The organism is Kitasatospora sp. NPDC052896, assembly GCF_044547075.1.
GTDB lineage: Bacteria > Actinomycetota > Actinomycetes > Streptomycetales > Streptomycetaceae > Kitasatospora.
Genome location: NZ_JBITZU010000004.1, coordinates 274,769 through 332,439, shown reverse-complemented (window position 1 = coordinate 332,439; position 57,671 = coordinate 274,769). Strand labels below are relative to the sequence as shown.

Genomic DNA, 57,671 nt, shown 5'->3' with positions numbered 1-57,671 from the left:
CCAGCACCGGGTGTCCGTTCCGGCGCGCGTCGGGCAGCTTCTCCAGCAGCAGCACCCCGGCGCCCTCGGCCCAGGCGGTGCCGTCCGCCGTGGACGAGAACGACTTGCAGCGGCCGTCGGGCGCGAGGGCGCGCTGACGGCTGAACGCGACCAGCGGCTTGGGGGTCGCCATCACCGTGACACCGCCGGCCAGCGCCAGCGAGCACTCGCCCGAGCGCAGCGCCCGGGCCGCCTGGTGCACCGCGACCAGCGAGGACGAGCACGCCGTGTCGACGGTGATCGCGGGCCCGCGCAGGCCGAACACGTAGCAGAGCCGGCCGGAGGCCACGCTGCCGGCCGACCCCAGAGCGAGGTGGGCCTCCAGTTCGTGCTCGGTGAAGCGGGAGGCGTAGTCGGCGTACATCACCCCGAGGAAGACGCCCGTGTCGCTGTCACGGACCGATGCCGGGTCGATGCCGGCCCGTTCCCACACCTCCCAGGAGACCTCCAGCAGCAGCCGCTGCTGCGGGTCCATGGCGAGCGCCTCGCGCGGCGAGATGCCGAACAGGCCCGCGTCGAACTCCGCGGCGCTGTGCAGGAATCCGCCGCTGCGCGGGTAGCAGGAGCCGATCCGGTCCGGGTCGGGGTCGTGGAGGGCGGCGAGGTCCCAGCCCCGGTCGGTCGGCAGGTCCGAGATCGCGTCCGCGCCCTGCGACACCAACTCCCAGAGCCCTTCGGGGGATTCCACCTCCCCGGGGTAGCGGCAGGCCATGGCCACGATCACCACCGGGTCCCGGTCGTGCGGCTCCTCCCGCCCGACGGGCCGCGGTGCGGTGGTGGTCGCGGCCGTGGGGGCGGGTGCGGCGGCGAACAGTTCGGTGCGCAGGTGGCGGGCGACGGCGGCCGGGGTGGGGTGGTCGAAGAGCAGCGTCGTCGGCAGGCTCAGCCCGGTCGCCGCCGCGAGCCGGTCGATCAGCTCGATGGCGCCGAGCGAGGTGAGCCCGAGGTCCGCGAACGAGTTGTCCGCGAACGAGCCGTCCGCGTCGGGCTCGGCCTGCGGCGCACGTCCGCTGAGACGGGCCGTCTCGACGCACACCGTCTCGCACAGCGCGCGTTCCTGCTCCTCACGGGGCAGCGGCAGCAGCCCGCGGTACAGGGTGCCGCCGACCGGGGTCGGTGCCGCAACCGGGTCGCTGAGCACCGCATGGCGGATGATCTTGCCGGACGGCGTGCGCGGGACCGCCGCGATCTCGCGGACCTCGACGGGGACCTTGTGGTCCGCCAGTTGCGAGCGGCAGGCGTCCAGCACCAGCCGTGGGTCGACGCCGTCCGGGCCGGGCACCACGAAGGCGACCGGGACCTCACCGAGGACGGCGTGCGGCTGGCCGAGGACCACGGCGTCCCGCACACCGGGACAGCCCCGCAGGACGTGCTCGACCTCCGTGGGATGGATGTTCTCGCCGCCCCGGATGATCAGTTCGCTGACCCGGCCGGTGAGGACGAGGTGACCGTGCTCGGTGCGGCGTCCGAGGTCCCCGGTCCGGTACCAGCCCTCGCGCAGCGCGGCGGCCGTCGCCTCCGGCTGGTTGTGGTAGCCCGTCATGAGACCTGGACCGCTGACCCAGAGCTCGCCCTCGCCGCCCGCGAGGACGTCGACACCGCTGTCCGGGTCGACCACGCGGACCTCGACGCCGGGCACCGGCGGCCCGCAGGACCCGTCGGTCCGAGGGCCGGTCGGGCGGGTCACCGCGATCGCGCCGCAGGTCTCGGTACTGCCGTAGGCGTCGAGCAGCGGGGCGCCGAGCGTCTCCTCCACAGCCCCGCGCAGCGCGGGCGGACACGGCGCGCCCGCTGTGACGCAGAGCCTCGGTCCGGGCCGCGACCGGAGGGGCCGGGCGCCCTCGGCCGCGGACATCAACCGGTGGTACGTCGTGGGGACACCGGCCAGGACGGTGAACGGCCCGCCCAGGGCGTCGCTCGGGGTGCGCAGTGCGCGCCACAGGTCGCCCGGGGTCAGGAGCTCGCCGGCGATCGCGGTGCTCGCGCCGATGGCCGTGGTGCCCAGGATCGCGAGGGAGTGTCCGAAGCTGTGGAACAGCGGCAGCGGCCACAGCAGCCGGTCCTCGGGGGAGAGCCCGAAGATCGGCGCGTAGCAGGCCGCCACCGACCACAGCGCGCCGCGCTGCGTGGAGAGCACGCCCTTGGGGCGGTGGGTGGTCCCGGAGGTGTAGAGCAGCCAGGCCGGATCGTCGAGCCCCAGGTCGTCGGGCGCCGCGGGCCCGTCGGCCGAGGCCGCGGACTCGAAGAGGACGGTGCCGCCCGGGGCGTCCGAGGGGATCGGGTCCGCGCCGGTGAGCACGGTGTGCAGGCCACGGTGTGCGGGGCCGAGGCGGTTGAGCCGCGTGAGATGCGCCGGGTCGGCGATGACGGCCGAAGCGCCGCTGTCCCTCAGGAAGTAGTCGAGTTCGGCGTCGGAGGAGCGGGGATTGAGCAGGACGCCGATCGCCCCTGCCCGCAGCACGGCGAGGCAGCCCTCGACCATCTCCACGCAGTTGCCCAGGCAGAGCGCGACCCGATCACCGCGCCGAACCCCCGCCCGCGCGAGTGACCCGCCCAGCCGCCCGGTCCGCAGCTCCAACTCCCGGTAGCTGACGCCGCGTGAGAAGTCATGGAACGCCACCCGATCCGCCGACCGCTCGGCGTGCCTCTTCAGCAACTCCGGCAGCGGCCGCACCAGATCGTCATACCGCACTTCTCCACTCACGCCCGAGCTCCGACCTCTCGCCATCCGCGATCGCTCCCCGTCGATCTCCTCCGTACCCAGTAGCACGGAGGCACAGACCGACAGTCAGAACACGGACCAGCCGGTGAGGGTGGTGAAGGTGTCGAGGGCGGTGATGCCGGCCACGGAGTTGCCGTGGCCGTCCAGGGCCGGCCCCCAGGCGCAGAGGCCGCAGCGGCCGGGGACGACGGCGATGATGCCTCCGCCCACGCCGCTCTTGGCGGGCAGGCCCACGCGGTGGGCGAATTCGCCGGCCGCGTCGTAGGTGCCCCCGACCAGCATGACGGCGTTGATGCGCTTGGCCTCGCTGCGGGTGAGCAGGCGGCTGGCGTCGGCCCGGACTCCGTGCCGGGCCAGCAGGCAGGTGGCCAGGGCGAGATCCTGGCAGGTCATGGCGATGGAGCACTGCCTGACGTAGTGGTGCAGGACGGTGCGCACCGGGTTGGCGAGCTTGCCGTGGTCCGCCAGCAGGTGGGCGAGGGCGGCGTTGCGATGCCCGTGGCGCCGTTCGGAGGCGGCGACGCGGGGGTCGAAGTCGAGGGCGGGGTTGCCGCTCTCCGCTCGCAGGAAGTCCCGCAGGGCTCCGCTGGCGTCGCCGGTCAGGGTCTGCAGGCGGTCGGTGACGACCAGGGCGCCCGCGTTGACGAAGGGGTTGCGCGGGATGCCACGCTCGCGCTCCAGCTGGGCGAGGGAGTTGAACGGAGAACCGGAGGGCTCCTTGCCGACGCGCTGCCACAGGGCGTCGCCGTCCGCGGCCAGGACCAGCGCGAGAGCGAAGACCTTGGAGAGGGACTGGATGGAGAACGGCACCTGCCAGTCCCCAATGCCGCGGACCGGTTCGGAGGTGCCGGCGTGGGCGATCGCGAATCCGAAGGCGGTCGCGTCGACCCGGGCCAGTGCCGGGATGTAGGAGGCGACCGTGCCGGCGGCAGACGCCTGGCGGGCGGCTTGGGACACCTTGTCGAGCACGTCCTGGTCGTCCATGAGTCCCCCCGCGATCCGACGTCATTGTCAGGGCAGGGTCAAGAATGCGCGCGGTTGCGAAGCAAGGGGAAGACGCGTGCACCCGCGAGTAGGGCAATCGAGAGAGCAGGGAACCTACTGAGAGTTGCACGAGCATGTCGGGCCAGCAGCCCGAAGGCCTGAGCCGGCCCGAGTCGACCAACCGGACCGTCAGCCTTGACGAGATCGCCACTTACCCGGTGGTCATCACATGCATGGGCCGCACCTGCACCGCTGCTGCGGTCGACGGCACCGTCCACATCCACGACCGCACCGACATCACCAACTACCGCCCCCTGGGCAGCGTCAGCCCCGCCGCCACCACTGAAGGCTGGGAACTCATCGGCCCCCGAGGTGTCGTGCTGGCCCACGCCCGGGACCTGCTCCACGCCTGATGCTCCATCAAGGGCGGTCTTCCTGGGTCGTTCCAGCATCGGCGGCACTCCCGCCAGGGGCCGAGATCGGACCGTAGGACGGAGAACGGGCGGATCGCATGCGGTCCGGCGCCGAGTCGGTCGTGTGAAGCGTCATCGAACGGAGTGGGCTCGTCTCGCGTGGATCCCCCCTCTCTTGAGTTGTGTCGGGAAACGCGAACGGCCCCGCCGTGGTGGCGGGGCCGTTCGTAGTAGTGGGTTCCGGGCACGCCGGAAGCGCCTCGAACTCTAGATCACGATCAGGTCACGGCGCAAGCCTGTTCGGGATGGTGAGGCTTTCCCGGTACGGACTCGTTGTGGAGCGTGACCGGTGGAACGGTACGGCTGGCCTCGCCAGGCCCCAACTGTGGGATATCCCGTGGTGCGCCAACCGAATGACAGTCAACGACCGTGGCGCGGCTTTCCGATCTTCGCTCCCGTCCGGCGGGTACGTTCACAGCGCCACGCAGCCCGCCGGGCGGGGCGCGGTTGAGAGCGCGTGGTGGGTGACGCACCGCGTCTGCTTCCTTCCGGCGGGTTTGCCGTGACCCAAACCCTGCCGATCACCCCGCCCCTGTTCGCGGGTCGACAAGCCCGCAGTCCTCCAGGGGCCGCGGGGCCGGAGAGGACATCGTGCAACCGAACACTTCGAGGTCGTGGACCCGCCGAGCCGCGGCCGCCGCGATGGCCCTGGGGCTCGCGGGAGCGCCGCTGTTCGCGGTCACCCCGGCGATGGCCGCCACGACCGGCAGCCTGTTGTACTCCACGGACAACGGAGCAACCTGGTCGTCCAACCCCACCGTCGCCCCTGGCGCCACGGTGCTGGTACGCGCCTGGTACAACAACGCCGACCCGGTCGAGTACACGGGCACGCAGGTGTCCACGACGCTTCCGCCCGGCTTCACCCTGGCGCCCAACTCCACCATGGTGTGCCTGAACCCGACGACTCCCGCCGGCTCCGAGGCAACGCCCACCCTGTCCGAAGCCGACGGCCGGACCTCGTCGCTGGTATGCAACACCGATACCGGGCAGTCCGGCGCGATCAACGAGGCCGCCGTCTGGAGCGGCCCGACGCTCACCATCTCCCCGACGGCAGGCCTGTTCGGCCAGCCCGTCGGCGCGACCAGCGGGGTCATGGAGTTCGGCAAGAAGCGCTACTTCAACATGAACAACTGCGACCGCCAGATCTCCGGCAACGGCCCGCAGCTCATGACGAGCATCACGGCGCCGGGCCTCGGCCCCTATGTTGCAGGGTCGAACGTCTCGAACTCGGCGGATACGGTGCCGACCTGCCCCGCCGCCCCCGGCTGGCCCGTCAACCTGCAAGGCACCCAGCCGCTTGACCTGCTCGGGCAGCGCTACATCAACATGAACAACTGCGTGCGTCAGATCGCCGGCACCGGCAACGGCCCGCAGCTCACCACGAGCATCACGGCGCCGGGCCTCGGTCCGTACCAAGCGGGCACGAACACGAAGAACACCATCGACACAGCGCCGACCTGCCCCGCCGCCCCCGGCTGGCCCGTCAACTTCTCCGGGACCCAGCCACTGGACCTGCTCGGGAATCGCTACCTGAATCTGAACAACTGCGTGCGTCAGATCGCCGGCACCGGCAACGGCCCGCAGCTCACCACGACCATCACGACGCCGAGCGTCGGTCCGTACCAAGCGGGCACGAACACGAAGAACACCATCGACACAGCGCCGACCTGCCCCGCCGCCCCCGGCTGGCCCGTCAACATCTCCGGGACCCAGGCCTTCGACACCCTGGACACGGCGCGCGGCGCGGGGTTCGTGCAGTTCGCGATGACCGCCCCGACCTGCCAGGCCGCACAGACCGCGACGGTCACCGGCACCGGATTCACGGTGCCCCCCTCGACCTCCTGCCTGACCATCGCCCCGACCACCCGCTCACGGCTGACCGTCACCAAGACGGGGAGCCGTTAACGAAGCGAGCACCAGCCGCCCATGGGCGGCTGGTGCTCGCTTCATGCACCGCCGTGCTCGACGCGCGACGTCGATGTCGCCGGCCGCGTCCGCCTTCGCCTGCGCGGCTCGGAGCATCCGGTCGAAGGTTCCGTGCTCGGCCCAGCGCCGGAAGCGGGTGTGCAGGGTGGCCCAGGAGCCGTACCGCGGCGGCACGTCCCGCCAGGCCACCCCGGTCCAGCCACGCGCGGTACCAGGAGCGAAGTGATTGACCCTCACGTGGCGTGATGCCGCATAGTCACCGACGTGGAAGAGCACGAGCACCTGACCGTCGGACGGGTGGCCGAGTTGGCCGCCGTGAGCGTCCGCACCCTGCACCACTATGACGAGATCGGCCTCGTCCAGCCGTCCGCGCGGACCAGCGCCGGGTACCGGACCTACTCGGCGGACGACGTGGAGCGCCTGCGGGAGGTGCTCGCCTTCCGGCGGTTGGGCTTCGGATTGCGCGAGATCGCGGATCTGGTTGACGACCCGGCCACCGACGCGGTCGCGCGCCTGCACCGGCTGCGCGGCCTGCTGGTGGAACAGCGGGATCGCACTGCCGCCATGGTGACGGCCATAGACAAGGAACTGGAGGAACGGGCAATGGGGATCAGGACGACGCCGGAGGACCAACTGAAGGTGTTCGGCGCGCAGCTGTACGAAGCCATCGGGTCTGCCTACCCGGTGACCCGGCGCACCGAGCCGCGGATCGCCGCACGGATCTGGGAAGCGCTCGGGGACGCGCGGACGGTGCTGAACGTCGGGGCCGGCACCGGCTCCTACGAACCCGGCGACCGCGAGGTCACGGGGGTGGAACCGTCGGCGGTCATGCGGGCGCAGCGTCCCGCGGGCGCGGCGCCGTGTGTGGCCGCCAGTGCGGAACGCCTGCCGTTCGCTGACCAGTCTTTCGATGCCGCGATGGCGGTCAGCACCGTTCATCACTGGCTGGACCCGATCGCCGGGCTGCGCGAGATGCGGCGGGTGGCCCGGCGCGTGGTGGTGTTCACGTACGACGCCAGTACGACGGGCTGGCTTCAGCGGTTCTGGCTCACCCGCGACTACCTGCCCGAATTCGCTGACCTTCTCGTCGGCTGGCCTTCGCTGGCCGACATGACCCGCGCGATCGGGGGCCGCGCGGAGCCGGTGCTCATCCCGTGGGACTGCGCCGACGGCTTCTTCGAGGCCCACTGGCGCCGGCCCGAGGCGTACCTGGACGAACACGTGCGCCGCGCGGTCTCGGTCTGGACCCGAGTCGGCCCGGAGGCCGAGCAGCGGGCGGTGAACATGCTCCGCGCCGACCTCTCCTCGGGCCGGTGGACCGAGCGCAACCGCGACCTCGTCGCCCTCGACGCGGCCGAGCTCGGCCTTCGCCTGCTCGTCGCCTGAACCATCACGTGCGGGAACGCCGCAAGGAGCCGACCGGCTGGAATCAGTGTCCACTACTGGTCCAGACCGCACGAGGCATTCCTCGAGCTGTGGCCAGTGCCTTTGTCTTACCCGAAGTGAGCCCGGCGACTCACCCACAAAGCCAGGTCGGTTCAACCTGGTTACCGTGGGGTGGACTTGGCGGTCCGCTCACGGAGCAGGTGGGGGGCGAAGAGGGCCAGCTGCGCTGCCAGGGCGGCGGCGGCAAGGGCGGTCTCCCATACCGGCCCGTGCGAGGCGAGGTTGGCTACCAGGTAGCCGACGAGGATGACCGTGAGCGTCGCCGCCTGAACGTCGTTGCGCATCCACCACCGCGTCCGTGGGGCCGCCTGGGTCTCGGCAAGGCTGAGCGCGTACAACTCGACGGGCCCGAACTCGTCCAGGGGATCGCATCCGGTGGAGGTGAGGTGGTGGGCTGCCTCCCTGGTGAGTTCGGTGGCCCGGGCGCGGGAGAGGCCATGCCGTTCCTCAAGCAGCCGCGGCAGATCGACCAGCCAGCTCTCGGGCTCGGCCTGAGACTTATCGGTGAGTTTCTCGTGGTCGGGGGCCGGCTCATAGCGTGTGGCCGTCCAGAGCAGCAGGACGCCCAGCACGGACACCGTTGGGGTGGGAATCCGGCCGAGGACGGTCGTGGGCAAAGCGGTGAAGGCCGCGGCGGCCAGCAACAATGTCGTAAGGGCGACGGCTCCCCAGCCGACGGCACCCCGGGCCCGGGCATGCGCAAGGGTCGCCGTCAGGCAGGTGCTCGGTACCGCAACGCCGGTGAGTACGCTGCCGACCAGGCCGGCAGGAGTCACGGTCAGCCTGGTTCCGACCGCGGCCCACGCGCAGGCGCCGACCACGAGGACAGCCACTCCCGTCCGGGCGAGAGCGGCGAAGACGTGGTCCGAGCGGGTCAGGCCGTGCCAGTGCCGACCGGTGCGTTCCTCGGGCGGTATGCGATCGCGGGCCACGGCGGCGGCATACTCCTCCGGCGTACCGAAGGCTGCCTCGGGCGTTTCGCCGCTCTGCGCGCAGTGCAGGTCCACCTCATCGAGCACCGTGTCGGCAGTGGCCCTGTCCACCGACCGCGCCGCGAGCGCCAGCCTCACCCGAGCCTTCCATCGGGTCCCCGCATCGGTCACGACTCCTCCTTGGTTCCCTGTTCCAGCAAGTGGTTCAGCGAGTCGGAAAACCGTCTCCAGGTCGCGGTCTCCTCCAGCAGCCGGGCCCTTCCGGCGTCGGTGAGCCGGTACACCTTGCGGCCCGGCCCACCTTCCCCGGGCTCCCAGCGGGCATCGACCAGCCCCTCGGTCTCCATCCGCCCGAGCACCGGATACAACGCGCCGCCGCGGATGGTGCCGAATCCTTCGGCGGCCAACTGCTGCACCAGCGCGTAGCCATGCTGATCGCCCTGCGCCAGCACAGCGGCGAGCGCCAGAGGCAGAACACCGCGCAGCCACCCCGATGAGGGCTCGCTCACGGGCATCCTGTAGTCACCTCTGATCCCTACTTCAAAATCGCGACTAGGTCAGTTTCAGAATAGTAAGCCCTCGTCCACGAGCTGGAAGGCGATCCGTGAGCCGCCACGAGGCACGACGCCCTCCGCGAGGCGGGGCGGGCCGGCCGCGCGAGAGGAAGCCGAGGCCGACCAGGCGTCCGAGTTTCGCGCGGGTGCCCTCGACATGCTTGGGCACTACCTACTTCAGGACCGTGATACCGGCCAGGAAGATGTCCACGCCGACGAGGAACTGCTCGCGGTCGTCGTGCTCGCGCAACTGCGTCACGGCCGCGTGCACGAACGGGTACTCGCCGGGGTCCAGTTGCGCCCATCGCGCTGCGGCGTTGTCGAGGAAGGCCGCCCGGCCCGTGTCGCTGCCGGCGTGACGGCGGGCGTTCGCGGCGTTCTGCCCGGCGACGCCGAGCACGTAGTTCACCAGTGCTCCGGCCGCGTCGAAGCGCGCACGCTCGGGGACGGCGAGCGCGTCCAGCAGCCTGCCGACGCTCTCGTAGAAATCCAGCAGTGCGGGCCGCCACGGCTCCCGGGACAGTTGTGCGCCGACCCAGGGATGTGCGTCGATCGCGTCGAACAGGCCCAGCGCGAGGCGACGCAGGGCCTCGCGGGGGTCCGCGTCGCTGACGACCCCGGCCAGCACGCGGGTGATGACGTCGTCGGTGGCCGCCGCGAGCACGTCGCCCTTGTCCGCGACATGGTGGTAGATCGCCCCGTAGCCGGTGTGCAGGCGCACCGTGAGCGCGCGCAGTGTCAGCGCGGCCTCGCCGCCGCCGTCCAGGAGCTCGGTCGCGGCCTGGACGATCACTTCCCTGGACAGGCTGTCCGTGCGCCGCGGGGCCCGCGGAGATCCCTGCGGAGTTCTCTTCACCATGGTCCTCAGTGTCGCACGGGTGGATCGCCGCTCCAAAGTCGTGTTAGCTTTTTGGAGCGGCGATCCAATGCACGCCCGGTGCGGATCGAACGAACGCGTGGAGGAACACCATGACGATGCCGGTCACGATCATCGGAGCGGGTCTGGGCGGCCTGACGCTGGCCCGCGTGCTGCACCTGCACGGCATCGCGGCCACGGTCTACGAGGCGGACTCCTCGCCGGACGCGCGTCGGCAGGGCGGCCTGCTCGACATCCACCCCTGGAACGGCCAGCAGGCACTGGAGGCGGCGGGGCTGACCGAGGGTTTCCGCAAGCTCGTCCTGGCCGGCCGCGAGTCCTACCGGGTCATGGACCAGGCAGGGACCGTGCTGCTCGACCTGCCCGACGAGGGCACCGGCCGGCGCCCCGAGGTACCGCGCGGCGAGCTGCGGCAACTGCTGCTCGACTCCCTCCCCACCGGCACCGTCCGATGGGGGCACAAGGTCACCGGCGTCAAGGCGTTCGACAACAGTCGCCACGAAGTGAGCTTCGCCAACGGCACCACCGTGGTCGCGAACCTGCTGATAGGCGCCGACGGAGCATGGTCGCGGGTGCGCCCGATCCTCTCGGCGGCCACCCCCGAGTACGTCGGCGTGTGCAGCGTGGAGACGTTCCTGTTCGACAGCGACACCCGACACTCCGCCAGCGCGGAAGCGGTCGGCGCCGGGTCGCTGTTCGCGCTCGCGCCGGGCAGGGGACTGTTGACCCACCGCGAGGGCGGCGGAACCCTGCACACCTACGCGCAGCTGCGAAAGCCACAGGACTGGCTCGCCGACCTCGATGCCACCGACACCACAACCCTCGCCGCGCAGGTCGCAGCGGAGTTCGACGGCTGGGCCCCGGAACTCACCGCCCTGGTCACCGACGGTGAGACCCCGCCGGTCCTGCGCCGCGTCTTCACGCTGCCGGCCGGGCACCGCTGGGACCGCGTGCCGGGGGTGACCCTGATCGGTGACGCCGCCCACCTCAGGGCACCCAATGGTGAAGGCGCGAACCTGGCCATGCAGGACGGCGCCGAGCTCGGCCGGGCCCTTGCCGCCCACCCCGACGATGTGGAGGCCGCGCTCGCGCGGCACGAACGGGGTATGTTCGCCCGTGCCGCCGCCGTCGAAGCAGACGACGACATGTACTCGATCATGATCGATGACAACGCCCCCCACAGCACGCTGGCCCTGATGACCGGAGCAGGGCGGGACTCGTGACCTCGCGGTGCGGGAGCAGAACGCCCCCGGAGCGCACGACATCAACCACGTCGCCGCACACTGGCTCACCGGCCGAGGTGCTCGGGGGGCGCGCGTGGTGACGAGCAGTCATTACGGGGTTCTTTCGGCCATGCCTTCGGGCTCCCGCGGCAGCCCGGCAGGCAGCAGTCTGGTCCTCACGAAGTCCCCTTCCTCCTGAGGAGTTTGGCGTGAGAGTCACTGCGAAGAACCTGCGCATCCGTGCTGCCCTGGCCGTCGCCGCTGTGCTCGGCGGCGCCCTGGCGGTCGTCGGGGCCCCTGGAGTCGCATCCGCTTCGACCGGGCGCGTGGCCACCGTGTACACGCTGTCCAACGCGGCAGCCGGCAACAGCGTGCTGGCCTTCCACGACCTCCACGGTGTGCTGACCCCGGCCGGCTCCTATCCGACCGGAGGTCTCGGCACGGACGCCGGCCTCGGGTCGCAGGGCGCGGTCGTGCCCGCCGACCACGGCCGGGTCCTGCTCGCCGTCAACGCGGGTTCGAACTCCGTGACCGCGCTGCGGGTCGCCGAGGACGGCACCCTGACCGTCCTCTCCACGGTGGCCTCCGGCGGCACCCACCCACTGAGCGTGACCGTTCACGGCGACCTGGTCTACGTCCTGGACTCCGGCAGCGGCACGATAGCCGGCTTCCGCCTGCACCACGGCGTGCTGGCCCCGCTGGCCGGTTCGACCCGGGCCCTGTCCACGGGTGCGGCTGGGGCGGCCGAGGTCGCCTTCTCGCCCGACGGCAGCCGCCTGGTCGTCACCGAGAAGGGCAGCAACTCCCTGGACACCTTCACCGTGGACCGCCACGGTGTGGCCTCCGCCGCCTCCCACACCGCCTCGGCGGCCGCGGTACCGTTCGGCTTCGACTTCGACAACCGCGGTGACGCGGTGGTCTCCGACGCGACGGCCAGCGCGGTCACCACGTACTCCGTCGCCTCCGGCACGGCTCGCCAACTCGCCTACCTGCCGGACGGCGGCGGTGCGGCCTGCTGGTTGGTGGTCTCGCACGCCACCGGTACCGCCTACGTGGCCAATGCCGCCACCGGGACGATCTCCACGTACCGGGTCCGCAACGGCGCCCTGACCCTGACCGCACCGATCGCCGCCACGGTCGGCGGCCACCCGACCGACGAGGCGCTCGGCAGCGGCGACGTCCTCTACGTCCGTGACGCGACGAACAACCGCCTGCAGGCCGTGCGCTTCGGCGCCGACGGCGCGCAGGTCGTCGACGGCCCGTCGGTACTGCCGGCGAGCGCCGCGGGCATCGCGGTCGTGAACAGGTGAACGGATGAACAGCTGACACGACACAGCCGAGTCGACCGTGCCGCGGGCTGCCGTCAGCGATCGCGGCACAGGCCGCCTGGACCGCGACCGGGCCCGCGAGGTCCTGGGCGGACGGCTGCCGTTCAGCGCGACCGCACCCGTGCCGGCGGTCGACGAGGTAGCGGCTGTCCTCGATGGCAGATTGACGCTACGTCAGGAAGCCGACGTGCACGTGGTCGTGGTGGGTGGCGTCGGTGAAGAACTGGTCCGGCGTGCTGCCGCCGGAGAGTTGACGCGGTCCGCCGACGTTGTACGAGCCGGCCGCGGCCGCGGCCCGCATGAAGGTGTCCACCAGGGCGGCGGGAGTGGCCGGGTCCACCACGGCCCGCCCGTCGATCCGCCAGACGTCGAAGGCCCGGCCCAGCGGGTGGTCGCTCGGCCGGTCGGTGCCGAACACGTCCAGCGGGTGGCCGGAACGGACCACGCTGACCGTGAGGGTGTGGCTCTGGGCCAGCGTCAGCATCGCCCGCGCCACGCTGTCGTGGACCAGACCGGAACGCAGGTCGGCGAGCGAGGCGGGGGAGAGCTGGAGCCGCGGTTCGGCGAGCGCCCTGGAGACCGTCCCGGAGAGCGTGGCGGAGGGCGGGCCGGGCCGCGCGGGGTGCAGCGCGGTGATCCTCCAGCGCGGGGTGGCCGCGCCGAGCCGGACGTCCACGGTGGTGCCGCCGGCGGCGACCGGGCCGCCACCGGTGGCCGTCCACTGGTCGCAGACCACCAGGACACTGGCCGAGTCGGACAGGATGCCGCCGTACTGCGCGTCGATCACCTGTAATGCGGCCCGGTCGGCGGCCGGCAGCAGCGGGCCGGCCTGGTCGGCGAGGCCCGGATCGAGGCCCAGCGCGGCGACCCGGGCCCGCGCGGCGGCCGGGCCGGCCCCGCCGGCGGGCCAGGCGCCGAGGGCCTCGACGAGTTGGACGGCGCGCAGCTTGACGTCCGGCTGGATCTCGCCCGGCCCGGGCAGCCAGGGCCGGGTGGCGGGGAGGACGAGGGAGGACGGTCCGGCCGCCGTCGAGGGGCGCGCGCTCGCCCGAGGCGTCGGGCCGGCCGTCCGTGAACCGCCGCACCCCGCGGCGCACACCGCCGCGCCGACCACCGCGGCCAGCAGCGCACGCCGGCCGCACACCCCGCAGGTCCGGCGGGCCTCGCCCGCCGCACCCGGTTCCGGTGAACGCTCGATCGCCATGGCCCACTATGGTCACGGCCGCGGCCGCCCCGCGACCGGTGGGTACAGTGGGCCCGGCGACGGAGGCAGGGGAGGCGGCGGATGGGCGCGGAGCAGGTCAGGGCGTTCTGGCGGGAACTGGGCCTTCCCGGGTTGATCGACGTGCACACCCACTTCATGCCGGAGAACGTGCTGGCCAAGGTCTGGGCCTACTTCGACTCCGCCGGTCCGCTGGTCGGCCGCGAGTGGGCCATCACCTACCGCGAGGGTGAGGCCGAACGCCTGGCGCTGCTGCGGGAGTTCGGGGTCCGCGCGTTCACCGCGATGGTCTACCCGCACAAACCGGGGATGGCCGACTGGCTCAACGACTGGGCGGCGGCCTTCGCCGACCGCACGCCGGACTGTCTGCGGACGGCGACCTTCTTCCCCGAGCCCGGCGCCGACCGTTACGTGGCGCGAGCCGTCACGTCCGGGGCCCGGGTCTTCAAGGCCCATCTGCAGGTGGGCGGGTACGACCCGACGGACCCGCTGCTGGACGACGTCTGGGGGCTGCTCGCCGAGGCCGGCACACCGGTGGTCACGCACTGCGGCTCGGGCCCCGCGCCCGGCGAACACACCGGTCCCGGTCCGATCGGCGCGGTGCTGGCCCGGCACCCGCGGCTGCGGCTGGTGGTGGCCCACCTGGGGGCCCCGGAGTACGCGGAGTTCCTCACCCTGGCCGAGGCCCACCCCGAGGTGCACCTCGACACCACCATGGCCTTCACCGACTTCACCGAGACGGCGGCGCCGTTCCCCCGCGAGCTGCTGCCCCGGCTGGCCGCCCTCCAGGAGCGGGTCCTGCTCGGCAGCGACTACCCGAACATCCCCTACCCGTACCGCCACGCCCTGGAGTCGCTGGCCCGCCTGGACCTCGGCGACCCCTGGCTCCGCGCGGTCTGCCACGACAACGCGGCCCGGTTGTTCGGCCTCTGACCGCGCGGCACGAAGGCCTCCCCCGCTCAGTCGACCGTCACGTGCTGCTCGGGCGCCAGATGCCGTTCCAGCGAGGCCAGCTTGGTGTGCAGGCCGTCGGTGACCCCGACCCGGTCGTCGATCTTGATGACGGTGCTCACCCGGTTCGCGAACGGTTTGACCGCCTCGACGGCCTGCTTGATCACCGCCATCACCTCGTCCCACTCGCCCTCGACGGAGGTGAACATCGCGTCGGTCCGGTTCGGCAGCCCGCTGGCGCGGACCACCTTCACCGCCGCGGCGACGGCCTCGCCGACGTCCTCGCCGATCCCGAGCGGGGTGACACTGAAGGCGGCGATCATGGCTGCTCCCGGTTGGGTGGCGGTGGGACGGCGGTGGCGGTGACACGGACGTGCGGCGTGGTCGGGCCGCCTGACACCGGATCATAACGGCGTACGACCGGCGGGCCCGCTCGCCTCACCCGCCGTACACGCCTCGGCAGATCCGGGCCTGCTCGGAGTCCGGGGCCCAGTGCCCGTACTGCTCGCCGGCGCCGCACAGGCCGAGGGGCGGCGAGACCCGACTGTCCGGTGTTCCCGGCCCGGCCGGCCGGGGACCGGGCACGGCGGGGCCGACCGGAGGTGGGGGCACGGCGGGGTGGCCGCCGGTCCGCGGTGGTGCCGCGGGTCCGTGCGGAGGGCGCGGCCGGGCGTGTACCGGGTCGGTGGGCTCCGGCGCCTCGGCCGCCGCGTGCCCGGTGGGTTGTTGCGCCGGGCCCCGCTCCGGCTCCACCGGTGGCGGCCCGGCCGGCGGGCTCGTCACCGGGGCCGGCGCTGACGGGTCGGCCCCGGACGGCTCCACGGACCCGCGGTGCAGGTCCTCGCGCAGCGGCTGATCCCCGCTGACCGGGCCGGCCAGCCCGGCGGTGGCCGAGACGGGCGCGTCCCCGTCCTCGATGCGCGCCGTCCGATGCTGCGCCTGGCACCCGGTCAGCAGGGCCGCGAGCGCCAGCAGGGCCAACGCCGTGGTCAGTGCCGCCCCGGTGCCGGGTGGCGGCAGCACCTGTGCGGGCCCACCCGCCTGTTCCCCGCGGAGAGGTTCGTCCATGGCCGGTCCAACGAGAGCGACCCCCGCGCGGTGTCGGTGGATCACGCCGCCGCCCTTCCGGTGCCGGGGCGACCCACCGGTTGCCGGTCACCCCGTGTGGTGAAACCGGCCCGCCGAGGCCCGCCGCCCGCGGCGCGCTCTGACAGAGTGGTACCAAGCCCCGCGGCCGCCCCCCGCCCCCACCGGACGGAGAAACCATGACGACCACCTGGCTCCCGGAGGACGAGTGGCTGTCCGGCCTGGTCCGGGCCTACGCCGGCGCGAGCGTGCTGTTGACCGATCCGGCCGGCCGGGTGCTGCTGTTGCGGCCGAGCTACCGGGACCAGTGGCAGTACCCGGGCGGGGTGATCGACCCGGGCGAGGGTCCGGCCGAGTGCGCCGTGCGCGAGGTGGCGGAGGAGACCGGCCTGCTGCTCGGTGCGGAGCTGCGGCTGCTGGTCGTCGAGTGGCGCGACCCGCTGCCCGACCAGGAGCCCCACGCCCACCCGGCGGTGCACTTCATGTTCGACGGCGGTACCGTCCCCGCCACCACCCCGCTCCGGCTGCAGCCGGAGGAGATCGCCGAGGCCCGCTTCTTCCCGCCGGCGGAGGCCGCTGTCCTGCTGCACGAGCACGCCGCCGACCGCCTCCAGCACGGCCTGCGGTCCCGCCGGGCGGGCGGTGCCGGCACCGCCCTGCTCCGTACCCCGGGCTACCTCGGCTGACGAGGGCCCTTAAGTGTTGCTTCAGTATCCGTGTGCCAGCATTTCGCTCCATGACCACAGCGCAACTCCAGCACGGCGGGTCGCGGGCCCCCGCGCGGCACGTGATGAGCAAGGTGCCAGAGGTGACGGCCTATTTCTGGATCATCAAGGTCCTGACCACCGGGATGGGGGAGACCACCTCCGACTTCCTGGCCCACCTGATGAACCCGATGATCGCGGTCGCGATCGGCGGGGCCGGCCTGGTGGCCGCGCTGGCGTTGCAGTTCGCCGTCCGCCGCTACATCGCCTGGGTCTACTGGACGGCCGTGGTGATGGTCAGCGTCTTCGGCACGATGGCCGCCGACACCCTGCACGTCGGGCTGGGCATCCCGTACGCGGTCTCCGCCCCCTTCTTCCTGGTCGCCCTGGCCGTGGTCCTCGGTGCCTGGTACGCGAGCGAGAAGACCCTCTCGATCCACAGCATCCACACCCGCCGGCGCGAGTTCTTCTACTGGGCGACGGTGCTGACCACCTTCGCGCTCGGCACCGCGACCGGTGACCTGACCGCGACCACCCTGAACCTCGGCTACCTCGGCTCGGGCGTGCTGTTCGCCGTGGTGATCGCGCTGCCGGCGATCGCCCACCGGTTCGGGCTCAACGCGGTCCTCGCCTTCTGGTTCGCCTACATCGTCACCCGCCCGCTGGGCGCCTCCTTCGCCGACTGGATGGCGGTGGCGACCAGCCGCGGCGGTCTCGACCTCGGGCTCGGCCCGACCACCCTCAGCTGGACGGTGGCGATCCTCGGCTTCGTCGGCTACCTGGCGGTCAGTCGCAAGGACGCCGGGAACCCGGGCTAGCCGCCCCGCCCCGCCCCACCCGACCGGGACCCGATCGCGCGTTGACGCCGCGGCCGGGTCCCGGTCGCGTTCCGTCCGCCAGGCGGTGGCCCGCATCAGGGACTCGTCAAGACGCGCCGGATGGGCGTTACGGGGGCGTCAAGGACGACCGGGGGTGACACTCGACTAGGATCCAATGGATCCAAGGGCAAGCGCCTTCGAACCTTTCGAAACATTCTGCTTGCCGGATCCCTGTCAAGGAATTGCAGGGGCCTATCGAGCAGAGAGAAGCGAAGGATCATGTCGGACGTCGCCCGGGTCATCGTCGGAGTCAGCGGCTCGCTGAACAGCCTGACCGCCCTGCACCGTGCGGTGGACGAGGCCCGGGCCCGCCGGGCGGTGCTCGTCCCGGTGCTGGCCTGGACGCCGGTCGGCGGCGAGGCCAACTACCGCGTCCACCCCTGCCCGCACCTGCTGCGGGCCTGGGAACAGGCCGCCGTCGAGCGGCTGGAGCGGGCGTTCGACGACGCGTTCGGTGGCTTCCCCACCGGGGTCGAGCTCGACCCGCTGGTGATCCGTGGCGAGACCGGGCCGGCGCTGGTCCAGTTCGCCGACCGGCCGGACGACCTGCTGGTCGTCAGCACCGGTCGCCAGGGCGGTCTGCGTCGGCTGCTGCACGGCTCGGTGAGCCGCTACTGCCTCGCCCACGCGACCTGCCCGGTCGTCGCCGTTCCGCCGTCCGCCCTGCTGCGTGACCGGCGGCGCGGCGACCGCACCATCAGCGTCCGGGAGTTGACGCACGCCGCCTGAGCGGATCCGACCGCTGCCGACCGCCGCGGATCACCACCGATCAGGTTTGACGCGGCCATCGCAAGAGGTGCGTTAAGGGCGCCCACTACCGCTTGCGCCCGGTGCGACGGCTGCGTAGACCGGTGGTCAGGAGGTGTGTCATGCGCCAGAACCTCACCAGCGGCCGGACCGCACTGGTGTCCTCACTGCTGCTCCCGCCCGCGGTCTGCGCGGTGCTGCTGCCCGCCCGCGGCAGCTTGGCCAACACGGACGTCGCGTTGGGCCTGGTGGTGGTCATCGTCGCCGTGGCCTCCCTCGGTCACCGCGTCCCCGGGGCGCTGACGGCGGTGTCCGCCGCCGTCTGGTTCGACTTCTTCTTCACCCGACCGTACGCGACCTTCGACATCAGCAAGTCCGCCGACCTCACAACCGCCGTGCTGCTGCTCCTGGTCGGCCTGGCGGTCTCCCAACTCGCGACGCACGCCCGCCGGATGCGCGTGATCGCGATCACCGACGCCGGCTACCTGGCGCAGATCCACGACACGGCCGTGCTCTCCCGCTCCGCCAACTCCCCGCTGGCGGTGGCGGATCACGTCCGTGAGCAGCTGATCGAGGTGCTCCAGCTGCGCGGCTGCCGCTTCGAGTACGGCACGCTGATGGGCCACCCGCCGCGTCTGGAGCACGACGGATCCGTGCTCATCGGAGAGAACGTCTGGGACGTGGACCGGCTCGGCATGCCCGCCCAGGAGGTGGAGCTGCGGCTGGTGAGCAGTGACCGCTACTACGGCCGGTTCATGCTCGACCCGATCCCCGGTGCCCGCCCCTCCCGTCAGGCCCGGCTGGTCGCGGCCACCCTGGCCGACCAGGCCGGTGCCGCGCTGGACCCGATGTGGCGGGTCGACAAGGCGGCCTGACCGGCGCGCCCCGAGCCGGTGGCGGTGACGAGCGGGGCCCGGGCCGGCCCGGGCCCCGACGGCTCAGTGCGTGGCCGGGATGATCTTGCTCAGCCACTCGAAGGCCGTGGGCACCATCGGCTTCCAGGTGGAGACCAGGTGCGCACCGTTGTTCTCCACCGGGGTCACCGCGGTCGGTGCCTTCGCCGCCTGCTGGAGTGCCACGGCGTCCTCGTAGCCGTCGCCCTTCTTGCCGGTCACGTAGATCGCGACGTTCGGTGGGGTCGCGGCGTGGGTCAGGATGTAGAGGGGGTTCTGGGTCTGCCGCAGGGTGGGGTCCTTGGCGGTCAGCGAGTCGCTCTCGGCCGCCGGGTCGTTGTAGCCGGACATGCTGATCGCGGCGCGGTAGATGTTCGGGTGGGCCAGTGCGAGCTTGCTGGCGCAGTGCGCGCCCGCCGAGTAGCCGGCCACCGCCCAGTGGTCGGGAGAGGCGTCGGTGCGGAAGTTGTCCAGGACCATCTGCGGGACGTCCCGGCTCAGCCAGGTCTCCGCGTTCACCTTGCCCGGGACGTCCGAGCAGCCGGTGTCGGTGTTCCGGCCCAGCAGGGTGACCCGGGGCGAGACCAGGATGAACGGGGTCACCTGGCCCGAGGTCATCAGCGGCGCGAGCTGCTTGGAGACGTCCATGCTGCCGAACCAGGCGCTGGAGGAGCCCGGGAAGCCGGCGAGCAGCTCGACCACCGGGAAGGTCTTGTTCTGGTAGGCGGGGTCGTTGTACTGCGGCGGCGTCCACACCAGGACCTCGCCGTCGACCCCGGAGAGCCGGCCCTTGAGGTCGGTCTCCTGGACGTCCTTGGGTACCGCGCTGTCGTCCACGGGGTGGAAGGACTGGATCACCTTGGCCTGTCCGGCGTCGGCCTTGAGGCCCGCGTTGGGGTTGGTCGGGGGCGCGGGGACGGCCCGGACGTGGTTCCCGGTGCCCAGCAGGTCGCCCCAGTTGTCATAGAGCAGGTTCGCGTTGTTGACCATGACGAAGACCATGGTCACCGCGGTGACCTGGCAGAGCAGCACGGTGCCCAGGAAGCCGAGGGTCCGCAGCGGCCCGGTCCCCCCGCCGCGCCGGCGCCGGGTGCGGCGGGCGGCCCGGCCCATCCCGGCCGGGAGGCCCGGCTCCTCGCTCGCCCGGGAGCCGCCGGCCCGGACCCACTGGAGCATGGCCAGTCCTATGGAGGCCACGAACAGCACGATCGTGAGGACGAAGAAAGGGGTGCCTGTCAGCTGCATCGGGTTCTCGTATCCGGTCACCAGCCGCCCGGGTCCCGCTCGCCCGTGCGCGCATTACAAGATCATGGACGACGAGAACAGGTGTCCGGTTTCCCGATTGCTGGGATAAGCCTGAGAGCCGCGTCACATTTCCCCGGGTATTCGCTTGGAATCTGGGAGCCCGGTGGTTGTCGGAAGGGGGGCAGAGTTCGCGGCAGGGTGGAAAACGGGCGATTTCGCCGGGCGGGCACTCAGGGGACCAAAGCCTCTAAAGATGACAAATCGGACATGGCCTCAGGTGAGGGTCCTCACATGGTCCGAGGGGCTACGAGGGTCGATAGTTGATCGTCCGGGGCCGCCGCGGGTCATGACGACGGGTGTATCGGTATCCGGTCGGACGGGTCGCGCCGCCGTGCTCGACGGGCCGCGATGCGCGCAGGTCGGGGGCGGTCCGCGGTGGATCCGAAAGTTTTTAGACGAACAGGTTTGGGGTGGGGAGAGCCGGGTACCCGAGGCCGCCGGGGCGGTGCCCGAGGGCGGCCGTCCTACGGCGTGGCGTCGTAGCAAGGGGCCTTGGCCGGGCACCCAGGCGCCGCTAAGAATTGGCCCAGTCAACGTGCTGGAGCGCTTCCCCGCTCCGGCACATCTTCGTCAGGTCCCCCTTCCTGGGTGCCCGGCGCCCCGCCCCGACCATGCGGACCCCGAGCGGTTCGCGGTCTTCCCCCAGGGCGGCGGCGCAGCCAGTTGATTGAGGTCTTGCTTCATGTTCTCCAAGCGCGTTCGCACGTCTGCCGCCCTGTTGGCCTCTGCCGCGGGCATCGTCGCCCTCGGCACCGCCGTTGCCCCGTCCGCCGCCAGCGCCGCCACCCCGCAGCAGATCGCCGCGCAGATCGTGCCGGCTAACCAGCTCGCCTCCTTCAGCCAGATCGTGTTCCACGAGAGCAGCTGGAACGTCACCGCCGTCAACGCCTCCTCGGGTGCCTACGGCCTGGTGCAGGCGCTGCCGGGCTCGAAGATGGCCTCCGCCGGTGCCGACTGGCGCACCAACGCGGCCACCCAGATCAAGTGGGGCCTCAACTACATGAACACCCGCTACGGCAGCCCGAACGCTGCGTGGGCCTTCTGGCAGGTCCACCACTGGTACTGAGCCGGTGATAGCGAGCCGGCCCTGATTCCCGGCCGGTAGCCCTCTCGTCCAGGCCATCACCACGGCGCCCCGAGCGTCGCGGTGATGGCCTGGACGCGTTTCCGGTGGCCTGCTCGGGTGGCGTTGCTCCGCCAGGACGAATCGGGTCGTAGTGCATAGGCTGTCCCCGACGGTGGCGGTCACTGTGGTGGGAGCACCGGCGTGCTGCGTGGCACTCCCTCCCGGGTGGTCCGGATCCACCGTGCGCTCGACGTCCGTGTCACGGAGCCGCCCGCTGACTCCGGAGCGCAACCCGAGGAGAATCCGAGGACCCGGCCATGAGAAGTCGACCGCTGACCTCCAGGTCCGCCGCACTGTCCGCGCTGTCGATCGCCGGCGGTCTGCTCGCGACCTTCCTGACCGCGGGTGTCGGTACGGCCGCCGCCGCCACGCCCGGTACGGGCACCGCCGCCCAGGCGTCCCCATCGAGTGCGCGGCTGCCCGGTACCGGTGGGCTGTGCGGGGAGCTGACCACGGCCGGCGGCTACCAGGCCGCCATCCGCGTCCCGCACGGGTACGTGACCTGCGACACCGCGCTGCGCGTCTACCGCCAGTACTACAAGGACCTCAGGGCCGGTCGGGCCCCGGGCAACGGTGGCGGCGGGCCGGTGCACGTGGGGCGCTGGGTCTGCCAGTCCCCGCCGTACACCGAGCGGTACCTGCCGGCGACCTGCGTGCGCGGGCGCACGGTGGTGACGGCGCACATCATCGGCCTGTCCCGCTGAGTGCGTCCGGCTGATCGGATCGGGCTCCCGCCGGCCCCTGGCCGGCGGGGGCGCCCGCGCCCAGGGTGACGCCATGGCGCGATTCGACGGTTACCGCGTGCTGATCACCGGGGCGGGACTGGGACAGGGGCGGCCACGGCACGGCGCCTCGCGACGGAGGGCGGCCGGGTGCTGGTCACCGACCGGGATCCGGCCCGCGCGGAGCGGGTGGCCGCCGCCGGTGGCCGGGGCGCCGTCGTCAACATCGGCTCGGTGAACGGCGAACGCCACTTCGGCCTGCACGCCTACAGTGCCGCCAAGGCCGGACTCGCCTCGCTCACCCTGACGTTGGCCGTCGAGTGCGCGCCGCGCGGGGGCCGGGTCAACCTGGTCACGCCCGGCACGGTCGACACCGAGGGCTGGGCGGATCGCCGCCGGGTGCTCGAACTCGCCGCCGAGGAGTACCCGTTGGGGCGGGTCGGCGAGCCGGCGGACATCGCCGCGGCGGTCGCCTTCCTGGCTTTTCCGCGGACGCCGCCCGGATCGCCGGGGTGACGCTGCCGGTCGACGGCGGCCTGCTGGTGGGCAACCTGCGACTGAACCGCGCGATGGCGCGCGGACGCCGGACCGAATAGCGGCGGCGGTCCGAGCCGTTTCACCAACAGCACCGCGTCCACCGCCCGGTGGGCGCGGTGAGTCTTGTGCGCCCGCTCGGCACAGTGCAATATGCCATTGCACTGTTACTCCGGCGTTCTCGCGTTCCGCGTTCCGCCGCGGTGTCGTCCGGTGTGCCCTGGCCGCAGCCTGCGTCCGCCAGGAACTCCCCTTTCCCTGAAGGACTGTGACGTATGGTCAGATTTCCCTCCGGCTTACTCCGGCGCGGCAGGCGAACCGTGTTCACCGGCCTGGTCGTCGCGCTGGCCGCCGCCGGGCTCAGCAGCCCGCTCTCGGCGGTGGCGGACCCTCACCCCGCCGCCGACGGCTGGGTGAGGACCACGGACAGCGGCTGGGTGCAGGTCAAGCCGGGTACCCCCAGAACGGCCGCCGCCACGCCCAGGGCGGTGGCCGCCGCGGCGCCGATCCGGGCGGGTGACCGGATCGGGCCGAAGGTCGCCGACGGCGCCGACCCGGGCACCGGCGATCCCGACAGCGGCTACGTCTCGAACCAGTACGACCTCCAGGTCACCTACAAGGGCGGGCAGGACTCGGCCGGCGTGGTGATCGGCCCGCCCAAGGTCTACCTGGTGGTCTGGGGCTCCCAGTGGGGCACCCCGTCCACCAACTCCAGCGGCGACGTGGTGCTTTCGCACGACGCCGACCAGGCGGTGCCCTACCAGCAGGACTTCTTCAAGGGCCTGGGCAGCGCCGGCGACGGTTGGAGTGCGGTGCTGACCCAGTACTGCGAGGGGATCCCGGCCGGTAGCGTGCAGTGCCCGGCGAGCGCCGCGCACGTCCCGTACCCGGTGGCCGGCAGCGTGCTCGCGGGTGTCTGGGTGGACAACGGCGCGCCCGCCCCGCAGTCGGCGAACGAACCCCAGCTCGGCGCCGAAGCGGCCGCCGCCGCCCAGCACTTCGGCAACACCACCGAGGCGCAGAACCGCAACGTCCAGTACGTGATCGACTCGCCGCAGGGCACCGACCCGGACACCTGGAAGGAGCTCGGCTACTGCGCCTGGCACGACTTCGAGCGCTCCTCCTACGGCCAGCTCGCCTACACCAACATGCCCTACCTGACCGACAATCCGGGCTGCGGCACCAACTGGTTCGGGGAGAACACCGCCCGCGGGCGACTGGACGGCTACGGCATCATCGGCGGCCACGAGTACGCCGAGACGGTCACCGACCCCGACACCCCGGGTGGTTGGACCGACGGCACCGGCCAGGAGATCGCCGACAAGTGCGCCTGGATTCCGCGGGGTTCGAACGGCGGGCTGTTCTTCGAGAACCTCTCCACCGGCTCGTTCCCGTTGCAGACCCTGTGGTCGAACGCCGACCACCTCTGCATGGCCTCCGACCCGGTCCAACAGAACCAGCCACTCGTCCTGAGCACCATGTGCGACCGGACCGACCCGCCGAACTCGCCGGTCTCGATCCCGGCGGTCGCGGTGGACAGCGCCGGCTCGGCGGTCTCCTACCGTGCCACCGGCCTGCCGCCGGGGCTGGGCATCGACCCGGCGAGCGGCGTGATATCCGGTTCGGCCGCCGCCACCGGGGGCTACCGGCGGGTGACCGTCACGGCCAGCGACCCGGCCGGCCACAGCACGAGCACCGGCTTCTGGGAGAACGTCTCCGCCGGCGGGCCGGCCGGCTGCGGCGGCATCGAGCAACTCATCGACACCGGCTTCGAGAACGGCTCGGCCGACGTCGACCACACCGGGATGACCGACGCCTGGAACCCGTCCAGCTACAACCTGATCACCCCGTCCAGCCTGCACGCGGCGCACAGCGGCAGCTGGTACGCCTGGCTCGGTCAGCACACCGGCCAGGACGACTCGATCACCCAGTACCTGGACACCTATCCCGGCTACCACCAGGCGACCTTCTCGTTCTGGCTGGACGTCGACTCGACCAACGGCTCGGCGAGTTCGCCCGACACGCTCTCCCTGGTGGTGCTCGACCAGTACACCAGGCAGCCGCTCGGCACGGCCGCGACCTGGACCAGCCAGACCCGGACCAACGGTTACCAGTTGCAGACGGTCGATCTGACCCCGTACCTGAACCAGGTCGGGTTCGGCACCACCATCGGCCTGGAACTCGTCGCGCACGAGACCGGGAGCACGCCCTCGACGGCGTTCCTGGTGGACGACACCTCGGCCCGCGAGTACTGAGCGAGTTCCGCGCGAGCACCGGGTGAGCGCCGCTGCGGGGCGGGCCAACGGGCCTGCCCCGCAGCGGCGTCGGGTGGCTACTGCGCGGTGTTGCGGCGGCGGCCGAGCAGCACGCCGGCGGCGGTGCCGAGGACGCCGATCACGATCCCGGCGATGCCGAGCGCGCGGGCGGTGTCGTCGCTGCTGCTCTTGGCGGGTGCGGCGGCGCTGTTGGCCGTGGCGGTGCTGGGGTCGGTGAGGGTGAGGACGGGGGCCGGGTGCTCGGGCTCGGGCTGGCCGGGCTTGGTCTGGTCGATCCAGCGGACCACGTTGCCGTTGCTGTAGGTCTGCAGGGCCTTGAAGACCACCTGGTTGGTGCCGTCCGGCAGGGCGCCGAAGTCGACCGTGAAGTCCTGGTAGTGGCCGGGGGTGATCTGGCCGCCGGTCCAGACGATCTGCGAGACGGCGTCGGTGATGTCGCCGTCGTCGGTGTGGATCGGGGTGGCCAGCTTGACGGTCTGGATCTGGTCGGTCCAGCCGGGCACGGCCGCCGCCAGTACGGACGGGATCGGGGTGTCGGTGGGGAAGTCGATCTCGACCTTCACGGTGCTGGCGGTGTCGTCCTCGTTGGGGACCCGGAAGGCGAAGGTCTGGTCGGTGGCGTCCTTGGAGACGCTGGACGGCTGCACGGTGACGTGCGCGGAGGCGGGGCCGGCGACCAGCAGCACGGTGGCGGCGGCCAGGGCGGACGCGGCGGCGAGGCGGCGCGCGGAGGGCTTGCTCATGGTGGGGGTGTGCTCCGTAACAGGAGAGAAGTGATCAGGACAGCACCGGGCCGCCGCCGGGAGCAGAGCACCGAGGCCCGCTCGCGCCGGTCAGACGGCCGGCGCCACCGGCGGACCCCGCCTGATCACGTGGTGCCGCAGCAGCCGCCGCCCGGGGGTGGTCGGGCGTCCGTCCCGTCGGGCCGGCCGGGGACCGGGCGTGCCGAGTCCGCCGGCGGTGTGCGTCGGCGGGGCGGCGAAGAGCGTGCGCAGGGTGGCGAGCAGGACGCCGCAGGCGTGTGCGGTGGCCGCCCGTGCCTTGGCGGTGAGCCTGACCAGGCGCCAGAGCGCCACCTCCCCGCGGCGCAGCCACCAGCCCGCCGCGACGGTCGCGGCGAGGTGGCCGGCCAGCATCGCGGGGCTCAGCCCGAGGAGGGCCGCGTGGAACCAGAGCGCGTGGAACCAGAGCGCGGCGTGCGGTCCGGCCGTCCCGAGCGGGTGGGCGCCGAGCCCGGACCGCACGCCCGGCCGGGGCGCGGATCCGCTGCCGGCCATCCCCGGCATACCGCTCATGCCGCTCATGCCGGGCATGCCGCTCATGCTGCCCAGGTCCGCCGTGCCGGGTGCGTCCCGGCTCCCGGGGGCCGACTGCGTGGCCTGGAACAGCAGGTGCAGGCCCAACTGCCCGGCGGCGAGCCCACCGGTGATCGCCGGCAGGGAACGCTCCCGCCGCGCGGCCACCACGGCCCCGGCGCAGGTGGCGAGCCACCCCGTCAGCACCGCGTCCCACGGCACCGCGCGGCCCGAGGCCATCGTGTGCCCCGCCACGGCCAGCACGACGCAGACCGTCGCGAACGGCAGGGCGCGCAGCAGCCGCAGATCGGCGGCGGCGGCGCGGACCGGACCGAGGGCGGTCTCCGTGGTGGTAGACATGGCGGGAGACATCATGGCATCCCACTCCGGGGCGTGGCAGCGCGGCCACCGGACTGGCCGGAACCGGAGGGCCGCGGTCAGCGACCCAGCACCGCCATCGCCGCGTTGTGCCCGGGGATGCCGCTGACCCCGCCGCCGCGGGCCGCGCCCGCACCGCACAGCAGGACCGCGGGGTGCCGGGTGGCCACACCCCAGCGGTCCGCCGCGCTGTCCGCCGGGGCGTCCGCGTCCCGGTAGGGGAAGTCCAGCTCGCCGTGGAAGATGTTGCCGCCGGGCAGCCCGAGTTCGCGCTCCAGGTCCAGTGGCGTGCGCACCTCCAGACACGGCCGCCCCTCCCGGTCCACGGCCAGGCAGTCCGCCAGCGGCTCGGCCAGTTGCTCGTCCAGCGCCGCCGTCACCGCCCGCAGCGCGGCCTCCCGGGTGCCGTCCGGATCGGCGGTGAAGAGCCGGGCGGGCAGTTGCAGCCCGAACAGGGTGAGGGTCTGGTAGCCCCGCGCGACGAGTTCCGGTGCCAGGATCGACGGATCGGTGAGCGAGTGGCAGTAGAGTTCCGCCGGTGCCGGGTCCGGCAACCCACCCGCCAGAGCCGTTCCATGGGCCTTCTTCAACTCGTCGTAGGACTCGGCGACATGGAAGGTCCCGGCGAACGCCTCGCGCGGATCGACCCTGGCGTCGCGCAGCCGGGGCAGCCGTCGCAGCAGCATGTTGACCTTCAACTGGGCTCCCTCCGGGCCGGGTTCGGGAACCGGGTCGCCAAGCAGCCGGGCCAGCACGGTGGGTGCCGCGTTGCACAGCACCCGTCCGGCCCCCACCCGCAGTTCGCGATCCCCCGAGCGGAACGCCACCTCCGCACCGGCGCCGACGGCGGCCACCGCGGTGACCTCGCAGCCGGTGCGCAGCTCCGCCCCGGCGGCCCGGGCCGCCTCGACCAGCGCGCCGGTGAGCGCGCCCATGCCGCCCACCGGTACGTCCCAGTCGCCGGTCCCGTTGCCGATCACGTGGTAGAGGAAGCAGCGGTTCTGCCGCAGCGAGGGGTCGTGCGGGTGGCTGAAGGTGCCGATCAGCGCGTCGGTCAACACCACGCCGCGGACCAGGTCGTCCGTGAAGGCGCGCTCCACGGCCTCCCCGAGCGGCCGCTCGAAGAGCGCCTCCCAGGCCGCCGGATCGTCGACCCGCCGGCGCAGCTCGGCCCGGTCGGGCAGCGGTTCGGTGAGTGTGGGGAAGATCCGCTCGGCCACTCGCCGGGTCATCCCGTAGAACTCCTGCCAGGCGGCGAACTCCCGCTCGGAGCCGGTCAGTTCGCGGAACGCGGCGGCGGTCCTGGCGGCGTCACCGGAGTCCACCAGCAGCCCGGTCGGCCGGCCCGCCCGCTCGACCGGGGTGTAGGAGGAGATCCGCCGGCGCCGCGCGGTGTAGCGCAGCCCCAGCTCCTCGACGATCTTCCGGGGCAGCAGGCTCACCAGGTAGGAGTAGCGCGACAGCCGCGCCGGCAGGCCCGGGAAGGCCTCGGTGGACACCGTCGCGCCGCCGATCCGGTCCAGCCGTTCCAGCACCAGCACGCTCCGGCCGGCCCGGGCCAGGTAGGCGGCGGCGACCAGCCCGTTGTGCCCGCCGCCCACGATCACGGCGTCGTAGCGGGACCGGGCGGGCACAGTGCGTGGGTCGGACACGGAACCGGGTGGCATACCGCTGTCCTACCAGTCCCGCGCGCCGCCTGGCCAGCCCCGTGCCGCTGGATTCGTCTGCGGCCGGATGAGGGTGCACAGTGGAGAAATGAGCCCTGTGCGGCGCCTGTCCGGCGACGGGCAGCTGTGGCGATCGAGCTGTGCGCTGGTGGCGATACCACTCGTGCTCATTGTGGTGATCACCGCCGGCGACGTCTTCTCCCCGGTCGACGTGCATCTGGGCCCGCTGCTGGTCATCGCGCCCGCGATCACCGCCTCCTTCGCCGGCCCCCGGCTCACCGGGGTGATCGGCTTCCTCGCCGTGCTGGGCCAGGCCTTCGTCGGCTTCCACTACGGCATGCTGGTCTCGCGGACCGTGGTGGTGCAGCTCATCGCGCTCGCGGTGCTCTCGGCCCTGATCGTCTTCTTCTGCGCGGTCCGTGAACGGCACAAACGCCAGCTGGCGCAGGTGCGGTCGGTCGCCGAGGCCGCGCAGCACGTGCTGCTGTGGCCGTTGCCGGACCGGATCGGGCCGCTCTGGATCGCCTGCCTGTACATCGCGGCCGAGGACGAGGCCCAGATCGGCGGTGACCTGTACGCGGCCACCCGCACCGACCGGGGCGCCCTGGTGCTGATCGGCGACGTCCGGGGCAAGGGCCTGGCGGCCATCGGCGAGGCCGCGCTGGTGCTCGGCGCCTTCCGCGAGGCCGCCCACCAGCAGGCCACGCTGCCCGCGCTGGCCGCCTCGCTGGACAGCAGCGTCCGGCGCTACACGGCGGAGTCCGTCGACGCGGAGGGTGACGCCGACGAGCGCTTCGTCACCGCCCTGCTGGTCAGGATCCCGGACGAGGGCGGCGTGACCCAGCTGACCAGCTGCGGGCATCTCCCGCCGCTGCTGCTCAGCCCGGGCCACGTGGTGACCGTGCCGAGCATCCACCCCGCGCCGCCGCTAGGCGTGGGCGAGATGGGGGCGGCGGGCTACACCCTCGACATGTTCTCCTTCGAGGTCGGTGACACCCTGCTGCTCTTCACCGACGGCGTGGTCGAGGCCCGGGACCGCAACGGTGAGTTCTACCCCTTCGCGGAGCGCGCAGCCCAGTGGTCCGAGTGCCCGCCCGAGACGCTGCTGCACCACGTCCGGCGCGACCTGCTGGCGCACGCCGGCGGACGCCTCGGCGACGACGCCGCCCTGATCGCCATCCACCGCCCGGCCGAGGCCCACCCCGGGCACCACCTCGGCAGGATCCACCACTCGGGGGCCGGGGAGCGCCGCTGAGCCGCGCGTGGTCAGGCCCGGCCGTGCGCCCGCTGCGAGCGGCGCGACAGGGAGTCGAGGATCACCGCGGCCAGCAGCACGCCTCCGGTGACCATGGACTGTACGGCCGGCTGGATGCCCAGCAGCACCATGCCCGAGGCGATCGACTGGATGACCAGGATGCCGAGCAGCGCGGACCAGGTCGTGCCGCGCCCGCCGAACAGGCTCACCCCGCCGATGACGGCCGCGGCGATGGCGTTGATCAGCAGGTTGGTGGAGCCCGAGGTCTGGCCCACCGAGGCGACCCGGGAGGCGAGGAACAGCCCGCCGATCGAGGCCAGTGTCGCGGAGGCCGCGAACACCGAGATCCGCACCCGGACCACCTTGGCACCGGAGCGGCGGGCCGCCTCGACGCCACCGCCGATGGCGACGACCTTCCGCCCGTAGCGGGTGCGCCGCAGCACGAAGTCGAGCCCGACCACGAAGGCCAGCATGATCAGCAGGGCGAGCGGCAGGCCCTCGAAGCGGTTCAGCACGTAGGCGGCGACGAACGCGATCACCGCGACGCCGGTGGTGCGCACGACGATCTCGCCGAGCGGCCGGGCCGGCACTTCGGCGGCCCGGCGCCGCCGTCCGTCGTGGTAGGAGGCGAGGAAGAACGCCACCGTGCCGAGCGCGGCCAGCCCGTACCCGACGGCCGGCACGGTGAAGTAGCGGTCGGTCAGCGCCGGGACCAGGCCCTGGTCGTGCAGGTTGATGGTGCCGCTCGCGCCGAGGACGTTGAGCATCAGGCCGTTCCAGATCAGCAGCCCGGCCAGCGTGACGACGAACGCCGGAACGCCGATCCGGGCGAAGAGGAACCCCTGGGCCAGCCCGATCGCGGCCCCGACCAGCAGCGCGGCGACGATCGCCAGCCACTCCGGCAGGCCCTGGTTCACGTTCAGCACGGCGAAGACGGCCGCCGCGAGCCCGCTGACCGCCCCCAGCGACAGGTCCACCTCGCCGATCAGCAGGACGAAGACCAGGCCGACCGCGATCAGGCCCGGGCCGACGATGTCCACGCCGAGGTTGGACAGGTTGCGTGGCGAGAGGAACTGGCTGTCCAGCGACTGGAAGACGACCCAGATCACCACCAGGCCCAGGGCGGCCGGCAACGAGCCGAGCTCGCCGCCGCGCAGCCTGCGCGCCACGTCGCCGAGCTGGGCCCGGCCGCCCGGCGGCCGCCCGGCCGGGCGCCGGTCGGCGGCGGCCCCGGCGCGGGCGGCGTCGCGGGGCGCGGTGGAGGAGGGGCTCCTGGACGCTCCGGTGCTCTTCACAGGGTCGCCTCCCAGGGCCGGGTCTTGCGGTGCGTCACGGCGTTGTCCGTGGCACCCGTGATGGAGGAGACGATCTGCTCCTGCGAGGTGGTCGGCACGTCGAAGAAGCCGTTGTTGCGGCCCAGCCGCAGCACCGCGACCTTGTCCGCGATCGCCTTGACGTCACCCAGGTCGTGGCTGATCAGCAGCACGCCCCGGCCGTGGTCCCGCAGCCGGTCGATCAGGTCGAGCAGGTGCGCGGTCTGCGAGACGCCCAGGGCCGCGGTGGGCTCGTCGAGGATGAGCAGTTCGGGCTCGCTGAGCAGTGCCCGGGAGATCGCCACCGTCTGCCGCTGGCCCGCGGAGAGCGAGGCGACCGGGACCCGCACGCTGGGCAGATGGGCGGAGAGGCTGTCCAGCAGGTCCATCCTCCGGGCCCGGCGCTCCATCGCCACCTCGTCGAGCACGCCGGCCACGCAGATCTCGTGGCCGAGGAAGATGTTGCCGACCACGTCGAGGCTCTCGCACAGCGCGAGGTCCTGGTAGACGCTGGCGATGCCCAGGGTCTGGGCGTCGTGCGGGCTGTTGATCCGGACCGGCCGGCCGTTCCACTCGATGACGCCCTCGTCCGCCGGGTCGACCCCGGTGATCACCTTGACCAGGGTGGACTTGCCGGCGCCGTTGTCCCCGACCAGGGCCACCACCTCGCCGGCCTGGATGTCCAGCTCGACGTCCAGCAGCGCCTGGACGGCACCGTATCTCTTGCAGATGCCGCGCAGTGACAGCACGGGGGTGGGTGCCACCTGAACCAACTCCTGCCTAAGCGGTGGTGAGTCCGGCTCTCTGGCAGTCGGGCGCGAGTTTCGGTGTGCAGATCTGGTCGATCGTGTAGGGACCGTTGTCGACGACGGCACTGCGGATGGTGCCGAGGGTGACCGGGACCGGGGTGCCCAGGACGGCCGGGATGTCGTTGCGGGTGTCGTTGGCGACCGTGGTCGTGGCGATGCCGCTCAGGCTCTGCCCACGGCCCAGCGCGACGGCCATCTCCGCGGCGGCGTTGGCCTCCGAGGCGAAGGACTTGTAGACGGTGACGTACTGCTCGCCCCTGACGATCCGCTGCACCGCCGCCAGGTCGGCGTCCTGCCCGGTGACCGGGGGCAGCGGTTTGATGTTGGCTGCCTTCAGGGCGGCGAGGACGCCGGTGGCCAGGCCGTCGTTGGCCGAGTAGACGCCGTCGATCCGGTTCGCGCCCAGTTGGGCGATCGCGGCGGACATGTTGCTGAAGGCGTTCTCCGGGATCCACCCCGCGGTGTAGTACGACCGGCCGATCTTCACCTTGCCCTTCAGGACGGAGAGCGCCCCCTTCTGCAGGGCCGAGGTGTTCGGGTCGGTGGGGTCGCCGTTCATCATGACGATCTGCGACTCGGGCGCCTTCGGTCCCATCGCCGTGACCAGCGCCTCGGCCTGGAGCCGGCCGATCTGCTCGGAGTCGAAGCTGGAGTAGGCGGAGACCGGGCCGTCGGCGAGCCGGTCGTAGGAGATCACCGGGACGTGCGCCTTGTACGCCGCGACGATGGAGGAGCGCATCGCCTTGTGGTCGACCGGGTCGATGATCAGCGCCCGGACCCCGTTCGCGATCATGGAATCCACCTGCTGCTGCTGGGTGGCCACGTCCGCCGAGGCGTTGGCGTAGCGGACCGTGCAGCCGTCGCACAGCTGCTTGACCCTCTGCTCGATCAGGGGTCGGTCGGCGGTTCCCCAGCGAGCCGTGTGGGTGTCCGGGAGCAGCAGGCCGACGGTGAAACCGCCCCGCCCCGGGGCACCGCCGCCCGAACCGGCCGTGTCCACCGTCGCCCCGCAGGCCGCGAGACCCGCGGCCAGCGACAGGACGGTCGCGGCGACGGCGCTGCGACCCAGGTAGCTCTTCATCCGAGGGGCCTTCTAGCCACTGGAACCAGCCGACGAAAAGACGGCTTACCCAGCCGATGGTAGTCGCCCTGAGTGAACGACGGGCTCGCGCGCCGGCAGCACGATCTCGCTCCACACCTGCTTGCCGCCGCTGAGCGGAACCGAACCCCAGGCCGCCGACATCGCCTCCACCAGCAGCAGCCCCCGGCCACCGGTCGCCTCCCAGTCGACGCTGGCCGGCTTGACCGGGGCCCGCGGCTCGGAGTCGCTGACCGCGATCCGCAGCCGCTCGCCGGCGAGGGTGAGGTCGAGCCGCACCTCGCCCTGGGTGTGTCCCATGGCGTTGGTGACCAGCTCGGAGACGACCAGCAGGATGGTGTCGGTCTCCGCCGTCACGCCCCAGGAGCGCATGGTGCGGGCGGTGAAGCGGCGCGCGTGCATCACGGCGTCCGGCAGCCGCCAGGCGGCCCAGCCCGCCCGCAGCGGCCGTGCCGTCGTCCCGTCGAAGCGCAACAGCAGCAGCGCCACGTCGTCCTCGCGCTGCTCGGCGGCGCCGACCAGCTCGTCGGCCATCCGCTCCGCGTCGGACGGGTCGGCGGCGGCGAGCAGCTCGCCCACCCGTCGCAGGCCGTCCTCCAGGCGCAGGCTCGACGACTCCACCAGGCCGTCCGTGAGCAGCACCAGGACCGTGCCGGGAGCCAGGCCCACCATGGTCATCGGGAAGTCGGTGTCCGCGAAGACACCCAGCGGGGGACCGCCCTCGACCGCGACCTCCGTGGCGCCGCCGTCCGGGGCGCGCAGCAGCGGCGGCAGGTGGCCGGCCCGGACGAACCAGGCGTCGCCCTCCTCGAGGTCCAGCGTGACGTAGCAGCAGGTGGCGAAGGTGTCGGTGGCCATCCCCACGAGGAGGCGGTTGGCGTGCGAGACCACCACGTCGGGCGGGTGGCCCTCCACGGCGTAGGCGCGGATGGCGGTCCGGATCTGACCCATGATCGTCGCGGCCTCGGCGCTGTGTCCCTGCACGTCCCCGACGACCAGGGCGACGTACCGGTCCGAGAGCGGGATCAGGTCGTACCAGTCACCGCCCACGTCGAGGCCCGTCGTCGCGGGCAGGTAGCGCGCGACGGCCGCGCAGCCGGGAACGGTCGGAAGCTTGCGGGGCAGCATGCCGCGTTGCAGCGTGTCGGCGAGTTCGCGCTCGGCCTCGAGAGACCGGACCCGGGCCAGCGCCTGCCCGGCCAGGCCGGCGGCCGCGGCCAGCAGGGAGCGTTGTCCGGGGCCGAACTCCCGCGGCTCGTACCAGCCGAGCAGGCAGCCGCCGACCAGCTGGCCGTCGGCCGGGAGCGGCAGGACGGCGAGGCCGCCCGGGCCGACGCCGGTCAGGCCGGGGTCGCGTTCGCCGTCGGCGGTCCACAGGCTGAGGCCGCCCTGGCGCAGCGCGGCCTCCAGAACGGGCGGCTCCGGCGCTCCGGGCCAGTCGGCGCCCCAGCCGAAACGCCAGGCCTCAGGCCGCTCGGCGTGGTACTCGAAGACGGCCACCCGGTCGGCCCCCAGCGGCTCCCGCAGCGCGGTCGCCACCTCCCGGCCGACGTCCCGGACGGTCCGCGCACTCGCCAGCGCGGCGGTCAGCCGCTGGACGCAGGAGACCTCGTCGCGCAGGGGGCGCAGCGGACCGGCCTCGGCGAGCACGGCCAGCACCCGCTCCGGCCGCCGGCCGCCGTCGCCGCTCACCACCCGGTGCCGCAGGCGCAGCCAGCGCACCTCACCGGTGGGCCGGCGGATCCGGAGCTCCAGGTCCCGGTCCTCCCGGGGCACCCGGTCCGGCGCGAGGACGGCCATCAGCGCGGGCAGGTCCTCCGGTACGGTCACCGTGAGCAGGGCCTCCACCCGCCCGTCGAAGCCGTCCCGGGCGATGCCCAGCAGGTCCAGCGCCGGCCCGTCCGCGTCGATCCGCCCGGTGTCCAGGAGCAGGGTGAACGAGCCGACAGTCGTGGAGTCCAGCGCGGCGCCCGGCTCCGCGGCCCCGAGCCGCGCGGCGACCTGCCCGGCGTACAGCTCCAGCAGGGCGCGCCGGTCCGGGGTGAACTGCTCCCCGGCGCGCTCCACGATCACCAGGCAGCCCGGCCGCCCGGTGTTGATGGGCACCGCGCCCAGGGCGGCGTCGATCCCGTCCCCGGCGGCGGCCTCCGCCGGGGTCAACCACAGCGGCCGGCCGGAGCGGAAGGCAGCGGCGACCGGCGAGCGGCCGGCCAACGGGTAACTCGGTGCCAGGCTGTCCACCGCGCCGGCCCCGTCCCCGGCGGTCTCGGCCAACCGCAGCTCTCCGGCGTCCTCGTCCAGCACGTAGAGAGCAGCAAGCGCAACCCCGGTGAACACCAAAACCTGCTCCGTCGCAATCCGCAGAGCCTTCCGACAACGTCATTATCGCCGCATATCAGGGCCCACGCGCAGGCGTCGCGGGGCGCCCGCCGGCCTGCTCCACCCTCCGTGGCGCGCCGGTGGCCCGTGGTGTTCCCCGCGCCGACGCCCGGCCCGCCGGGGCGCGCCCGCGCCGCCGGTGGGCGCGGTCCGGCAGGGGCGGCTCGAACGGTGTGACGATCCGTCAGTCCACCTGTCCGAAACGTCGATCGGCCCCTGGCGGATGATCTCCCGGCGCTCCTACCATGGCCGCGGGAGGCGATGTGGGAGGGACCACGAGGGAGCCGGGGCGCCGGTTGGAGAACGCGATCGCCTGGGCGATCAGGAACTCGGACGGGGTCGTCGCATTCAGCGGCGCCGTCGTGGTGGGCCTGCTCGACATGCTCGGGGACGCCGTCCCGCAGAACCTGGTCTCGGGCGCGATCCTGCTGGTGCTGGCCGCGCTGGTGTACGGGTCGCTGGCCGAGCGCCGGCGCCGGGTGGCGGACATCCGGGAGGCCACCGACGGCACCAGGCGCGCGCTGGAGAGCCTGACGGCGATGCGCGAGCTGGCCGGCTCGGAGGTCGAGCAGGCCCTGGCGCGGGCCCGGCAGGACACCGACCGGTGGGTGTTCAAGGGCGGCACCGGGACGTACCTGCGGGCGGTCACGCTGCCCGCGTGCGTCGAGGAGGCGCAGCGCCAACGCCGGTCGCTGACGGTCAAGATAGACGTCGTGCACCCGGGCGACGAGCAGGCCTGCGCCGCCTACGCCAGGTTCCGGCAGACCTTCGCGCACCGCACGGACCGGGACCGCTGGACGGTGGAGCGGACCCGCAAGGAGTCCTTCGCCACCGTGCTCGCGGCCTGCTGGTACCGGCAGCGGCTGGACACCCTGGAGATCGACGTCCACCTCTCCTCGGTCGTGCCGACCCTGCGCTTCGACCTCTCGGCCTCCTGCCTGATCATCACCCAGGACGACCCGAGCCGGCTGAGCCTGTACGTGGACCGGAACCGGCCGCTCTACGACTACTACGCCACCGAACTGCACCACCAGCGGGAACAGGCGGCCAAGGTCGACCTCCGGGACGCCGAACCGCTCAGCGACGATCCGACGGTCGACGAGGCGCGCCGGTTCTTCGACCGGCTGCGACTGCCGCTGCCCCCCGACTTCGACGACCGGGACGTCGGCGAGGTGGTCGACAAGGCGCTGCGGGCCGAGAACCCGTACCGAAGGTGATCACCGTGGACTTCAGCCTGCTGGAGCGGGTCGCCGGCCGTACGGCGGCCTCGTCCGAGCTGCCCGGCCTGGTGGTCCGGGAGCTCGAACCGATCGCCTCCGGTGCCCGGCGGCTGAACGCGGTCCGGCACCCGCTGGGCTTCCTCTGCCTGCCGATCCTGCGCGACGGCCCCCTCGGGGTGTGCGTGCACGTCTTCGAGCCCACCGGTCCCGACCCCGGCGATCCGGACCTGACCGTCGTGCACTGCCACAGCTGGCAGTTGACCAGCAGCGTGCTCTACGGGGAGATCGGCAACCTGCGGGTACGGGTCTCCGACGAGCCCGATCGGCCCACCCACCGGGTCTTCGAGGTGATCAGCGGCAGCTCCGGAGTCGACGAACTCCACCCGACCGCACGGCTGGTGCGCGGCGCGCCGGGGGCCGAGCACACCAGCGGGCGGGGCGAGACGTACACCCTGCCCGCGGGGGAGTTCCACACCACCGTGCTGCCGGCCGGCGGCGCGGCGGCCACCCTGGTGCTCGCCCGGACGCTGCCCCGGGGGCGCGACCTGATGCTCGGCCGGATCGACGCCCCCGCCCACCGGGTGGTGCGCCGGACCTGTGACAGCGCCCAGACCGCCCGGATCGCCCGGGCCTGCGCGAGGAGGATCCATGAACCCGCGTCCTGACCCGCCGAGCGAGTTCGCCATCGAGTGCCGGATCGCGGTGGACGCCGCGGAGGAGGCGGGCGCGCTGCTGCGTTCGCGGTGCCGGCAGGAGTACGCCGTCCGGCCCAAGGGCGATCGGGGCGACGTGGTCACCGATCTGGACCTGCTGGCCGAACGCCTGGTGCTGGGTCGACTCCGGGAGCACTTCCCGCTGGACCGGATCCTGGCCGAGGAGGCCGGCCTGCTGGAGGGCGAACGCCCCTCCCGCACCTGGCTGGTGGACCCGCTCGACGGCAGCAACAACGTGGTGATCGGCCTGCCGGCCTACGTGGTCGGCATCGCCCTCTGCGTCGACCGGCGACCGGTGCTCGGCGTGGTGCACGACCCGGTGACGCTGCGCACCTGGCGGGCGCTGAGCGGCTGCGGCGCGTACGGCCCGCACGGGCGGCTCAGCGCGCCGGTCCGCCCGCTGCCGTCGTCCGGCCCGGTGCTCGCCTGGACCCAGGGCCACGCCGTCCCGCGCGACGACCCGGCCGCGGGCGCCCTCAAGTCGGCGCTGGAGTCGGGCGCGCGGCGACTGCTCCAGCTGTGGGCGCCGCTGCTCACCTGGTCGATGCTGGCCCGTGGGGACATCGACGGCTTCGTCGGCTACCGCCCGGAGGAGATCGACCTGCCCGCCGGCAGCCTGCTCGCCGCGGAGGCCGGGCTGGACGTCCGGGCGCTGGACGGTGGCGGCTTCAGCCACCGGATCGGCCTGCCGGACACCGAGCGCGGCTTCGTCGCCGGGCGGCCGGAGGTCGTGCCGTACCTGCTCGACCTGGTCGCCCAGGCGCGGACCGGGTGACTCAGGAGGTCACGACCAGCGCCGCGGTGGCGGCCAGCACCGCGCCGACGGCCAGTACCGCGCCGGTGGCCGCCGCGCCGCGGAGCGGCACCCGGACGCCGAACGCGCGGCAGCGCTCGTACCAGATCAGGGTGGCCAGGGAGGCCCAGGGCAGCACCAGTGGGCCGACGTTGGTGCCGATCAGCAGAGCCAGCAGCTGCCGGTGGTTGCCGACCGGCACGGCGGCCTCACCGGCCAGGTAGACCGGCAGGTTGTTCAGCACGTTCGACAGGCCCCCGCCGACCAGCGAGGCACGGAACATCCCCGTCGGCCCGTCGTCCGTGCCGATCGCCGCGGCCAGCAGCCGGTGCAGCCCGTGCACGTCCACGGTCTGCACCACCAGGAACATCCCCGGCACCAGCACCAGCAGCCGCCACGGGACCAGCGACGGCCGCAGCGCCGCGGGCCGCCGGAACGCGAACGCCACGACCACGACCACGGCCGCCGCGCCGGAGGCCGCCCAGAGCGGCAGGTCGGCCAGGAGTATCGCGGCCAGGAAACCCGCGCAGACCAGCGCGCAGACCCGGAACAGCAGCGGATCCGCCGGCCGGTGCGGCGCCGGCGGCGTGTACCCCGGCGCCCCGCGCCGGCCGCGCCGCCAGTAGAACAGCCACAGGCAGGCCATGGTCACGACGATCGCGGCCAGCTGCGGCGCCCACATCACCGCGGCCAGACCGGTGGGCGAGAGCGCGACCCGGTTGGCCGCCAGCAGATTGGTCAGGTTGGACACCGGCAGCAGCAGGCTCGCGGTGTTGGCGAGCCAGACCGTGGTCATCGCCAGCGGCACCGGCGCGATCCCCACCCGGGAGGCGAGCGCCAGCATCACCGGGGTGAGCAGCACCGCCGTGGTGTCCAGGTTGAGCGTCACCGTGGTGAGCGCGGCGAAGCCCACGCACAGCACGAACAGCGCGGCGTAACTGCCCCGCCCGGCCCGCGCCACCCCGGCCGCGACCACGTCGAACACCTCGGCCTCGCTGGTGAGTTCGGCCAGCACGATGACACTGCCGAGGAAGGCCAGCAGCGGGCCGACCCGGGCCATCGCCGATCCGGCGGTCGGCGCCGGCAGCAGGCCGGTGGCCAGGAACAGCAGGCCGCAGCCGAGCAGGCCCACGGCCACCCAGTCCAGCGTCTGCAGACGTCTCAGAGACAACACAGCCGACAGGATCGCACACGCTCGGCACCGGGGCACCGGGCGGACGATCCCGGTGGTGATCCCGGCGTTACCGTTCCACGAGCTGATGACACGTCATAGAGTGTCACCATGGGGGCTCTTGAGACGAACACCCGGGAACCACTGGACTTCTTCATCAGCTACTCACCGGCCGACGAACGCTGGGCATCCTGGATCGCCTGGACCCTGGAGGAGGCGGGCTACCGCACCATCCTGCAGGCCTGGGACTTCGTGCCGGGCACCAACTTCGTCGAGTTCATGGACCGGGGCGTCACCGAGTCCGCCGCCGTGATCGCGCTGCTCTCCAGCCACTACGAACGCTCCCGGTACGGGCGCCTGGAGTGGCAGGCCGCGCTGCGCGCCGACCCGGACGCGCCGGAGCGCCGGCTGCTCACCGTCCGGGTCGAGGACGTGCCGGTGGACGGCCTGCTCGCCACCATCACCTACGTCGACCTGGTCGGCATCGGCGATCCGGAGCAGGCTCGCCGGCTGCTGTTGGCCCGGATCGAGCAGGCGCTGGACGGCCACGCCCGGCCCGAACTGCGGCCGCCCTACCCCGTCGAGGTGGCCTCCCCCGCCGCCGAGCCCGGCCGGACGACCCCGCTGCCGCTGTCGCCGCTGGCCCGACCGATCGGCCGGACCGGCTGGGGCGGCCGGCGCCGACCGGCGAACCAGCCCGAGTACCCGGTGGCGCCCACGGCCACGGCGGGGCGCGACAGCGTGACCGTGCTGCACCTGGCCGGCCCGTCGTTCGGCCGTGGCCAGGACCCCGACGAACTCCAGGCCGCGGTCTGGGGCGACCTGGTCGAACTCACCCAAGCCGGCGCCCCCGCCCCCGAGCTGCTGGTGGTGACCGGCGACCTGACCGCCTCCGGCAGCCCGCGCGAGTGCGACCAGGCGCTGACCTTCCTCACCGGACTGCGCGCCCTGCTCGGCCTGGAACCGCACCGGGTCGCCATCGTGCCCGGCGGCCAGGACGTCAACCTGGCGGCCTCCCGGGCCTACTTCAGCACCTGCGAGGCGGACGAGCAGCGGCCCCGGCCGCCGTACTGGCCGAAGTGGCGCCACTACACCCGGCTGTTCCAGGAGTTCTACCAGGGCCTCGACGTGGTCTTCGACAGCGACCAGCCGTGGACCCTGTTCCCCGTCCCGGAACTCGGCACCGTGGTCGCCGGCCTCAACTCCTCGATGGCGTACAGCCATCGGCCCGACGACCAGTACGGCTGGCTCGGCCCCGAGCAGGCCGCCTGGTTCGCCCAGGCGCTGCGACCGTACGAGGCCGAGGGCTGGCTGCGGATCGGCGCACTGCGGCACCCGCTCTCCGCGCCCACCCGCTCCACCGCCGGCGGCGCCCGGACCGAGCGCGCCCCCGAGCCGCTGCGCGACCTGGACCGGTTCGCCCGGCTGACCGCACCCCGGCTGCACCTGCTGCTGCACGGACCGGCCGACGGCCACCCGGCCGTCAGCACGCTGCCCGGCGCCGGGCCGTCCGCGCTCCGGGCCGCCGCGCCCGGCGCGCACCAGCTGCTCCGCCTCTCCCGCGACGGTCTCGCCCGCTGGGCCGGGCCGAGCGCCGCCGCGCCCGAGCGGCTGGGCGGCCCCTGGCCCAGCGCCCACCGTGCCTTCCCGCCGGCGCACGCCGAGCCGGCCGGCCCGGCGGAGCCCGTCGCCGCCGCCGAGCCGCCGAGCCGCGAGGCCCGCGCGCTGACCTCCCCGTTGGAGGTGCTGATCGCCCGGGTCGCCGAGGTGTGCCGGACCAGGCACCCGGGTGCCCAACTCCGCACCGTGACCGGCCCGGTGCCGCAACTGCTGGTCACCTGGAACGAGACCGGCTTCGTCCGCCAGCAGCGGGTGGCGGTCTGCGCCGACACGCCCGGGACCGAGGAGGTCGACCGGTTCGTCGCCCAGGTGCACGCCTCGGAGAGCACCGCGCCGAGCGGCGTACCGGGCGACGCCGAGCTGGTCTACGACGGGCCGCCGCCCAGCCGCGCGCTCCGCGACCGGGCGCGCCGGCGCGGTGTCCGGCTGCGCAGCTTCGTCGAGTTCCAGGGGCTGCTCGACCTGCGCGACTACGTCGCCGCACAGAGCGAGCGGCTGCACACCGACACGCAGTACCCGCCGAGCCTCTACCTGCCCCAGCGCTACCGCCGGCTCGACCGCCCGAGCGTCGGCGAACACGAGGGCCTGGTCGACGAGTTGCTGCGGCTGCTCGACGGCGACCAGGGCCGGTTCGTGCTGCTGCTCGGTGACTTCGGCCACGGCAAGACCTTCGCGCTGCGCGAGCTGGCCCGCCGGATCCCGCTCGAACTTCCCCACCTGACACCGCTGTTCATCGAGCTGAAGGCGCTCGACCGGGCGCTCACGGTGGACGAGCTGGTGGCCGCCCACCTGGCCGGGCGCGGCATCGACACCATCGACCTGCGGGCCTTCCGCTACCTGCTCCGGCAGGGCCGGATCGTGCTCCTCCTGGACGGCTTCGACGAGTTGGTGAACCGGGTCAGCTACGAGCGGGCCGCCGACCACCTCCAGGTGCTGCTGGACGCCTCGGTGGACGCCGCCAAGATCATCGTGACCAGCCGGACCCAGCACTTCGCCTCCCAGGAACAGGTGTTCACCGCCCTCGGCGAGCGGGTCGACCAGCACCCGCAGCGCCTGCTGCTCGACGTCCGGGAGTTCACTCCGGCCCAGATCCGCGGCTACCTGGCCAACCGGTACGGCGACGAGACCGCGGCCGACCGCCGGTTCCGCCTGCTGGAGGACATCCCGGACCTGCTCGTGCTCTGCCGCAACCCCCGACTGCTGAGCTTCGTCGCCGAGCTGGAGTACGACCGGCTGCGTGCCGTCGCCGGCGCCGGGCGGGCGCTCAGCGCCGCCGGCCTCTACCAGGAGGTGTTCACCGACTGGCTGCGGTTCGAGGCGCGTCGCGCCCAGGGCGCCCCGGGAGCGGCGCCCGGGCTGAGCCTGGACCAGCTCTGGACCGCCGTCAGCGAACTCGCGCTGCGCCTCTGGGAGAGTGGTCGCAGCGCCCTGCCACTGGATGAACTGACCGACCTGGCAACGGCGTTGACCGGCCTCACGGCGCCTGCCCGGGGAGCCGGCGGCCCGGTCACCTCGGTGCCCCAGGCGGCGCACGCGGTGGGCTCGGGGAGCCTGCTGGTCCGCACCGACGACGGGATGTTCCAGTTCATCCACGGCTCGGTGATGGAGTGGCTGGTCGCCCGGGAGGCGGCGGCCCGGCTGGCGGAGGGCGAGTCCGCGGTGCTCGCCCGGGGCCGCTTCAGCCGGCTGGCGGTCGAGTTCCTCTGCGACCTGGCCGACCACCGGGTCTGTCAGGACTGGGCACGGCGCGTGCTGGACACGTCCGCCGGCGACTCCGGCCGGCCGGACGAGATCGCCCGGGCCAACGCCGTCCGGGTGCTGGCCCGGCTCCGGGTGCCCTCGCACACCGACCTGCGCGGCGCCCTGCTGGCCGGCGAGGACCTCTCCTACCGGGACTTCTCCGGGGTCGACCTCAGCCACGCCGACCTCACCGACGCCCGGCTGGTCGGCTCCAACCTGTCCGGGGCGGTCCTGCGCGGCGCCCGGCTGGTCGGCGCCCGGCTGGATGGCGCCGACCTCACCGGCGCCGACCTGAGCGGCGCCGACCTGCGCCGGGCCAGGCTCATCCGGACCGACCTGCGGGGCGCCCGGCTGGCCGGCGGCCACTGGCAGCGGGCCGCCCTGATCTCGGCCGTCACCGACCCGGCGGTGCTGGCGGCGCCCGAACTCCGGGCCGCCGCCATCGCCCCGGGGCTGCCCGTCGAGTCCGGTTTCCGGCCCTCCGAGGTCGGCGTCCCGTACGGCTTCGACGTCCGTACCAGCCGGCTGCCCGAGCCGCTGGCCTTCAGCAGCGACGGGCAGCTGCTCGCGGTCGGCAGCGACGACGGCAGCGTCCTGGTCTGCGACGCGGTCACCGGCGCCGCGCTGCGCACCCTCAAGGACCACTCGGGCCGGGTGTACGCGGTGAAGTTCGCCGAGGGCGTGCTGGCGACCGGCAGTTCGGACGGCACGGTCCGGCTCTGGGACCCGGTCTCCGGCGCCTGTCGGCAGCGGCTTGAGGTGCACCCCGGCGGCGTCTGGCCGGTCTCGCTCGGCCCGGACGGCGCGCTGCTGGCGAGCGGCGACGCGGAGGGCACTGTCACGCTCTGGGAGACCGGCTCCGGCCGGCGGCTGCACCGGCTGCCCGGCCACACCGCACCCGTGTACACGGCGGAGTTCAGCCCCGACGGCACCCTGCTGGCCACCGGGGACGCCGCCGGGGGAGTGCGGCTCTGGCAGGTCGCCACCGGCCGCCGGATCGCCGAACTTGCGGACCACCAGGGAGCCGTCTACCGGGCCCGGTTCAGTCCGGACGGGCGGACGCTGGCGACCGCCGACGGCGGCGGACCGGCCGGTGGCACGGTCCGGCTCTGGGACCTCGACGGCCGGCGGCCCCGGCACACCCTCACCGGCCACCCCGGTCGGGTCTACACCCTCGCCTTCGACCCGGCCGGCGGGCTGCTCGCCAGCGGTGACACCACGGGCCAGGTCCGGCTCTGGGACGCCGCCGACGGCCGCTCGGCGGGCCTGCTGCCAGGCTGCACCGGCGCCGTCTACCAGGTGTCGTTCGCCCCGGACGGCAGCCGGCTGGCGGCCGGCGACAGCGACGGTCTGGTCCGGGTCTGGCAGGTGCGTCCCGGTGCCGGCGGGTCCGATCCGGCGGCCGTCCCGCTGCTCAGGCAACCGCCGGAGCACCGCGGCTCGGTCTGGGCCTGCGCCTTCCGCCCGTCCGGCGGCCCGGACGGGCCGGACGCCGACCCGCTGCTGGTCACCGGCGGCAACGACGGCCAGGTCCGGCTCTGGGACCCGGCCACCGGTCACAGCCGCCAGCTGCTGCGCGGCCACGGCCGCCGGATCGGCGCGCTCTCCTTCAGCGGAACCGGCGGTCTGCTCGCGGCGGCCGGCAACGACGGCGTGGTCCGGCTCTGGGACCCGGCCACCGGCCGCCGGGTCAGCGAGATCACCGGCCAGAGCAACCGGCTGGTCTCCGCCGAGTTCGGCCCGACCGGTCCGGTGCTGGCCACCGCCAGCAACGACGGCGACATGTACCTGTGGAACGCCGACACCGGCGAGTACCAGCGGCAGCTCGACGTCGAGACCGAACACGTCTGGGCCGAGGCGTTCAGCCCCGACGGCGTCTTCCTGGCCACCGCCAACGACGACGACACGGTGCGGCTCTGGTACCGCTCGACCGGTGCCCACGTGGCGACCCTGGCCGAACACCGCGGTCGGGTCCGCTCGATCGCCTTCGGTGCCGACGGCGGCCGGCTCGTCACCGGTTGCGACGACAGCCGGATCCGGATCTGGGACCTCGCCGCCGGCCGGGTCGAGGCCGTCCTGGAGGGCCACACCGACCGGGTCTACGCCGTCGCCACCGCGCCGGACGACTCCTGGCTGGCCAGCGCGTCCTGGGACGGCCGCGCCGTGGTCTGGGTCGACGGCCGTCCCCGCCACCAGCTGCGCGGGCACACCGGCCGGCTGTGGACCGCCGCCGCCCACCCCCGGGGCAGCTGCCTCGCCACCGCCGGCGACGACCGGGTGATCCGCCTGTGGGACCCGCGCACCGGCCGGGACCTCGGCCGGCTCGCCGGTCACACCGGCCGCGTGCTCGCCGTCACCTTCAGTCCGGACGGCTCGCTGCTCGCCAGCGGCGGCGAGGACGGGACCGTCCGGCTCTGGACCGTCCCGGACGGCTGGAACGGTCGGGACGCCGCCGTGCTCCGGGCCACCCTGGTGGCCACCCCCGGCGGCTGGGCCACCCTGACCCCGTCCGGCGCCTACAAGTACGAGGGCGACGTGGCCGGCGAGTTCTGGCACGCCGTCGGGATGTGCCGCTTCGAGCCCGGCGAACTCGACAGCCAGCTGCCCGGCATCGGCCAACTCGCACTGGACGAGAGGATCTGACGCCGCGTTCGATCGGCTACCACCTCGGACCGGAGATGGCGATCCGCGGCGCGCTTTTCTCATCACTCTCCCAGCGGGGTCTGACCCCGGTCTCACCGGCGCTTGCCAGGGTCGACCCGTGACTCGTCCGGCTGCGGCACGCCGGGACGTGGTCGCGACTGGATCCCCGGGCCACCAGGAGGTAGCGCTGTGTCTGCGATCGCCGTCGACCATCCAGCGAGTGCGGGAGAGGCGAGGCGGGACGGTGTCGGTGGGGCGCGCAGACCCTGGATGTTCTGGCGCTCCCCGGTCGACCAGCCACGCTGGGCCCGGCCGGCGCTGCTGGTGATCGCGACGCTGGCCGCCGTCCTCTACGCCTGGAACATCAGTTCCTCCGGCTTCGCGCCGTTCTACTCGGACGCCGTGAAGAGCATGTCGGTGAGCTGGAAGGCACTGCTGTTCGGTGCGATGGACCCCGGTGCCACCATCACTCCCGACAAGATCGCCGGCTCGTTCGTCCCGCAGGCGCTGTCCGCCCGGATCTTCGGTTTCCACGCCTGGTCGGTGACGCTGCCGCAGTGCGTCGAGGGCGTGCTCAGCGTGCTGGTGATGTACCGGGTGGTACGCCGGTGGGCGGGTCCGCGGGCCGGCCTCGCCGCCGCCGGACTGTTCACCTTCACGCCGGTGGTGGCCTCGATGTTCGGGCACTCCATGGAGGACGGCGCCCTGGTCTGCTGCCTGGTGCTGGCGGCCGACTGCTACCAGCGCGCGGTGCTCGACGGGCGGCTGCGCTGGCTGGTGCTGGCCGGAGTCTGGGTGGGTGTGGGCTTCCAGGCCAAGATGATGCAGGCGTGGATGGTGCTGCCGGCGCTGGCCATCGGGTACCTGGTGGCGGCACCGGTCCGGCTGCGCCGGCGGTTCGGTCACCTGCTGGTGGCGGGTGCGGTCTGCCTGGCGGTGTCGCTGTCCTGGGTGGCGATGATGACGGTCGTGCCGGCCAAGGACCGTCCCTACGTGGACGGCAGCACCAACAACAGCGCCGTCGCGATGGTCTTCGGTTACAACGGCCTGGAGCGGTTCGGGATCCACGTTCCCGGCTCCATCCCGAGCATGGGCAGCGGGATGGGCGGTGGCGGGGCGCACGGCTCCGGCGGTGCGGGCCGGCCGGTCGGACAGCGGCCTGAGGGCGGTCAACTGCCGGGCGGCGGCGCCGGTTTCGGCGCGGGCGCGGGTGCGGGCTTCGGTGGTGGCGGCGCGGGCGCGGGTGCGGGCTTCGGTGGTGGCGGCGCGGGCTTCGGCGCGGGCGCGGCTCCGGGCGCGGGCACGGCCCCGCAGGGCCTGGCGGGCGGCGCCCCGGCGCACGCCGGCGGCCAGGGCGGCGGCTTCGGGGGCATGAACGACGGGCCGAGCTGGCTCAAGCTGTTCCAGGGCAGGTTCGGCCCGCAGATCGGCTGGATGTACCCGCTCGCCCTGCTCGCCCTCGCCTTCGGCCTGTGGACCCGGCGGCGGGCGGAGCGGACCGACCGGCTCCGCGGCGGATTCGTGCTGTGGGGCAGCTGGTTGCTCGTCATCGGCGCGGTGTTCACCGACATGAGCTCCATCCCGCACACCGCCTACATGTCGACCCTGGCCCCCGCCCTGGCGGCGCTCTGCGGCGCCGGCGCGGTGCTGATGTGGGACGCCTACCGCGAGGGCCGCCGGGCGGCCTGGGCGCTGCCCGTCGCGGTCGCGGCCGAGGCCGGCTGGAGCTGGTACCTGAGCACGTTCGACCCCACCTTCCTGCCCTGGCTGAAGTGGCTCATGCTGGGCGCCTCCGTGCTCGGTGTGGTCGCGATGGTGTGGGGACGAGCCACCCGCCGGACCCGTTCCCGGCTGCTGACCGTCGGCCTGCTGGCCGGGCTGGCGGGGGCCGTGGTCACCCCGGTCGCCTGGTCGTCCTCGGTCCTCGACCCGAAGTACGCGGGCAGTGCCCTCGACGCCGGCGCGGGTCCGTCGACCGGGATGGGCGCGATGTTCAAGGGAGTCGCGGACAACAGCCGCGTCGAGGGCATCCTCGGCGAGCCGGGCAAGCAGGGTGGGGCGCAGCCCGGCGGCGCCGGCGCCTTCGGCGGCCTGGGGGGCTCGGCCACCCTGACGAGCGACCAGCGCGCGCTCTACGACTACGTCAAGTCCCACCAGGACGGCGCCAAGTACGTGTTGGCGGTCGACAACTGGTCCTCGGCGTCGCCGTACATCCTGGCCACCGGCGACACCGTGCTGCCGATGGGCGGGTTCAGCGGCTCGGTCCCGCAGCCCTCGCTGAGCGGCTTCACCACGATGGTGCACGCGGGGCAGGTGCGGTTCGTCCTGGTCCAGGGCGGCCGGGGGATGAGCGCCCTCTTCGGCGGCGGTGCCGGCGACGGTTCGGTCACCCAGATCGACTCCTGGGTGAAGCAGAACTGCACCGAGGTGCCGTCCACCAGCTACGGGGTGAACCCCCCGCCGAGCCAGGCCGGCGGCACCCGGTCGCCCGGGCTGGCGGGCCTGGCGGGCATGTTCGGAGGCTCGGCCACCGGGACCCTCTACGGTTGCACGCCCTCGTCCTGAGAGGGTGCCCTCTCGGATCGGTGATCACCCGGGTGGCACGGCCGCGTACGGCCCTGCCACCCGGGTGCGCCACGGGGCAAAACCCCGGGAGGGTCACCGCGGCGTCCGACGGTCCTACCGAAGCGGGGCGATGGCGAGCAGGGCGACGTCGTCGTGGAGCACCCGGGTGTGCCGGGGCAGGTCGGTGTCCAGGAAGTCGATGACCTCGCCGGGACTCGGGGTCGGCCGGCCGGCGAACCGGTCCCGGAGCCGGTCGAGGAGGGGGTAGAAGGCCCCGGCCGGGTCGCGGGCCTCGATCAGCCCGTCGGTGCAGAGCAGCAGCACGTCGCCGCGGGAGAAGCGGTGGGTGTGGGCGGTGGGGCGTACGTCGGCCAGCGCGCCCAGGCCCAGGGGGAGGGCGGGCGGCCCGGTGAGCACCCGGACCTCGCCGCCGGAGATCAGCACGGGTTCGATGTGACCGTGGTTGACGATCGTCAGGCGGTGGGCTCGGGCGTCGTACTCGACCAGGACGGCGGTGACGAACAGCTCGGGGTCGGGCAGGGCGCCGGGCTCGCCGGCCATCCGGTGTTCCATGTCGGCGGCGACCCGCAGCAGGTCGCCGGGCTCGTAGACGGCGTGGCGGAAGCTGCAGAGGACGTCGGCGACCGTCCGCACGGCCTGCAGGCCCTTGCCCCGGACGTCGCCGATGATGGCCCGCTCACCCGCCTGGGTGACGCGGATGTCGAAGAGGTCGCCGCCGACCACCGTGCCGGCCTCGGCGGGGCGGTAGAGCGCCGCCGCCAGCACGTGGCCGACCTGGCGCGGCACCGGGCGCAGCAGGGTGCGCATCAGCGCCTCGGCGACCGAGTTGGCGTGGATCAGGTGGGCTTCCTGGCGTTGCCGGTAGGCGGCGAGCGCGGTGCCGAGGGCGCCGACCAGGGCGGTGGAGATGTAGGCCGCGATGTAGTGGCGCTCCCACAGGTCGCCCGCGTCGCGGCCGGCACAGCACGGCGTGCCGGCCAGGACGCCTTCGAACACGACCGCGAAGACCGTGATGCCGGCGACACCGGCCGGACCGCGGGTGTAGGCCGCGACCACCGGGAGGGCGATGAGCAGGAAGCTCACCGGCCACTGCACGGGGGTCACGGGTTCGAGCAGCAGCACGACCGCGACGTAGCCGGCCGGCAGCCACCGCATCCAGGTCGGCGGAGCGGGCGCCGCCAGGCCGGCGCTGCTCAGCCTGGCGTCGGCCGGATCACCGGTTCGTCGGCGGATCCAGCTCACGTGGACTCCTCGGCGGGCAGGTCCTGCTCGGCCCAGATGGTCTTGCCGCTGGGCGTGTAGCGGGTCCCCCACCGCTGGGTGACCTGGGAGATGATGAAGAGGCCGCGGCCCCCCTCGTCGTCGTTCGCGGCGTACCGCAGGTGCGGCGAGGTGTGTCCGGTGTCGGAGACCTCGCAGGTGAGGCAGCGGTCCCTGATCAGCCGGACCCGGATCGGCCCCGGGGCGTACCGGAGGGCGTTGGTCACCAGCTCGCTGACGATCAGTTCGGTGGTGAACGACAGCTCGTCCAGTCCCCACTCGCCCAGTTTCGCGGTGGTCGCGGTGCGGGCGTCTCCAGCGGCCGTCGGCTCGGTGGGCAGTTCCCAGACCGCCGTCTGGTGGGCGCCGAGCATCCTGGTGCGGGCCAGGAGCAGCGCCGCGTCGTCGTCCACCGGCCCGGGCAACAGCGTCTCCACCGCCTGGTCGCAGAGCTCCTCCAGCGGCCGGCGGTCCTGGCTGAGCACGTCGGCGAGCAGGCCGAGCCCCACCTCGGTGTCGTGGGCGGCGGCCTGGACCAGACCGTCGGTGAAGAGGGCGATCAGGCTGCCCGGGGGCAGCCGGAGTTCCATGCTCCGGAAGGGCATGCCACCGCGTCCGAGGGAGCGGCCCGGCGGGAGCTCGGGGTAGCTGACGCCACTGCCCGGACTGATGATCGCGGGTGGCGGGTGGCCCGCGCACGCCATGGTGCACTCTCCGGAGACCGGGTCGTAGACCGCGTACAGGCAGGTCACCCCGAGGGCCTCGTCGGATCGGGCGCCGGCCCGCTCCTGGCCGGTCTGCCTGACCAGGTCGTCCAGGTGGTCGAGGAGCTCGCTCGGATCCAGGTCCAGTCGGGCGAGGACCCGCACGCTCGTACGGAGGCGACCCATGGTGGCGGCGGCGCGCACACCGTGGTCGAGGACGTCCCCGACGACCAGGCCGACCCGGCTGCCCGACAGCGGGACGACGTCGAACCAGTCACCACCCACGCCGGACCGGCTGTCGGCGGGCAGATAGCGGCTCGCCAGGTCGACGGCGCTCAGCGCTGGCAGGCTGTGCGGCAACAGGCTCCGTTGCAGCCTGAGGGCGGTGGTGTGCTCACGGGTGACGGCCGGCATCAGCAGGGCACCGATCAGCAGGGCGCCCAGGCCCATCACGGTCACCCCGCCGGTCCGTCCGATGAGCGGCAGGTCGAAGGAGGTCGCACCGTAGGCGGGGTTGGCGTAGACGTCGAAGGCCGCGTAGCAGAAGAAGTAGACCATCATCAGCCCGCCCAGGCCGGGGAGCAGGCCCTTGAACACGAGGTCCCGGGAACTGTGGGTGAGCACCCTGCGGAAGTACCAGGCACAGGCGAAGCCGGTGAGGCCGTAGTAGAAGGCGATCGCGAGGCCGACCGACTGGACGGAGTCGGCCAGGACGTCGCGGCTGATCGTCGTCAGCAGGACGAGGAAGCCGATGGAGGCCAGACCCACGCCGACGGTCGACCAGGTGGGCGTGAGGTAGCGGCGGTGCACCCGGGCGAACTGCGAGGGGACGGCCTTGTGCGCGGCCATCGAGAAGACGGTCCGGGCCAGCGGCAGGATCGTCGTCTGGGTGGAGGCGGCCGCGGAGGTCACCACCATGAAGATCAGCAGCTTGGTGAAGACCTGGCCCATGCCCTGGCTGCCGAAGACGGCGCTGCCCAGCCCGGAGAGCACGTCGCCGGAGTTGTCGGCGTTGCCCAGCCCGATTCCCGTCGTGCCGACTCCGGCGAAGGCCTGTGCGGAGGTGGAGACCAGGGAGTAGATGATCAGCAGCAGCACGGTGGAGATGACCGCCGCCCGCCCGGGAGTGCGTCTGCTGTCGGAGCTCTCCTCGTTCACCGAGACGGCGGTGTCCCAGCCCCAGTAGACGAAGACGGCGGCGAGGATGCCCGAGGTCAGCGCGCGGGCCGAGGCGACGTGGAGGGGGTTGAACCAGGACGCGGAGACGTGGAGCGCCGTGCTGGGGCTGCTGGTGTAGACCCTGACCAGGGCGGTGACGGCGAACAGGACCAGGACGGCCACCTCGGTGCAGAGCAGCCAGCGCTGGACGGCGGCCGAGACCTCGATGCCGACGTAGCAGACGGCCGTCATCACGACGATCCAGCCGACACCCGCGACCGTGGTCCACAGCTTGCTGCCGGCGAGCGAGTCGAGACCGAGCAGCCGGAAACCGTAGATGCCGGCGATCTCCGCCAGGTTCGCCATGACGATGACGTCGGCGACGATGATGCCCCAGCCGCCCATCCAGCCGGTGCGCGGACCGAAGGCACGGGTGGCCCAGGTGAAGGTGGTCCCGCAGTCGGCGTCGCTCGCGTTGAGCTCCCGGTAGGCGTACGCGATCAGCAGCATCGGGATGAAGGCCAACATCGTGATGATCGGTGCCTGCAGGCCGACCCCCGCCACGACGAGGCCGAGCGTAGCCGCCAGGCTGTACGCGGGGGCGACGGAGGACAGGCCGATCACGACCGAGGAGAACAATCCCAGAACCCCGGCCTTGAGCCCTTTCTCACCCGCGCCCGAGCCGGGGGCGAGCGGCGCGGCGGGCGCGGCGGAACCACCGGAGAGCTTCACATCTGATTCCAACCCCGAATCCGTTCGCGCGCAACGCCGCACCGGACGGGTGGCGTCGACGACGGTCACACCATCATCCACACGAACTTCCCGTACGCCGCCGACCGGGCCCGGGGCGCGGACCGTGTCGTGCGGCCCTTCCCCGCCGAGTCCTGTGACGGCGCACCGGCCGACACGTCACGGCGCTTCACCGGAGGAGCCGCGGCCATGAGGGCCCTGCGCCCCGCACGCGAGGTCACCGACCTCGCGCCATCCGCCTGAAGGTTCGCCCGGTCGCGGTGCGTCTCACGGACCATGCCCAGGTGCGGGTTAGCTTCGTACCGTGGATCGTGTCGTGTCCCTGTCCCAGCTGTTGCGCCGTCCACTGGTGGGGCGCGACGGCGCGTCCGTGGGTCGCCTCTCCGATGTGATCGTCCGCCTCCGTGGACGTGACTACCCCCTGGTCGCCGGCCTGGTCGCCCGGATCGGGAACCGCGAGGTCTTCCTGCCCATCGAGCAGGTCACCGACTTCGGCCGGGAGCGGATCCAGCTCACCAGCGAGGTCGTGGACCTGCGCCCGTTCGAGCGGCGCGAGGGGGAGGTGCTGCTGCGCGCCGACGTCCTCGGGCACCGGGTGATCGACGTCGCCCACGTCGAACTGGTCCGGGCCCACGACCTCGGCCTGAGCCCGCACCCCGAGGGCTGGATCGTCGCCTGCCTGGACACCGGTCCCCACCGGCTGCGGCTGTTCGGGCGGAGCGGTGCCGGGAGCGGGCGGCACTGGCGGGACTGGAAGTCCTGCGAACCGCTGATCGGCCACGCCCAGTCCGCTCGCGTGCGAGGCCCCTTCGGACGGGTGGGCCGACTCAGGCCGGCCGACATCGCGGATCTGCTGGAGGACGCCAACCGGACCGAGTCCCACGAGATCCTCCAGACCGTGCACGCCGACCCCGAGCTGGAGGCCGACGTCTTCGAGGAGTTGGAGCCCGACTCGCAGACCCGTCTGCTCAAGGAGAAGAGCGACGCCGAGATCGCCGAGGTGCTCACCCGGATGCGTGCCGACGACGCCGCCGACGCGATCAACGACCTGCCGCAGAACCGCCGCCAACCGGTCCTCGACGCGCTGCCCGCCGGCCAGCGCACCAAGGTCCTCACCCTGATGGGCTTCAACCCCTCCAGTGCCGGCGGACTGATGGCTCTGGACATCCTCACCGCGTCCGCGGGCACCACCGTCACCGAGGCGCTGAGTCTGGCCCGGGCGGCCCGCACGCTGCAGCCGGAGGCGCTCACCAGCATCCACGTCGTCCGGGAGGGGAACCGGCTGATCGGCACCGTGACCCTGGTGGTCCTGCTGCAGGCCCGGCCGGACGCCCGCCTGGACGAGGTGATGGCCACCGAACCGGTCCGGGTCCTCCCGGACACCGACGTCGAGGACGTCGCCCTGCTGATGACCGACTACAACCTGCTCACCGTGCCCGTCGTCGACCAGCAGGACCAGATCCTGGGGGTCATCACCGTCGACGACATCCTGGAGACGGTCATCCCCGAGGACTGGCGCCGGCGCGAACCCGCCCCGCACCCGGCCTACCGCACCGACGGCGGCGCCTCCGCCGGGCCCACGCGCGTCACGGACCTGGGCGGATGACGGCGCCCGGCAACCCGCCGGAGCCCACCGGCCGACCCACCCCCGGCAAGCCCGCGACGCCCGAGCCCACGTCCACACCCACGCCCAGGCCCACACCTGCGCCCGGGCCCACCTCCGCACCCGCACCCGAGCCGGGACCCGCGCCCAAGGCGGCGCCCGAGGCGGCGCCCAGGCCGGCACCCAAGCCAGCGCCCAGGCCCAGCGCCGTCCTGGACGAGGCCCACCTCGGCGACATCGAAGGCGCGTTCGGCCGCATCTCCCGGGACGAGTCCGACGAGCGCCCCGGCCCGAAGGCCCGGCTGCTGACCCTGCTGGCGATCATCGGCCCGGGCATCATCGTCATGGTCGGCGACAACGACGCCGGCGGTGTCGCCACCTACGCCCAGGCCGGGCAGAACTACGGCTACTCCCTGTTGTGGGTCCTGCTGCTGCTCATCCCGGTGCTGATCGTCAACCAGGAGATGGTGGTGCGCCTCGGCGCGGTCACCGGCGTCGGCCACGCCCGGCTGATCAACGAACGGTTCGGCCGGTTCTGGGGCTGGTTCAGCGTCGGCGACCTGTTCGTTCTCAACTTCCTCACCATCGTCACCGAGTTCATCGGCATCTCACTCGCCGCGGGCTACCTCGGGGCGTCCAAGTACTGGGTGGTCCCGACCGCCGCCCTGCTGCTGATCGCCGTCATCGCCAGCGGCTCCTTCCGCCGCTGGGAACGCGCGATGTTCGCCCTCATCGCGATCAGCCTGCTGCTGGTCCCGCTCACCCTGCTGTCCGAGCCCAGGTGGGGCCGGGCCGCACACCACTTCGTCGTCCCCGGCATCCTGGGCGGCGTCACCAGCGACGCCGTCCTGCTGATCATCGCGATCGTCGGCACCACCGTCGCCCCCTGGCAGCTCTTCTTCCAGCAGTCCAACGTCATCGACAAACGCATCACCCCCCGCTTCATCGGCTACGAACGCGCCGACACCGTCATCGGCTCCTTCGTGGTCGTCATCGGCGCCGCCGCGCTGGTCATGGTCGCCGACTACGCCGCCCGTGGCACCGCCTTCGCGGGCCGCTTCACCGATGCCGCCGGTGTCGCCCACGCGCTCGACGGGCGCAGCCACGCCCTGGGCGTCATGTTCGCCGTCGTCCTGATGGACGCCAGTATCATCGGCGCGGCCGCCGTCACGCTGGCCACCAGCTACGCCTTCGGTGACGTCTTCAACCTCCGCCACTCACTCCACCGCGGCTTCGGTGAGGCCAAGCAGTTCTACGCCTCCTACAGCCTGATGGTGCTGCTCGCGGCCGCCATCGTGCTCATCCCGGGCGCGCCGCTGGGTGTGATCACCGAGGCCGTCCAGGCCCTCGCCGGCCTGCTCCTCCCGTCCGCCAGCGTCTTCCTGCTCCTGCTCTGCAACGACGCCGAGGTCCTCGGCCCCTGGACCAACCCCCGCTGGCTCAACCTCCTCGCCACCCTGATCATCGCCGTGCTCCTGCTGCTCTCCGCCACCCTGATGGCCACCACGCTCTTCCCGGCCCTGAACGTGAAGGCCCTGGCCGGCCTGCTCGCCGTCGTGCTGGTTGCGGGCCTGGCCGCGGCTGCCGTCGGCCTGTGGATCGCGCGGCGGCGCGCCGGTGCTCCGACCGCACCGGCGCCGACCATGTCCGCGTCCGAGAAGCTGGCCTGGCGGATGCCCCCGCTGGCCCTGCTCAAGCCCGTCCAGTGGTCACCGGGCCTGCGCCTGGGCATGCTCGCACTCCGCGGTTACCTGCTGCTGGGCGCCGTCCTGCTGCTCGTCAAGGCCATCCGCCTCGGCGGCGCGTGACGCACCGGACCGGCGCGTGTCAGTTGACGCAGGGGATGCCGCCCATCTTGACCGGGGGTCCCTGCATGGGCAGGGTGGCCGTCGGGTCGGGGGTGCTGCCGCCGCCGCTGGCGGGGGCGGGTGCCGAGCCACCGGGCGGGGTGTAGTCGGTGCCGAGGGTGACCACGATGTGCCCGGCGGGCACCTGGGAGGACGGCTCGGCGGTGGTGCCGTAGCGGGCGGCGACGCCTTGGGCGCCGTCCTTGGCACCGGCGCCGTAGGTGACCGTGGTGCTCTTCGGACGGGTGCCGGCCTCGCCGATCCGGCCGCCGGTGTAGCCCATCCCGGCCAGGGCCTTGGCCTCGGCCGCGGCGGCGCCGGTGACCGTCGAGGCGTTGTACACGTCGACCGTGCCCGAACCGGTCTTCCCGGCGGGCGTGGCGGCGGCCGGGGACGGGCCGGCCGAGGAGGAGTCGGCGGGTGCCGGGGCCGGTGCGGGGTCGTGCCCGAAGAGCTGCTGCACCTCCCGCCTTATCAGGGCGGGGTCGACGGTGTTGACGTCCTCGCCCCCGATGGTCGCGAAGCCGCTGATCGGCAGGGTGTTGAACTCGACGTTCCCGCCGGTGAGGTTGGTGGCCTGCTGGGCGAAGTCCAGGATGTTCAGCTGGTTGTCGATCACCACGTCCTTCTTCACCACGTCGAAGAGGGACTGCATCTTGCCGATGTCGCCGAAGATGCCCTCGCTCTTGAGCTTGTACTCGACCGAGGAGATGAAGGCCTGCTGGCGGTGGGTGCGGTCGAGGTCGCCGTTCGGCAGGTTGTGGCGCTGGCGGACGAAGGCCAGCGACTGGGCGGCGTCGAGGGTGTTGATGCCGGCCACGCCCTTGAAGCCGGAGCCCTGGCCCTCCTCGGCCGGGTCGCTGGTGGCGTGGTTCAGACAGACCTGGACCGGCCCGACGGCCTGCGCGATGTCGTAGAAGCCGAGCAGGTTGACCTCGGCGAAGTGGTCGATCGGGATGCCGAGGAAGTTCTGCACGGTGGCCAGGGTCGCCGCCCGGCCCGCGTCCCGGCTCTGCTGCTCCAGCTGGGCCCCCTTGAGCCCCTGTGCCTGGAGCTTGGTCTCGGCGGCCGCCTTGGCGATGCCGTACGCCTCCTTGACCTTGTGCATCCTGCCGTCGGCACCGTAGGTCTGGACGTAGTCGTCGCGCGGGATGGAGAGCGCGGTGACCTTGCCGCCGTTGGCCGGTATGTGCAGCACGATCAGGCTGTTGGTGTTGTAGCCGCCGACGTTGCTGCTGGCACCGGCCTGCAGGTCGTCCTCGACGAACTGCGGCGGAAGGTCGTTGCCGTTCATGTCCTTGCGGCTGTCCAGGCCGATCAGCAACAGGTTGACCGAGTTGTCCAGGTGCGGCGGCGCGCCCTTCTGCACGCTGCTCAGGGCGTCGGAGGTGTTCAGGCCGGTGGTCAGGGACCGGTACGTGTACCAGGTGACACCGCTGGTGGCGAGGACCGCCAGGCCGACCCCGCACACGACGGTGCGCCCGGCGATGGCCAGCGGGGAGGGGCGGTGCCGCCCCGGTACGGAGGTCTGGCGGCGGCTCGCGCGCCGTCGGTCGTCAGGGGTGCGCTCAGCCACGACGGTTCCTCCCGTCCCGGGTCCGCCGGTCCCGGGCGATCCGGACCAGGACGACGAGCAGCGCGGCGCCGAGCGCCGCGAGCATGACCGGGAAGTCGTTGATGGTCCAGCGGGCCGCGCCGGTGGCCAGGGCCTTGGAGCCCTGGTACTTGGCGGAGTCGCCGAGCAGTTCGGCGGCGGCCGTGGTGGCCAGGACGACGGTCGGTGACGCCGGCAGCACCCACCACCAGCCGGAGCGTTCGGCCAGGGCGGCCGCGCCGGCGGTACCGAGGACGGCGCAGCTGTCGAAGATCAGGCCCAGCCCCGGGGCGACCGCCTCGTCGACCAGCGCTCCGACCAGCGGCAGCCCGAGCAGCAGCAGGGCGATCAGGCCGCCCTGCCGCTGGGGTCGGGCCGCCGGCCGCCCGCCACGGGACAGCGGACCGGGACGGCTCTCGTCCGGCCGGTCGTCCGATCCCCGCGCGGGTGGGGGTGGTGGTTCCGGCTGGTCCCGCCAGAGATCTATGCCCTCGCTGGGCGTGACCGCCCACTGCTCTGCCACGCGCTCATCCTCATACAGTCAGCCGATGCGCCAATGGTTGCTCGGTTGCGCAATATAGCAACTGTTCATGACGTCGCGTCGCCGGGCGGCACGGGATGGGGGAGTGGCCGGTTGCCGGCGGTCCGGAACCGCCGGCGCTTCCCCGGTCGGCTCCTGGCGACGGGCGATGTCGGCCGGTCGGCGTGCGGTCCTCCGAGGAGGTGGTCGGGATGGCACCCGGCAGTCGGTCCCGAGCCCGACCAGCTTCCAGGAGGTCCCACGGTCCTCGGTGGCAGTCGTCCACGGACTCCAACTACCCGACCGGGTAACCTGGTTCGACGTTCACCCAGGCCGTTGTGCGGTCGTCATGGGCGCGATCCGCCTGCCTCCGCCCGGTGCGCGGACGTGGCCGCCGCCTCCTGGCGACGGCACGCCCGACCGTCGAGGGACCACGCCACTGTGACCGCCGCCGGCCGAACCAAGCGGCCTGGGGCCGTTCCGTCGGCCTGGCCGCACAGCGTCACCGCCCGGCCACCCGGGTCCGCCCGGCTGGGGTGCCCCCGCTCAGCACTGCGGTCGCCGGCCGTGGTTCGCGGCGTGGTTACGACGGGTCTTCTTCTTGCG

At 73.0% G+C, this 57,671-nt stretch carries 43 protein-coding genes and 1 pseudogene (1 of these 44 cut by a window edge); 22 read left to right on the top strand and 22 right to left on the bottom strand.

Annotated features, from left to right (window positions below):
• Together ACIGXM_RS12325 and ACIGXM_RS12320 are read right to left on the bottom strand one after the other, a co-directional pair.
• Window positions 1-2,743 carry the 5' portion of a type I polyketide synthase gene (locus ACIGXM_RS12325; protein WP_396559748.1) on the bottom strand. Its footprint begins 5,525 nt before the window's first position, so the window shows 2,743 of its 8,268 coding nt (coding positions 1-2,743); it begins with the start codon at window positions 2,741-2,743; its stop codon lies off the left edge, out of view.
• A gap of 84 nt (window positions 2,744-2,827) precedes the next feature.
• Window positions 2,828-3,745, bottom strand: a complete 918-nt coding sequence (locus tag ACIGXM_RS12320) for a glutaminase (RefSeq protein WP_396559746.1) — start codon at window positions 3,743-3,745, stop codon at window positions 2,828-2,830.
• 134 nt (window positions 3,746-3,879) lie between these two features.
• On the opposite strand from ACIGXM_RS12320, the gene ACIGXM_RS12315 reads away from it, so the two are divergent.
• Both ACIGXM_RS12315 and ACIGXM_RS12310 read left to right on the top strand, forming a co-directional pair.
• Window positions 3,880-4,158 (top strand): hypothetical protein, encoded by a 279-nt coding sequence (locus tag ACIGXM_RS12315; RefSeq protein WP_396559744.1) that lies wholly within the window; start codon window positions 3,880-3,882, stop codon window positions 4,156-4,158.
• A 651-nt stretch (window positions 4,159-4,809) separates the two neighbouring features.
• Window positions 4,810-6,123 carry a hypothetical protein gene (locus ACIGXM_RS12310; protein ID WP_396559742.1) on the top strand — a complete coding sequence of 438 codons (1,314 nt, stop codon included), beginning with the start codon at window positions 4,810-4,812 and terminating at the stop codon, window positions 6,121-6,123.
• Here ACIGXM_RS12310 and ACIGXM_RS12305 read toward each other — a convergent pair.
• Window positions 6,088-6,333, bottom strand: a complete 246-nt coding sequence (locus ACIGXM_RS12305; protein ID WP_396559903.1) for a transposase — start codon at window positions 6,331-6,333, stop codon at window positions 6,088-6,090. The two genes, ACIGXM_RS12310 and ACIGXM_RS12305, sit on opposite strands and share 36 nt — an antisense overlap.
• 108 nt (window positions 6,334-6,441) lie before the next feature.
• Between ACIGXM_RS12305 and ACIGXM_RS12300 the strand changes: the two genes are divergently transcribed.
• On the top strand, window positions 6,442-7,530 hold the full coding sequence (locus tag ACIGXM_RS12300; RefSeq protein WP_396559740.1) for a MerR family transcriptional regulator: 1,089 nt from the start codon (window positions 6,442-6,444) through the stop codon (window positions 7,528-7,530).
• 161 nt (window positions 7,531-7,691) lie between these two features.
• Here the strand turns inward: ACIGXM_RS12300 and ACIGXM_RS12295 are convergent, their stop codons facing one another.
• From ACIGXM_RS12295 to ACIGXM_RS12285, 3 genes are all read right to left on the bottom strand, one after another.
• Window positions 7,692-8,693, bottom strand: a complete 1,002-nt coding sequence (locus ACIGXM_RS12295; protein WP_396559739.1) for a hypothetical protein — start codon at window positions 8,691-8,693, stop codon at window positions 7,692-7,694.
• On the bottom strand, window positions 8,690-9,031 hold the full coding sequence (locus ACIGXM_RS12290; RefSeq protein ID WP_396559737.1) for a PadR family transcriptional regulator: 342 nt from the start codon (window positions 9,029-9,031) through the stop codon (window positions 8,690-8,692). Before ACIGXM_RS12290 ends, ACIGXM_RS12295 begins: the two co-directional genes overlap by 4 nt.
• A 217-nt stretch (window positions 9,032-9,248) precedes the next feature.
• Window positions 9,249-9,935, bottom strand: coding sequence for a TetR/AcrR family transcriptional regulator (locus tag ACIGXM_RS12285; protein WP_396559735.1), 687 nt, complete (start codon window positions 9,933-9,935; stop codon window positions 9,249-9,251).
• A gap of 110 nt (window positions 9,936-10,045) precedes the next feature.
• Here ACIGXM_RS12285 and ACIGXM_RS12280 point away from each other — a divergent pair, with 110 nt between their 5' ends.
• Window positions 10,046-11,176, top strand: a complete 1,131-nt coding sequence (locus ACIGXM_RS12280) for an FAD-dependent oxidoreductase (protein WP_396559733.1) — start codon at window positions 10,046-10,048, stop codon at window positions 11,174-11,176.
• Between the two features lie 209 nt (window positions 11,177-11,385).
• Entirely contained in the window at window positions 11,386-12,486 is a 1,101-nt protein-coding gene (locus ACIGXM_RS12275; protein WP_396559731.1) for a lactonase family protein, read from the top strand.
• 187 nt (window positions 12,487-12,673) lie between these two features.
• Here the strand turns inward: ACIGXM_RS12275 and ACIGXM_RS12270 are convergent, their stop codons facing one another.
• Entirely contained in the window at window positions 12,674-13,708 is a 1,035-nt protein-coding gene (locus ACIGXM_RS12270) for a hypothetical protein (protein WP_396559729.1), read from the bottom strand.
• An 81-nt stretch (window positions 13,709-13,789) separates the two neighbouring features.
• Between ACIGXM_RS12270 and ACIGXM_RS12265 the strand changes: the two genes are divergently transcribed.
• Entirely contained in the window at window positions 13,790-14,659 is an 870-nt protein-coding gene (locus ACIGXM_RS12265) for an amidohydrolase family protein (RefSeq protein ID WP_396559727.1), read from the top strand.
• 26 nt (window positions 14,660-14,685) lie between these two features.
• Here the strand turns inward: ACIGXM_RS12265 and ACIGXM_RS12260 are convergent, their stop codons facing one another.
• Window positions 14,686-15,000 carry an MTH1187 family thiamine-binding protein gene (locus tag ACIGXM_RS12260; protein WP_396559725.1) on the bottom strand — a complete coding sequence of 105 codons (315 nt, stop codon included), beginning with the start codon at window positions 14,998-15,000 and terminating at the stop codon, window positions 14,686-14,688.
• A 115-nt stretch (window positions 15,001-15,115) separates the two neighbouring features.
• Window positions 15,116-15,745 (bottom strand): hypothetical protein, encoded by a 630-nt coding sequence (locus ACIGXM_RS12255; protein WP_396559723.1) that lies wholly within the window; start codon window positions 15,743-15,745, stop codon window positions 15,116-15,118.
• A gap of 197 nt (window positions 15,746-15,942) precedes the next feature.
• Between ACIGXM_RS12255 and ACIGXM_RS12250 the strand changes: the two genes are divergently transcribed.
• The 4 genes from ACIGXM_RS12250 to ACIGXM_RS12235 all read left to right on the top strand — a co-directional run bounded on the left by ACIGXM_RS12250 (window position 15,943) and on the right by ACIGXM_RS12235 (window position 18,967).
• Window positions 15,943-16,449, top strand: a complete 507-nt coding sequence (locus ACIGXM_RS12250; protein WP_396559721.1) for an NUDIX domain-containing protein — start codon at window positions 15,943-15,945, stop codon at window positions 16,447-16,449.
• Between the two features lie 50 nt (window positions 16,450-16,499).
• Window positions 16,500-17,285, top strand: coding sequence for a hypothetical protein (locus ACIGXM_RS12245; protein ID WP_396559719.1), 786 nt, complete (start codon window positions 16,500-16,502; stop codon window positions 17,283-17,285).
• 279 nt (window positions 17,286-17,564) lie between these two features.
• Complete coding sequence (locus ACIGXM_RS12240; RefSeq protein ID WP_396559717.1) at window positions 17,565-18,074, top strand: universal stress protein; 510 nt, start codon at window positions 17,565-17,567, stop codon at window positions 18,072-18,074.
• Between the two features lie 140 nt (window positions 18,075-18,214).
• Window positions 18,215-18,967: a DUF4118 domain-containing protein gene (locus ACIGXM_RS12235; RefSeq protein WP_396559715.1), complete on the top strand. Its 753-nt coding sequence runs from the start codon at window positions 18,215-18,217 to the stop codon at window positions 18,965-18,967.
• Between the two features lie 63 nt (window positions 18,968-19,030).
• Here ACIGXM_RS12235 and ACIGXM_RS12230 read toward each other — a convergent pair whose 3' ends face one another.
• Window positions 19,031-20,230, bottom strand: a complete 1,200-nt coding sequence (locus ACIGXM_RS12230; protein WP_396559713.1) for an alpha/beta hydrolase — start codon at window positions 20,228-20,230, stop codon at window positions 19,031-19,033.
• 742 nt (window positions 20,231-20,972) lie between these two features.
• Here ACIGXM_RS12230 and ACIGXM_RS12225 point away from each other — a divergent pair.
• The 4 genes and pseudogenes from ACIGXM_RS12225 (at window position 20,973) to ACIGXM_RS12210 (ending at window position 24,927) form a co-directional block, all read left to right on the top strand.
• Entirely contained in the window at window positions 20,973-21,356 is a 384-nt protein-coding gene (locus ACIGXM_RS12225) for a transglycosylase SLT domain-containing protein (protein WP_396559711.1), read from the top strand.
• Window positions 21,357-21,673: 317 nt separating this feature from the next.
• Entirely contained in the window at window positions 21,674-22,120 is a 447-nt protein-coding gene (locus tag ACIGXM_RS12220; RefSeq protein WP_396559709.1) for a hypothetical protein, read from the top strand.
• Between the two features lie 73 nt (window positions 22,121-22,193).
• Window positions 22,194-22,734 (top strand): annotated as a pseudogene (locus ACIGXM_RS12215) (SDR family oxidoreductase).
• A 258-nt stretch (window positions 22,735-22,992) separates the two neighbouring features.
• Window positions 22,993-24,927 (top strand): Ig domain-containing protein, encoded by a 1,935-nt coding sequence (locus tag ACIGXM_RS12210; RefSeq protein WP_396559707.1) that lies wholly within the window; start codon window positions 22,993-22,995, stop codon window positions 24,925-24,927.
• A gap of 77 nt (window positions 24,928-25,004) precedes the next feature.
• On the opposite strand, the gene ACIGXM_RS12205 is transcribed toward ACIGXM_RS12210, so the two are convergent.
• From ACIGXM_RS12205 to ACIGXM_RS12195, 3 genes are all read right to left on the bottom strand, one after another.
• Entirely contained in the window at window positions 25,005-25,691 is a 687-nt protein-coding gene (locus ACIGXM_RS12205) for a YcnI family protein (protein ID WP_396559705.1), read from the bottom strand.
• A gap of 90 nt (window positions 25,692-25,781) precedes the next feature.
• Window positions 25,782-26,603 (bottom strand): hypothetical protein, encoded by an 822-nt coding sequence (locus tag ACIGXM_RS12200; RefSeq protein ID WP_396559703.1) that lies wholly within the window; start codon window positions 26,601-26,603, stop codon window positions 25,782-25,784.
• Window positions 26,604-26,680: 77 nt separating this feature from the next.
• Complete coding sequence (locus ACIGXM_RS12195) at window positions 26,681-28,255, bottom strand: phytoene desaturase family protein (RefSeq protein WP_396559901.1); 1,575 nt, start codon at window positions 28,253-28,255, stop codon at window positions 26,681-26,683.
• A gap of 121 nt (window positions 28,256-28,376) precedes the next feature.
• Between ACIGXM_RS12195 and ACIGXM_RS12190 the strand changes: the two genes are divergently transcribed.
• Entirely contained in the window at window positions 28,377-29,543 is a 1,167-nt protein-coding gene (locus ACIGXM_RS12190) for a PP2C family protein-serine/threonine phosphatase (RefSeq protein ID WP_396559701.1), read from the top strand.
• An 11-nt stretch (window positions 29,544-29,554) separates the two neighbouring features.
• Here the strand turns inward: ACIGXM_RS12190 and ACIGXM_RS12185 are convergent, their stop codons facing one another.
• Genes ACIGXM_RS12185 through ACIGXM_RS12170 form a run of 4 tightly spaced genes read right to left on the bottom strand, consistent with a single transcriptional unit; the run spans window position 29,555 to window position 35,101 of the window.
• The gene (locus tag ACIGXM_RS12185; protein WP_396559699.1) at window positions 29,555-30,838 is read right to left on the bottom strand and encodes a sugar ABC transporter permease; all 1,284 of its coding nucleotides are present in this window, start codon (window positions 30,836-30,838) and stop codon (window positions 29,555-29,557) included.
• Window positions 30,835-31,629: an ATP-binding cassette domain-containing protein gene (locus ACIGXM_RS12180; protein ID WP_396559697.1), complete on the bottom strand. Its 795-nt coding sequence runs from the start codon at window positions 31,627-31,629 to the stop codon at window positions 30,835-30,837. The genes ACIGXM_RS12185 and ACIGXM_RS12180 overlap by 4 nt, the downstream gene beginning before the upstream one ends.
• 7 nt (window positions 31,630-31,636) lie before the next feature.
• Window positions 31,637-32,746 carry a sugar ABC transporter substrate-binding protein gene (locus ACIGXM_RS12175; protein WP_396559695.1) on the bottom strand — a complete coding sequence of 370 codons (1,110 nt, stop codon included), beginning with the start codon at window positions 32,744-32,746 and terminating at the stop codon, window positions 31,637-31,639.
• Between the two features lie 45 nt (window positions 32,747-32,791).
• Window positions 32,792-35,101: a SpoIIE family protein phosphatase gene (locus tag ACIGXM_RS12170; protein ID WP_396559693.1), complete on the bottom strand. Its 2,310-nt coding sequence runs from the start codon at window positions 35,099-35,101 to the stop codon at window positions 32,792-32,794.
• A gap of 338 nt (window positions 35,102-35,439) precedes the next feature.
• Here ACIGXM_RS12170 and ACIGXM_RS12165 point away from each other — a divergent pair, with 338 nt between their 5' ends.
• From ACIGXM_RS12165 to ACIGXM_RS12155, 3 genes are read left to right on the top strand one after another with little or no spacing between them, the layout of a single operon-like run.
• On the top strand, window positions 35,440-36,360 hold the full coding sequence (locus ACIGXM_RS12165) for a hypothetical protein (protein WP_396559691.1): 921 nt from the start codon (window positions 35,440-35,442) through the stop codon (window positions 36,358-36,360).
• Between the two features lie 5 nt (window positions 36,361-36,365).
• On the top strand, window positions 36,366-37,028 hold the full coding sequence (locus ACIGXM_RS12160; RefSeq protein ID WP_396559689.1) for a hypothetical protein: 663 nt from the start codon (window positions 36,366-36,368) through the stop codon (window positions 37,026-37,028).
• Window positions 37,012-37,851 (top strand): inositol monophosphatase family protein, encoded by an 840-nt coding sequence (locus ACIGXM_RS12155; RefSeq protein WP_396559687.1) that lies wholly within the window; start codon window positions 37,012-37,014, stop codon window positions 37,849-37,851. Before ACIGXM_RS12160 ends, ACIGXM_RS12155 begins: the two co-directional genes overlap by 17 nt.
• A 1-nt stretch (window position 37,852) precedes the next feature.
• Here ACIGXM_RS12155 and ACIGXM_RS12150 read toward each other — a convergent pair whose 3' ends face one another.
• Window positions 37,853-39,043, bottom strand: a complete 1,191-nt coding sequence (locus tag ACIGXM_RS12150) for an SLC13 family permease (RefSeq protein WP_396559685.1) — start codon at window positions 39,041-39,043, stop codon at window positions 37,853-37,855.
• Between the two features lie 108 nt (window positions 39,044-39,151).
• On the opposite strand from ACIGXM_RS12150, the gene ACIGXM_RS12145 reads away from it, so the two are divergent.
• Together ACIGXM_RS12145 and ACIGXM_RS12140 are read left to right on the top strand one after the other, a co-directional pair.
• Window positions 39,152-45,043, top strand: a complete 5,892-nt coding sequence (locus ACIGXM_RS12145) for a pentapeptide repeat-containing protein (RefSeq protein WP_396559683.1) — start codon at window positions 39,152-39,154, stop codon at window positions 45,041-45,043.
• A 270-nt stretch (window positions 45,044-45,313) separates the two neighbouring features.
• Window positions 45,314-47,608, top strand: a complete 2,295-nt coding sequence (locus ACIGXM_RS12140) for an ArnT family glycosyltransferase (protein ID WP_396559681.1) — start codon at window positions 45,314-45,316, stop codon at window positions 47,606-47,608.
• Between the two features lie 114 nt (window positions 47,609-47,722).
• Here the strand turns inward: ACIGXM_RS12140 and ACIGXM_RS12135 are convergent, their stop codons facing one another.
• Both ACIGXM_RS12135 and ACIGXM_RS12130 read right to left on the bottom strand, forming a co-directional pair.
• Window positions 47,723-48,871 (bottom strand): PP2C family protein-serine/threonine phosphatase, encoded by a 1,149-nt coding sequence (locus tag ACIGXM_RS12135; protein WP_396559679.1) that lies wholly within the window; start codon window positions 48,869-48,871, stop codon window positions 47,723-47,725.
• Window positions 48,868-51,495 (bottom strand): SpoIIE family protein phosphatase, encoded by a 2,628-nt coding sequence (locus ACIGXM_RS12130; RefSeq protein WP_396559677.1) that lies wholly within the window; start codon window positions 51,493-51,495, stop codon window positions 48,868-48,870. Before ACIGXM_RS12130 ends, ACIGXM_RS12135 begins: the two co-directional genes overlap by 4 nt.
• 322 nt (window positions 51,496-51,817) lie before the next feature.
• On the opposite strand from ACIGXM_RS12130, the gene ACIGXM_RS12125 reads away from it, so the two are divergent.
• Together ACIGXM_RS12125 and ACIGXM_RS12120 are read left to right on the top strand one after the other, a co-directional pair.
• On the top strand, window positions 51,818-53,107 hold the full coding sequence (locus ACIGXM_RS12125) for a magnesium transporter MgtE N-terminal domain-containing protein (protein ID WP_396559675.1): 1,290 nt from the start codon (window positions 51,818-51,820) through the stop codon (window positions 53,105-53,107).
• Window positions 53,104-54,912 carry an NRAMP family divalent metal transporter gene (locus ACIGXM_RS12120; RefSeq protein WP_396559673.1) on the top strand — a complete coding sequence of 603 codons (1,809 nt, stop codon included), beginning with the start codon at window positions 53,104-53,106 and terminating at the stop codon, window positions 54,910-54,912. Before ACIGXM_RS12125 ends, ACIGXM_RS12120 begins: the two co-directional genes overlap by 4 nt.
• 19 nt (window positions 54,913-54,931) lie before the next feature.
• Here the strand turns inward: ACIGXM_RS12120 and ACIGXM_RS12115 are convergent, their stop codons facing one another.
• Window positions 54,932-56,527 carry an LCP family protein gene (locus ACIGXM_RS12115; RefSeq protein ID WP_396559671.1) on the bottom strand — a complete coding sequence of 532 codons (1,596 nt, stop codon included), beginning with the start codon at window positions 56,525-56,527 and terminating at the stop codon, window positions 54,932-54,934.
• Window positions 56,520-57,068 carry a DUF6542 domain-containing protein gene (locus ACIGXM_RS12110; protein ID WP_396559669.1) on the bottom strand — a complete coding sequence of 183 codons (549 nt, stop codon included), beginning with the start codon at window positions 57,066-57,068 and terminating at the stop codon, window positions 56,520-56,522. The genes ACIGXM_RS12115 and ACIGXM_RS12110 overlap by 8 nt, the downstream gene beginning before the upstream one ends.
• Window positions 57,069-57,671 lie beyond the last annotated feature (603 nt).

Excerpts from the sequence above, each read along its gene's own strand:
- ACIGXM_RS12320 (WP_396559746.1), bottom strand. The coding sequence starts at position 3,745 with ATGGACGACCAGGACGTGCTCGACAAGGTGTCCCAAGCCGCCCGCCAG.
- ACIGXM_RS12315 (WP_396559744.1), top strand. The coding sequence starts at position 3,880 with ATGTCGGGCCAGCAGCCCGAAGGCCTGAGCCGGCCCGAGTCGACCAAC.
- ACIGXM_RS12285 (WP_396559735.1), bottom strand. The coding sequence starts at position 9,935 with ATGGTGAAGAGAACTCCGCAGGGATCTCCGCGGGCCCCGCGGCGCACG.
- ACIGXM_RS12280 (WP_396559733.1), top strand. The coding sequence starts at position 10,046 with ATGACGATGCCGGTCACGATCATCGGAGCGGGTCTGGGCGGCCTGACG.
- ACIGXM_RS12270 (WP_396559729.1), bottom strand. The coding sequence starts at position 13,708 with ATGGCGATCGAGCGTTCACCGGAACCGGGTGCGGCGGGCGAGGCCCGC.
- ACIGXM_RS12265 (WP_396559727.1), top strand. The coding sequence starts at position 13,790 with ATGGGCGCGGAGCAGGTCAGGGCGTTCTGGCGGGAACTGGGCCTTCCC.
- ACIGXM_RS12260 (WP_396559725.1), bottom strand. The coding sequence starts at position 15,000 with ATGATCGCCGCCTTCAGTGTCACCCCGCTCGGGATCGGCGAGGACGTC.
- ACIGXM_RS12255 (WP_396559723.1), bottom strand. The coding sequence starts at position 15,745 with ATGGACGAACCTCTCCGCGGGGAACAGGCGGGTGGGCCCGCACAGGTG.
- ACIGXM_RS12250 (WP_396559721.1), top strand. The coding sequence starts at position 15,943 with ATGACGACCACCTGGCTCCCGGAGGACGAGTGGCTGTCCGGCCTGGTC.
- ACIGXM_RS12245 (WP_396559719.1), top strand. The coding sequence starts at position 16,500 with ATGACCACAGCGCAACTCCAGCACGGCGGGTCGCGGGCCCCCGCGCGG.
- ACIGXM_RS12240 (WP_396559717.1), top strand. The coding sequence starts at position 17,565 with ATGTCGGACGTCGCCCGGGTCATCGTCGGAGTCAGCGGCTCGCTGAAC.
- ACIGXM_RS12235 (WP_396559715.1), top strand. The coding sequence starts at position 18,215 with ATGCGCCAGAACCTCACCAGCGGCCGGACCGCACTGGTGTCCTCACTG.
- ACIGXM_RS12230 (WP_396559713.1), bottom strand. The coding sequence starts at position 20,230 with ATGCAGCTGACAGGCACCCCTTTCTTCGTCCTCACGATCGTGCTGTTC.
- ACIGXM_RS12225 (WP_396559711.1), top strand. The coding sequence starts at position 20,973 with ATGTTCTCCAAGCGCGTTCGCACGTCTGCCGCCCTGTTGGCCTCTGCC.
- ACIGXM_RS12220 (WP_396559709.1), top strand. The coding sequence starts at position 21,674 with ATGAGAAGTCGACCGCTGACCTCCAGGTCCGCCGCACTGTCCGCGCTG.
- ACIGXM_RS12205 (WP_396559705.1), bottom strand. The coding sequence starts at position 25,691 with ATGAGCAAGCCCTCCGCGCGCCGCCTCGCCGCCGCGTCCGCCCTGGCC.
- ACIGXM_RS12200 (WP_396559703.1), bottom strand. The coding sequence starts at position 26,603 with ATGTCTACCACCACGGAGACCGCCCTCGGTCCGGTCCGCGCCGCCGCC.
- ACIGXM_RS12190 (WP_396559701.1), top strand. The coding sequence starts at position 28,377 with ATGAGCCCTGTGCGGCGCCTGTCCGGCGACGGGCAGCTGTGGCGATCG.
- ACIGXM_RS12175 (WP_396559695.1), bottom strand. The coding sequence starts at position 32,746 with ATGAAGAGCTACCTGGGTCGCAGCGCCGTCGCCGCGACCGTCCTGTCG.
- ACIGXM_RS12155 (WP_396559687.1), top strand. The coding sequence starts at position 37,012 with ATGAACCCGCGTCCTGACCCGCCGAGCGAGTTCGCCATCGAGTGCCGG.
- ACIGXM_RS12145 (WP_396559683.1), top strand. The coding sequence starts at position 39,152 with ATGGGGGCTCTTGAGACGAACACCCGGGAACCACTGGACTTCTTCATC.
- ACIGXM_RS12140 (WP_396559681.1), top strand. The coding sequence starts at position 45,314 with ATGTTCTGGCGCTCCCCGGTCGACCAGCCACGCTGGGCCCGGCCGGCG.
- ACIGXM_RS12120 (WP_396559673.1), top strand. The coding sequence starts at position 53,104 with ATGACGGCGCCCGGCAACCCGCCGGAGCCCACCGGCCGACCCACCCCC.